Here is a 51,315-nt window from a genome sequence, read left to right on the forward strand (position 1 = left end):
CATTGTAATTAACCATTTTTGTGCGAGGAACGGGCTGGATTAAATTTTATCTATAAATATTAAAATTTATTTTTTCATGTATAATCAATTAGTTATGCTGAAAAACAGATAAAGACCTGCTTTTTCAGTGCCTATTAGCTTGGCGAGATATGATCCACATCAATTTTTACTCTATAATGCTTTGTTAGTATCTCCTCGCCGAATTAAATAAGAGAGAGTTAGTGTGAAAGCTGACAACCCTTTTGATCTAGTACTCCCGCCAGCGATGGCAAAAATTGCCGAAGATGCTGGCGTCTATAAAGCAACAAAACAGCCGCTAACGACCTTTTACTTAGCGATTACCGCAGGCGTCTTCATTTCGATTGCCTTCGTGTTCTACATCACCGCCACAACGGGCACATCCACTATCCCCTTCGGGATTGCCAAACTGATTGGCGGCACATGCTTCTCACTGGGTTTAATTCTTTGCGTTATCTGCGGTGCAGACCTCTTTACCTCCACCGTGCTGATCGTCGTAGCCAAAGCCAGCGGCCGCATCACCTGGTGCCAGCTGCTGCGTAACTGGGCTAATGTTTATATTGGTAACCTGGTCGGAGCCCTGCTCTTTGTGCTTCTTATCTGGCTGTCCGGCATGTATATGACAGCCAACGGCGCCTGGGGCCTTAACGTCCTGCAGACCGCTGACCATAAAATGCATCACACGTTTGTTGAGGCCGTCTGCCTCGGCATTCTGGCGAACCTGATGGTGTGTCTCGCCGTCTGGATGAGCTACTCCGGCCGCAGCCTGATGGACAAGATGTTTGCTATGATCCTTCCGGTTGCCATGTTTGTTGCCTGCGGCTTTGAGCACAGCATCGCAAACATGTTCATGATCCCGATGGCTATCGTGGTTCGTGACTTTGCCAGCCCGGAATTCTGGACCGCCGTAGGGTCCTCTCCGGAAAGTTTCTCGCATCTGACCGTGCTGAACTTCATTACCGATAACCTGATTCCAGTCACCATCGGAAACATTATCGGAGGAGGTTTACTGGTTGGGTTGACATACTGGGTAATTTATCTGCGCGGTGGCGATAAACACTAAGTTTAGCCAACACGTAGGTTTAAGAACTCCACATTAGAAGGTAGGTGTTACATGTCCGAGCTTAATGAAAAGTTAGCCACAGCCTGGGAAGGTTTTGCTAAAGGCGAATGGCAGAATGAAGTCAACGTGCGTGACTTTATTCAGAAAAACTACACCCCGTATGAGGGTGATGAGTCCTTCCTGGCAGGTGCTACCGACGCAACTACCACTCTGTGGGACAAAGTGATGGAAGGCGTCAAACTGGAAAACCGCACTCACGCGCCAGTTGACTTCGATACCGACCTCGCTTCCACCATCACTTCTCATGATGCGGGCTACATCAACAAGTCCCTCGAAACCATCGTGGGTCTGCAGACCGATGCTCCTCTGAAACGTGCCATCATTCCGTTCGGCGGCATCAAAATGGTCGAAGGTTCTTGCAAAGTATACGGTCGTGAACTCGACCCAATGCTGAAAAAGATCTTCACTGAATACCGCAAAACTCACAACCAGGGCGTGTTTGACGTTTACACCAAAGACATCCTGAACTGCCGTAAGTCCGGTGTTATTACCGGTCTGCCAGATGCGTATGGCCGTGGCCGTATCATCGGTGACTACCGTCGCGTTGCGCTGTACGGTATCGACTACCTGATGAAAGACAAGTTCGCTCAGTTCAACTCACTGCAGACCAAACTGGAAAACGGTGAAGACCTGGAAGCGACTATTCGTCTGCGTGAAGAAATCTCCGAACAGCACCGTGCGCTGGGTCAGATCAAAGAGATGGCCGCTAAATATGGCTGCGATATCTCCGGTCCTGCTACCAACGCACAGGAAGCAATTCAGTGGACTTACTTCGGCTACCTGGCTGCGGTTAAATCTCAGAACGGCGCTGCAATGTCCTTCGGTCGCGTATCCACCTTCCTGGATGCCTATATCGAACGCGACATCAAAGCAGGCAAAATCAACGAGCAAGACGCTCAGGAAATGATTGACCACTTGGTCATGAAACTGCGTATGGTTCGCTTCCTGCGTACCCCAGAATACGATGAGCTGTTCTCCGGTGACCCAATCTGGGCAACAGAATCTATCGGCGGTATGGGCGTTGATGGCCGTACTCTGGTGACCAAAAACAGCTTCCGCTTCCTGAACACCCTGTACACCATGGGGCCGTCTCCGGAGCCAAACATCACCATTCTGTGGTCTGAAAAACTGCCACTGAACTTCAAAAAATACGCGGCTAAAGTTTCCATCGATACCTCTTCTCTGCAGTACGAGAATGACGATCTGATGCGCCCTGACTTCAACAACGATGACTACGCTATCGCTTGCTGCGTAAGCCCAATGATCGTTGGTAAGCAAATGCAGTTCTTCGGTGCTCGTGCAAACCTGGCGAAAACCATGCTGTATGCAATCAACGGCGGCGTTGATGAAAAACTGAAAATGCAGGTTGGTCCTAAAGAAGCGCCAATCACCGCAGACGTTCTGGACTACGACAACGTGTTGGATCGTCTGGATCACTTCATGGACTGGCTGGCTAAACAGTACGTTACCGCGCTGAACATCATTCACTACATGCATGATAAATACAGCTACGAAGCGTCCCTGATGGCTCTGCACGACCGTGACGTTGTTCGCACCATGGCTTGTGGTATCGCGGGTCTGTCCGTTGCAGCTGACTCCCTGTCTGCAATCAAATACGCGAAAGTTAAACCAATTCGTGACGAAGACGGTCTGGCTATCGACTTCGAAATCGAAGGTGAATATCCACAGTTCGGTAACAACGATCCTCGCGTAGATGACATCGCCGTTGACCTGGTAGAACGTTTCATGAAGAAAATTCAGAAACTGACCACCTACCGTGGCGCTATCGCGACTCAGTCTGTTCTGACCATCACCTCTAACGTGGTTTATGGTAAGAAAACCGGTAACACCCCAGACGGTCGTCGCGCAGGTACTCCGTTCGGTCCAGGCGCTAACCCAATGCACGGCCGTGACCAGAAAGGTGCTGTTGCCTCTCTGACCTCCGTGGCTAAACTGCCGTTTGCCTACGCGAAAGATGGTATCTCCTATACCTTCTCCATCGTGCCAAACGCGCTGGGTAAAGACGATGACGTGCGTAAAACCAACCTTGCAGGCCTGATGGACGGTTACTTCCACCACGAAGCGAACATCGAAGGTGGTCAGCACCTGAACGTGAACGTCATGAACCGTGAAATGCTGCTGGACGCGATGGAAAACCCTGAGAAATATCCTCAGCTGACCATTCGTGTATCCGGTTACGCAGTCCGCTTCAACTCGCTGACCAAAGAACAGCAGCAGGACGTTATTACCCGTACCTTCACTCAGTCCATCTAATTCCTTGTTAGACTGAAGAAGCGTAATATATAAAGGCTCCACTCTTGTGGGGCCTTTTTACTCACCTCTCTGCCCCCAGCCTGCTTTGCCAGCTATCTATACTTGGGTATCTGCCAAAACAGACTTAACACAGCCGGCTTGAGCTGTGCACGACACAGGTCCTGGATGGGCCACACCTGGAGAGATCACCGCAATGTCAGCAATCGGACGAATTCACTCTTTTGAATCCTGTGGTACCGTAGACGGTCCCGGTATCCGCTTTATCACCTTCTTCCAGGGCTGCCTGATGCGCTGCCTTTACTGCCACAACCGCGACACCTGGGATACCCACGGCGGCAAAGAAGTGACGGTAGAAGAGCTGATGAAAGAAGTTGTCACCTATCGCCACTTTATGAACGCTTCCGGCGGCGGCGTCACCGCGTCCGGCGGTGAGGCTATCCTGCAGGCCGAGTTCGTGCGTGACTGGTTCCGCGCCTGCCATAAAGAAGGTATTCATACCTGCCTGGACACCAACGGCTTTGTTCGTCGCTACGATCCGGTGATTGATGAGCTGCTGGAGGTTACCGACCTGGTGATGCTCGATCTCAAACAAATGAACGACGAAATCCACCAAAACCTGGTGGGCGTTTCAAATCACCGCACGCTCGAGTTTGCCCGGTATCTGTCGAAAAAAGACATTAAAGTGTGGATCCGCTACGTGGTCGTGCCGGGCTGGTCTGATGACGACGACTCCGCGCATCGCCTTGGGGAATTTACCCGCGATATGGGCAACGTTGAGAAAATCGAGCTGCTGCCGTACCACGAGCTTGGCAAACATAAATGGGTTGCCATGGGCGAAGAGTACAAGCTGGACGGCGTCCATCCGCCGAAGAAAGAAACCATGGATCGGGTCAAAGGCATTCTGGAGCAGTACGGTCATAAAGTAATGTACTAGCCCCACTACGTGCTCCCGTTGAAGGGGGCACGGTCATTACGCTTCCTGCCAGGCGGCATCTATCGCCGCCATGACCTTCTCAAGCTGAGATTGCGCAATATGCCCGGGTTTCCAAAGCGCCACCACCGGGTGCAGCAACCCTCTATCTCCAACTTCCGTATCCAGTCGCTCAATGCCCGGCCAGTTTTCTACCCTAAAGTGCCGCGGTAAAAACGCCCAGCCTTCTCCGGCACACAGTCGCTTTTCCAGCAGAGAAAGTTCGTTGACGCGTATTACCCGATCGGCAATTTGAATGCGCTGTGCCAGTGAATCAGGAAGCTCGCGATAAGGCATCAGCTGCGTGCTGGCGGCAAGACGTAGGAGTGAGACCGGTTTGGTTTTAAAGAAGCCTGTTTTCGCCCATGCCGCCAATGCCAGGCTGCCCACCGCTCGCCACTGGAGCCTGTCGTTCACCGAGCGATTTAGCGCCTGGTAAATGCCGATATGCGCCCTGCCCTGATCCAGCCAGCTTTCGGCCTCCGGGCGTTCACTCATCAGCAGATCGAGCGTTATCTGTTCGGCCGCAAGCTTCTCCACCAGCCGCAGTAAGAAATCTCTTGGCGTGAAAGGGTCATAGCATAGCGTCAGGCGGGTCTCTATCTGGCCCGGCATCTGCCGCGCGGCCTCTGAGAAAGCCTGAGCCTCATGAAGAAATAACCGGGCCTGTCGGTACAATAGCTTGCCGGGTTCGGTTAAGGTCAAAGGACGGGTAGAACGATCGAACAGCGTATAGCCGAGGTCAATTTCGAGATAATCCAGCAGCTGGCTGACCGTGGTCCGGTCTTTATTGAGCTTTTTAGCCGCTTTGGTGAGGGTGCCGCATTCGCAAACGCAGGCAAAGGCTTCAATTTGGGCCAGCGTAAAGTTAACCGTATTCATCGTTCCCCCTTATATTAACGGGGCATTTTCCCATACAAAAACGCGTATTCCGAGTCAGGAATACGCGTCAGGGAAACAATAAAAAATCAGGATCAGGCGTGAGCCACCGGCGTAGGATGCTGACCGGCTTTGCGCAGCAGCATCATCAGGTACACAAACGACACCGCGGCCATCATGATAAACAGCACGTTGTCCGAGTAATTCTGCATCAGCAGCGCGGTGATAGTTGGCCCAATCAGGCTGCCGATGGTGTAGCTCAGCAGCAGAGCCTGGTTCATCGCCACCAGCTGATGGCGTTCAATTCTTTCGCAGGCCCAGGCCATCGCAACCGGGTAAAGCGTGAAGCCAAACGCGCCCAGGACGAACAGCGCCGGCCCCATTGCGGCATTGCTGAGCATCGCCAGGCAGCCGAGGATCACCACAAAGACCTGAACGCGCAGCACCAGCAGGCGACCGTATTTATCCGCCAGACGCCCCATCGGCCACTGGCCAACGATGCCCGCGCTTATCATCAGCGCCATCCAGAAGCCGATGCCTGCATCGCTTACGCCCTGATGGTTAAGGTAAAGCGGCATCAGGCCGTACAGCGAGCCGAGGACAATGCCGGACATGATGCAGCCGTTCACGCCCAGACGAGCCTGACGCAGGCGCAGCATCGGCCAGACCGGCGAGTTATCACGATGTTCATCGCCGTCGCTCACGATATGAGTAAACAGCAGCGGCAGGATAGCAGCCAGCACCAGCGCGGTAGCCCACGGCAGCACGTTCATCAGCTCGGTGGAGAGTTTGCTGACCATCAGCTGACCGACGACCATCCCGATGTAATAGACGGTCATATAAGCGGCCAACAGGCGGCCGCGGTTGCGTGAGGTGCCGCTGCACATCAGCGCGCTTTCAACCACCACCCAAATCATGGCGCAGCCGACGCCGGCAACAAACCGCCAGACCATCCAGCTCCAGAAGCCCACCATCAGCCCGAGGCCAATACAGCCCACCGCAAAGATAACGGAGGCCAGATAGTAGCTGCGGTTAAACCCGTAACGCTTAATCACCCACCCGGTAATCAACGTGCCCACCAGGTTACCGGTGAAGTACGCAGAGCCCACCATCCCGACCTGCCAGGTAGGAAGGTTATCGTGAGCCAGCCAAAGCGGGACGAGCGTGTTTAAAACCGCCATCGCCAGAGTCAGCAGCAGTAGCCCGCAAAGCAGCAGCAATACGGGGCGGGTATAGATGGTCATGGGTGTCGAGCCGTGAGGAAGTGAACAAATTTGTGCGCATCATGCCACCGGCAAATGGATTGTCAATCCAGCAATAATGGGGGGTGAGAGGGGTTATGGCGGGAACGATTTGAAAAACTTATCCTGCGAATAAGTGACCGGGGTCACGTAAATTGTATCTCCCTGTTTTTGATGCGATATAGCGAAAAGCAGGCCAAAATGAGCAATGAAAAATTTCATGGATATTCAGGTGAGATTTTCTTATCTGAAAGCATGAAAAAGCGCGCCCGTAGACGCGCTTATAACTCAATGAAATGTTAACTCGCGATCGCCATACCAACCGTCATATGCAGCCCGTAGAAGACGCCCCGACCAATGAGTTCACCGGCAAGCACAAACACCATTGCCAGCGTCAGCAGACCAACGCCCGGACGATATCCTTTCAGCTGCGGCGCAATCCAGCAGACCAGCGCGAGGACCAGCAGAACCATCCGCCACGCCATCAGCGAGCCGTACTCCGGCACCAGCGCAGAAGCCTGCTGAATGGAGCTGTGCAGCGTTGCCAGCTCCATGCCCTGCATCAGCACAACAATCATGCTGACTACCAGCGCCAGCAGCGTGATGACCGGCAGAATACGCATCCCCCAGCCGCTAACGCCTGCCGCACGCAGCAGCAGGTAGCCAAGCAGCGGGCCGCCGATAAACATCGTCAGGAAGAAGTTCATCGGCGTCCAGACGCTAAACCAGGTCGGTACCGTATCGATTAAATACACCCGGCTCATCATCCAGACAAATACCACGCCCAGAATCATAGTCACCACGACCCAGGCTTTGCCGAGCGCCTGGGGCATTTTGCCGAGTACGGTCAACAGCCACCAGAAACCGCCCACGGCAAAGAATACCGAGCCGCTGGCAATTTCATTACTCAATGCCGAACTGCCGAGGCGATTCAGGGAGTTGAAGGCGCGCAGCGGTGAACCGAGGTGCAGTATAGAGGCGATGAAACCGACGCCCATCAGGATCCAGAGCACAACCATCATCAGCTCGGCGCGCCTGCGGGTCGCCCTGTCGTTCACGCCGTAAAGCAATGCCAGCGCCATAACGATAAACCCGCCCGCAACGCACTGGCCCAGTACCGTAAAGACCATCAGCGGCCATTCATGCCATCCGTTTCCCATCTCACACCTCCTTCGGGTTGGCCAGATAACCGCTGGTATCCCCACTTGGGCGGCTGTTGGCGTTAGGTTTAATCACGATGTTAGGTTTTGTGAAGTGCGATGCTGGCAGCGGGGCAATAGCGGCCTGAGTACCGTACTTTTTGCGTAACTCGTCGATAGGTGCTAAATCCAGCGCACGCAGCGGGCAGGACTCTACGCAGATCGGCTTTTTCCCCTCGGCAACACGCTCGTAGCAGCCGTCGCACTTGGTCATGTGGCCTTTCTCTTCGTTGTACTGAGGCGCGCCGTACGGACACGCCATATGGCAGTAGCGGCAGCCGATACACACGTCTTCGTTCACCACCACAAAGCCATCGTCGCGCTTATGCATCGCGCCGCTCGGGCAGACCTTAGTACAGGCCGGATCTTCACAGTGGTTACAAGAGATAGAAAGATAGTAGGCGAAGACATCCTGGTGGAATACGCCGTTATCCTCCTGCCAGTTGCCGCCCGCATATTCATAAATGCGGCGATAGCTCACGTCCGGAGTCAGGTTCTTAAAATCCTTGCACGCCAGTTCACAGGTTTTGCAGCCGGTGCAGCGGCTGGAGTCGATATAAAAGCCATATTGGGTTGTCATTTACTGCTCCTTACGCCTTTTCAACCTGGACCAGGTTACTGTGGGATGGATTGCCTTTTGCCAGCGGTGACGGGCGCTGAGTGGTCAGCACGTTGATGCTGCCCGCGCGGTCTACCTTGTTGGCATCCGGGCTATACCAGGCTCCTTCCCCTAAGGCGACAACGCCAGGAATGATGCGTGGCGTAACTTTGGCGTTAATGCGTACTTCCCCACGGTCGTTGAAAATACGGACTTCATCACCATTGGCGATGCCGCGCTGTTTTGCATCAAGCGGGTTGATCCACATCTCCTGACGACAGGCGGCCTTCAACACGTCAACGTTGCCGTAGGTTGAGTGAGTACGGGCCTTATAGTGGAAGCCCGTCATCTGCAGCGGCCATTTCTCCGCCAGCGGATCGCCAACGTTCTCGAAGCCGGCGCTATAGACCGGCAGCGGATCGATAACGTCGCCTTCAGGTAGTTCCCATGTGGCGGCAATCTCAGCCAGCTGCGCGGAGTAGATTTCAATCTTGCCGGACGGCGTGGTTAACGGATTCGCCTGCGGATTTTCACGGAAGGCTTTGTAGGCCACGTGGTGCCCTTCCGGGTCACGTTTTTTGAACATTCCCTGCTGGCGGAACTCGTCAAAACTCGGCAACTCAGGGATCGCTTTCTGGGACTGAGCGTAAAGGTGACGCATCCAGCCTTCCTGAGTTCGCCCTTCGGTAAACGCAGGCTCCACGCCCATGCGCTTCGCAAGTTCGGTGGTCATCTCATAGATGGTTTTGCATTCAAACCGAGGCTTGATGGCCTGCTCAGCGAAGATAACGTAAGACATGTTGCCGCAGGAGGCATCAAGGCAGAAATCCATCTGCTCGGAAGCCGTGCAGTCCGGGAGCAGAATATCGGCGTATTTCGCAGAGGAAGTCATGTGGTTGTCGATAACCACAATCATCTCGCACTTCTTGTCATCCTGCAGAATGTCGTGGGTGCGGTTGATCTGGGAATGCTGGTTAATCAGGCAGTTACCGGCATAGTTCCAGACCATTTTGATAGGCACATCTAACTTATCTTTGCCGCGTACGCCGTCACGTGTGGCCGTCATTTCGGCCCCGCGATCGATAGCGTCAGTCCACATAAACATTGAGATGCTGGTCTGAACAGGGTTTTCCAGCGTTGGCATACGAACGAACGGCAAACTATAGGAACCTTCGCGCGCCCCGCTGTTACCGCCGTGAATACCGACGTTACCGGTCAGGATAGAAAGCATGGCGATTGCGCGGGAAACCAGCTCGCCGTTGGAGTGACGCTGCGGCCCCCAGCCCTGGCTGATAAAGGCCGGTTTCGCGCTGCCGATTTCACGGGCGAGTTTGATAATGCGATCGACCGGTATTCCGGTTATCTGCGAGGCCCATTCAGGTGTTTTAGCTACGCCATCAACGCCCTGACCGAGTATGTAAGCCTTATAGTGCCCATTGTGCGGTGCACCCGCTGGCAGCGTTTTGTCATCGTAGCCTACGCAGTATTTATCCAGGAAAGCCTGGTCGACGAGGTCTTCATTTATCATCACCCACGCCAGCGCGGAGATCAGCGCCGCATCGGTACCTGGGCGAATAGGGATCCACTCATCTTCGCGCCCCGCGCCGGTATCGGTATAGCGCGGGTCGATAATAATCATTCGTGCGTTGGATTTCTGGCGAGCCTGCTCGAGATAATAGGTTACCCCGCCGCCGCTCATACGAGTTTCGCCGGGGTTGTTACCAAACAACACCACCAGCTTGCTGTTTTCGATATCAGACGGACTGTTGCCGTCCGCCCAGCCGCCGTAGGTGTAGTTCAGGCCCGCGGCGATCTGCGCCGTGGAATAGTCACCATAGTGGTTAAGATAACCGCCGCAGCAGTTCATCAGGCGCGCAATCAGCGTGGAGCCCGGTGGCCAGGAGCGCGTCATGGTCCCGCCCAGCGTGCCCGTGCCGTAGTTCAGGTAGATAGCTTCGTTGCCATACTCTTTGATGATGCCTTTCATGCTATTGGCAATGGTGTCGAATGCTTCATCCCAGCTGATGCGTTCAAACTTACCTTCTCCGCGAGCACCTACGCGCTTCATCGGATATTTGAGGCGGTCAGCATTGTAGACACGGCGGCGCATTGAACGGCCACGCAGGCAGGCACGAACCTGATGTAAACCTTCGTAGTCATCATCACCGGTGTTATCGGTTTCAACGTATTTAATTTCGCCGTCCACCACATGCATACGCAGCGGGCAGCGGCTGCCGCAGTTCACCGTACAGGCGCTCCAGACCACTTTCTCATCGCCACCGGGGTTTACGGCGGGCTCGGCAAAGGCGAATCTGGAAAAGGGAAGCGAGAAGGCGCTAGTTGCAGCAGCTAAACCACCGATTGCCGTGGTTTGGACCAGCTTACGACGGCTGACCTCTGCCGCGAGGATCGCGTTAGGGGTTTTATCAGTCATAGTGACCTACTTGTTTTGCTCACAGTTAAAATAAGCTGACAGCGGCAACGCGGGCTGAGAGCCCACATGCCGCTGCGCAGTTAAAGTTGAAAGGGGTGTCCGGTTAATATTTGTTGGAGGATTGACCTGGCCGCGTCACGCCTTGTGAAGCACGGTCGTCAAATGATGATTAGCAGAAAGTTTTAATTGAACTATCATCACCCGCTTTCCGGGGAGCAATAATACTTATTTGGGAGTAGGGGTTATTGTCTGGTATCAAGAAAGGCGGTGTTGGCGGAAAGGGCCTGGCTTTCGGCATAAAAAAAGCGCCCTAAGGCGCTTTTCTGGTTGGTTACAAACGGTTGATTAACCGATGTATTCCAGATCATTCATGTACGGACGCAGCGCTTCCGGCACCTGAATACGGCCATCGGCCTGCTGGTAGTTTTCCAGCACCGCGACCAGGGTACGGCCAACCGCCAGACCGGAACCGTTCAGGGTGTGTACCAGGCGAGTTTTCTTGTCTGCCTTATTACGGCAGCGTGCCTGTAAACGACGCGCCTGGAAATCCCACATGTTTGAGCAGGAAGAGATTTCACGGTAGGTATTCTGCGCGGGCAACCAGACTTCCAGATCGTAGGTTTTAGCCGAACCGAAACCGATATCACCGCTGCACAGCAGCACCTTACGGTATGGCAGACCCAGCAGCTGAAGCACTTTCTCCGCGTGGCCGGTCAACTCTTCCAGCGCGTCCATTGAGTCTTCCGGGCGAACGATCTGCACCATCTCAACTTTATCGAACTGGTGCTGACGGATCAGACCCCGGGTATCGCGACCATAAGAACCCGCTTCAGAACGGAAGCACGGCGTATGCGCGGTAAGCTTCAGTGGAAGCGATTCATCGTCGAGAATTTCGTCGCGGACCAGGTTAGTCAGCGGCACTTCTGCGGTTGGGATCAGCGCATAGTTGCTGCTGTCAGCTTCTTCTTCCAGCGGACGGGTATGGAACAGGTCTCCGCCAAACTTCGGCAGCTGGCCAGTACCGTACAGGGTGTCCTGATTAACCAGATACGGTACATAGTTTTCCATGTAGCCGTGCTGCTCGGTGTGCAGATCCAGCATGAACTGGGTCAGGGCACGGTGCATACGAGCAATCTGCCCCTGCATCACCACAAAACGAGAACCGGTCAGTTTAACCGCAGCGGCGAAGTCGAGGCCTTTTGCCATTTCGCCCAGGGTTACGTGGTCGCGAACTTCAAAATCAAACTTGCGCGGTTCGCCCCAGCGGCTAATTTCAACGTTTTCGCTGTCGTCTTTGCCCATCGGCACGCAGTCGTCAGGAATGTTTGGCAGGGTCAGCGAGATATCGCGAATTTCCGCCAGCAGAGAATCAAGCTCGTTTTTCGCTGCATCCAGCTCTTCGCCCAGCTGGTTAACCTGCAGGCGCAGCGGCTCAATGTCTTCTCCGCGCGCTTTCGCCTGGCCGATGGATTTCGATCGCGAGTTACGTTCAGCCTGCAGATTTTCCGTTTTGACCTGCAGTACTTTACGACGCTCTTCCAGAGAGCGCAGCGTTTCTACATCCAGCTTAAAGCCTCGGCGTGCCAGTTTTTCAGCGACTGCGTCTGGCTCTGTACGCAGCAGATTGGGATCGAGCATGCTTATCCTGTGCTTATCGAATTGAATTTAAAGGGAGTGCGGCCACAGCCTGCGGCCGCTTTGGTAGTCTTGCTAACCTTACCGCAACGTCTGCATTAGCGGTAGCGTTTTGTGGGGCTTTTCTGATCCTGATCGGTAAGCCAGGCTAGCTTTTCGCCAATCTTACCTTCCAGGCCTCTGCTGGTCGGCCGATAGTAGCGCGTTTGTGCCATTTCAGGCGGGAAGTACTCTTCCCCGGCAGCATAGGCGTTCGGCTCATCGTGAGCGTAACGGTATTCCTGGCCATACCCCATTTCTTTCATCAGCTTCGTAGGGGCATTGCGCAGATGAACGGGAACGTCATAATCAGGGCGCTCACGCGCATCCGCCATTGCGGCCTTGAATGCGGTGTAAACTGCGTTACTTTTCGGCGCGCAGGCCAGATAAACAATTGCCTGGGCAATCGCTCTCTCCCCTTCCGCAGGCCCTACGCGAGTGAAACAATCCCAGGCGCTAATCGCCACCTGCATACCTCTTGGGTCGGCATTACCCACGTCTTCCGAAGCGATGGCCAGCAAACGCCGGGCAACGTAAAGCGGGTCGCCGCCTGCGCTAATAATGCGGGCGTACCAGTAAAGGGCGGCGTCAGGCGAGGAGCCACGAATAGATTTATGCACCGCCGAAATAAGGTCATAAAAACGGTCGCCTTTATTATCAAAGCGAGCGCTGCGTTCGCCGGCAATCTCGGTCAGCAACTGAGTCTGTAAAACACGATTGCCGCTGGGGTCTGTCTCGGCCATGTCCGCCATCATTTCCAGCGTATTCAGCGCCCGACGCGCATCGCCGTTCACCAGTTCAGCAATGGCTTTTCGCGTCTCGTCCGGCAGCACAATATTTTGCCCGCCGTAGCCCCGCTCTTTATCGCTCATCGCCTGCTCGAGCACCTGCTCGATGTCCGCTACGGTGAGCGATTTCAGCAGATAAACACGGGCACGGGAAAGAAGCGCCGAGTTCAGCTCAAACGAAGGGTTTTCGGTCGTCGCGCCAATAAAGGTGATGGTGCCGTCTTCAATGTGCGGCAGAAAAGCATCCTGCTGGCTTTTATTGAAGCGGTGAACTTCGTCCACAAACAGGATGGTACGCCGCCCGGCATTGCGGTTTTGCCGCGCTCGCTCGATGGCTTCGCGGATCTCTTTCACGCCAGAGGTTACCGCTGAAATACGCTCGACGTCCGCGTTTGCATAGCGGGCAATCACTTCGGCTAAGGTGGTTTTACCGGTTCCCGGCGGCCCCCAGAGGATCATGGAATGCAGATGGCCTGCTTCAATGGCCCTGGGCAGCGGTTTTCCGGCAGCCAGCAGATGCTGCTGCCCGATATACTGGGCCAGGTTTTCTGGCCGCATACGCGCGGCCAGCGGCTGGAAGGTATTATCTGAAAAATCGAGCGACAGGTTGCCCACTCAAGCCTCTATTTACGTTGGTCGTCCACCGTAACGCCTTTTGGCGGGGTGAACGTAAACTTACCGGCATCCACAGCACCGTTTTGCTGAGCCTTCAAAGTATAGCTGCTGCGCTGGTCGTCCTGCTCCACCGCGCTGAACTGATGAATTGTGCCGTCGCGGCCCACGTTAATGGTGAACTGTTTCAGGTTGCCCGAGCTGCTTTTTGGCGTTAGCACAAAATCATCGCCGTTCTGTTTGATGTTGTACTGCTTCCAGTCGCTGGACTGGTTGCGGGCAATCAGCATAAACGGCGTATTGCCGGTGGCATCTTTCAGCCAGGTTGCCGTGACCTGCTCGACAAACGGGTTGTAGAACCACAGGGTTTTGCCGTCGGACACCAGGATGCTTTCATCAGGCTGGGTCATGTGCCAGTTAAACAGGTTTGGACGTTTAACCCACAGGTCGCCCTGGCCTTCCTGCACCGCAGCCCCGCTGCCATCGGTGACTTTCTGGGTGAAGCTGGCATGGAAGCTACCGACTTTATCGAGACGACCCTGCAGATCGCCCGCAGCGTCAGCCCAGGCTCCGGTTGCGGTCATCGCGGATAATAGCGCACAGGCAATTACGATTTTTTTCATTATGTTCCCTCTGGATGCATTGACCACCTGACGATGGCGCTTCTGCTGCTCACTGTAGTGAAGTCTTTGCCTACCGCAACAGAAGAATAAGCTGATTTTCCGGTAATTTACCCATCTTTGCAAAAAGAGCCGCGTGTGCGGCTCTTATTCACTCAGTGGGTTCGCACTCAGCCGAATTACTCAAACTGAGGCGGAGCAAGAACTTCGCGGTTACCGTTGTGCCCCTGTGGACTCACGATCCCCTGCGCTTCCATTTGCTCAACGATCCTCGCCGCACGGTTGTAGCCAATGCGGAACTGGCGCTGTACGCCGGAGATGGATGCTTTACGTTTCTCAACCACGAAAGCGACTGCCTGATCGAACAGCGGATCCAGCTCTTCATCGCCGTCCATACCACCGCCGCTGCCGTCGCCGCTGCCTTCATCCTCGGTAATACCGGTAATGTATTGCGGGCGACCACGCGCTTTCCAGTCCTGAACCACCGCATGAACTTCTTCATCGCGGACAAAGGCACCGTGTACACGAATCGGCGTCGTAGAGTTTGGCGCAGAGTAAAGCATATCCCCCATGCCCAGCAGGGATTCCGCGCCGCCCTGGTCAAGGATGGTGCGTGAGTCAATTTTGCTCGACACCGTAAACGCGATACGGGTTGGAATGTTGGCTTTGATAAGGCCGGTAATGACGTCAACCGATGGGCGCTGGGTTGCCAGAACGAGGTGAATACCGGCCGCACGTGCTTTTTGTGCCAGACGGGCAATCAGCTCTTCAACCTTTTTACCAACCGTCATCATCAGGTCGGCAAACTCGTCCACCAGCACCACGATATAGGGCAGTTTTTCCAGCATTGGATGGGTTGCATCCATGCTGTCGCCAGGTTTCCAGAACGGATCGGGAATAGGACGCCCCATACGCCCGGCTTCCAGCACACGCTCGTTGTAGCCAGCCAGGTTACGCACGCCAAGCGCGGACATCAGCTTATAGCGGCGCTCCATCTCGTTCACGCTCCAGCGCAGGGCATTCGCGGCATCCTTCATGTCTGTAACCACTTCGGTCAGCAGATGCGGGATCCCTTCGTACACCGACAGCTCAAGCATTTTCGGATCGATCATGATGAAGCGAACTTCTTCCGGCGTCGCTTTGTACAGCATGCTGATGATCATGGCGTTCACGCCAACCGACTTACCGGAACCGGTCGTACCCGCCACCAGCAGGTGAGGCATCTTCGCCAGATCTGCGACCACCGGCTCACCGCCGATGTCTTTCCCCAGAACCACGGTCAACGGAGAGCCGTTGTCGCGGAATTTAGCGCAGTCGAGCACTTCACGCAGGTAAACGGTCTGACGTTTTTTGTTCGGCAGTTCAAGGCCAACGTACGGTTTGCCCGGAATAACCTCAACCACACGCACGGCAACGGTCGACAGCGAGCGCGCCAGGTCACGGGAAAGGTTCGAAATACGCGCAGCCTTCACGCCCGGAGCCAAATCCAGCTCGAAACGTGTGATGACCGGACCCGGAGAATAATCCACCACGTCGGCTTTAATGCGGTAATCCGCCAGACGGGCTTCCACCAGACGAGCCATCTGCTCCATCGCAAAGGTATCTACCGGCTCAACTTCAGTTGGAGGTGAAGTCAGCAGATCCAGTGACGGCAGCGGCGTAGTGGGTTTCTGAAGCGGGCGATCGTCGCCGTTACGCATCAGGAACGGGTGGATCAGGCTCTCTTTTGGCTCAGGTGCGGCAGGCTGATGCTGCGTCGCCTGAGCATACTGGGCTGGCTGAGCAACCGGCTGGCTGTGTTGAACCGGCTGAGATACAGGCTCAAAGCTCGGTGTGAACAGCGGCTCGCTCGGCGTATCGTCCACCAGCTCTTTCAGCGATGACTGGAAATCAAAATCATCCAGTGAGAACGGAGCGTTATTTTGCTGTGGCTGCTCGCTGTAGCGCTGCTGTTGCTGCGCAGCGAACTGACGCGCAAGTTCAGCTTCTTCCGCTTCCGCCCGATCTTCTTCAGACCAGGTTTCGTCTTCGAACTCTTCGCCATAGCGCTGCTGCTGCTGGGCCGCAAACTGGCGGGCCAGCTCGTGCTGCTGCAGCGCATCGTTTTCATCGCCATAATCGTCGTCGGACTGCTGGCTCTCCGCCAGTCGGGCCTGCTCTTCGGCCATGCGCTGGGAAGGCAGTTTTATCCCATAAGACGCCAGCTCACGGCGAGTCGGGACACGTACCCGGTTCGGACGCGGCAGTTGAGGACCAATGCCTTCTTTTACCTGAGGACGCGGAGCATCGCTGGCAATGCTGAATACCGGTGAAAATGCCGCCGCTCCAGCCGCAATTTTTGCCGCCTGCTGCACGCCCGATGCAGTTTGGGTCACGTCCGGCACCGGCATTTCAGGCGCCGTTAACGGGGCTGAAACTGGCGCTGGGGTCGGGATCGTTGGCTGAACAGGCTCAGGCACCGCAGGTGTTGCTGGCGCATAGTTATAAGGATCGGGCTTCGGCTCATTAACGGGCTGATACCAGGCCGCAAGCTGCTCACGTTCACGGGCGCGCTTCTCTTCCACTTCTTCAAAGTGGTACATCGGCGGGCGAACGTATTTCACCTCTTCTACCGGCTCTGGCGCCGGCTGTGGCTCTGCGAATGGCTGAGCCGCAGGCGCAACAGGTTCAGCCCAGCTTTGATGGATCTCATGCGGAACTTGCTGCTGTACGCTTGCTGGATGCGGAGAAGTGTAATGATCCGGAGCAGGAGCAATAACCGGCTCTGGCGTGACCGTTGTCGGCGCTGGTTCCCATGCAATCGCGGGAGCAGCGGGCTCGGCCTCAACGACAGGAGCCGGTGTGGATACCGGAGGCATTGGCGCAACCGGCGGCACAGGTGCTGCCCACGACTGGTTAGCGGTCGTTGCCGCAGCGGCCGCAGCAATCGGCTCAACGGCAGAATGCCCGCTGAACAGCGGATCGTATTCTTGCTCTTCCGGCAGCGTCGCTTTGTGCCCGGAGAACAGCACATCGTTCGGGTCGGCCTCTACGCCACGCGCGCTGAACAGGACGTCGTCTTCTGCATCGTCCATCCGCTTGCCGGAGAACAACGCTGCATCCGTTTTGCGGCCGTTAGGGTTAGCAAACTTCTGCGACAGACGCTGCTTACGTGCAAGCGCCCCGCGTAAAATACGCGCCCGACGGGATTCACGCTTCTCGGTAGAAACGTGCTGCTGTTCGTCTGCATGGTGCTCTTCTTCGTACTCGTCCTCATCCTGCCAGGTGTTATCCCGACGGGTGCGATTGCTGGCAAACGTAAGAACGGTTAACACCGCGCTGCCGAGCTTCTCGGCAATGCTGACCCAGGACCAGCCGGTGAACAGCGTCAGACCAGCCGCCCATACGCAAAGCAGCGCAATTGTGCCGCCGCTGCTGTTAAGTAACGGCATCATAGCGGTACTGAGCAAACTGCCCAGCACGCCGCCCGAGGCGAAGTACCAGATATCGTCCGCATTGATGGCCGCCAGCCCGCACGAGGTCAGCACCATAGCAAGCACGCCGATAAGGCGCAGCGAAACGGCAAAATAATCGATGAACTCTTCACTGTCGCGCTGCCGCCAGGTGAACCAGCAGCCACCGATGATGATCACCGGAATGGTGTACGCCATCACGCCGAAAATGAAGAACAACGTATCGGCAAACCACGCTCCCGGCGCGCCACCCAGATTATGGATAGGCTCATGCCACGCGGTTTGAGACCAGCTAGGGTCTGAGGGGTTAAAGCTTAACAAGGCAACCATCAAATAGATGGCAAATAAGGCGACAAGGATCAGCAAAGCCTCGAGTAAACGGCGCCCGCTGCTCAGTTTCCGCAATGTTACTTCTTTATCTTCGGTATATTCCTGGCTCAAGAAAGGCTCTCCAGGTCCTTAAACTCAATGGAGACAACAGCACCGGCGGCATGCCGGAGCTGTTGCTGTATGGATTCCCAGGAGTGTAACCAAAATACGCCAATTTTGCACCTGGCCCGTATTAACGGGTCTTAATGACCAAACGGTTACTCTGTTTGACCTCTTCCATGACAACATAAGTACGGGTGTCGTTAACGCCCGGCAGACGCAGCAGGGTCTCACCTAAGAGTTTACGATACGCCGACATATCCGGCACGCGTGTTTTCAACAGGTAGTCGAAATCACCGGATACGAGATGACACTCTTGAATTTCTTCAAGTTTTTGCACTGCGGCGTTAAATTGCTCAAACACATCCGGGGCGCCACGATTCAGAGTAATCTCAACAAAGACCAACAGTGAGGCATCCAGATAATGCGGGTTTAACAGCGCCGTATAGCCCTGAATAAAACCCTGACGTTCCAGACGACGAACGCGCTCAAGGCACGGCGTCGGCGAAAGCCCAACACGCTTGGAAAGCTCAACGTTAGAAATGCGCCCATCCTTTTGCAATTCGTTGAGAATATTGCGATCGATACGGTCGAGATCTTTGCCCGGGCGCTTCTTGCTATCTACCATTATTATTGTCTCTCTCTATTCCTTCCTTCACCTGCCATAACCCTGGTGACGTCAATGTTCAGGGTGTACGTGAGAAGACCGATGCCTTTCGGCTGCTATCGACATCACGCATAACGTCTGTCCACGTCATGCGTAAATTTCAATAACTCGGTAAATTTGCATCAGGTTTGCGCGAGAGCACGCGGCTTCCACATCACCAAATGTTTTTCTTCCTCGAATGTTTTCGCAAATGCTTAGGGGATTGTCAAAGCAAAACATCTATTTTTAGTGGAACGTGCCAGATATTCCTTTTGGCTGATGATTATTCATCATTTTCGCCCCGTGATTACCGTGCTATTACAATGATTATTTATGCACATGACGGTGATATTCATTGGGCTTATAGGCAGCATCGATGACACACATCGTTAACAACATTGCTGCACTCTTTTTTTAATGCAACGAATTCCCTACAATCACCCCCATTGTCTGTAAACGTTCAATGAGGATCTCATGGGCACAGCTAAACACAGTAAGCTGCTTATTCTTGGCTCCGGCCCTGCGGGCTATACCGCAGCGGTCTACGCTGCACGCGCCAACTTAAAACCGGTACTGATTACCGGCATGGAAAAAGGCGGTCAGCTGACCACCACGACCGAAGTCGAAAACTGGCCTGGCGATCCTAACGACCTGACCGGTCCGTTACTGATGGAACGCATGCACGAGCATGCGGCCAAGTTCGAAACCGAAATTCTCTTCGACCACATCACCAGCGTCGATCTGCAGAACCGTCCGTTCCGCCTGGTGGGCGACAGCGGCGAATACACCTGCGACGCGCTGATTATTGCGACCGGCGCCTCTGCACGTTATCTGGGCCTGCCTTCCGAAGAAGCATTCAAAGGCCGCGGCGTTTCAGCCTGTGCCACCTGCGATGGCTTCTTTTACCGCAACCAGAAAGTCGCGGTCATCGGCGGCGGGAATACCGCAGTCGAAGAAGCGCTGTATCTGGCGAACATCGCCTCTGAAGTGCATCTGATCCACCGCCGCGACAGCTTCCGCGCGGAGAAGATCCTGATTAATCGTCTGATGGATAAAGTACAGAACGGCAACATCGTGCTGCACACCCACCGCACGCTGGAAGAAGTGACCGGCGATCAGATGGGCGTCAGCGGCCTTCGCCTCCGTGATACGCAAAATACCGACATTATCGAAGAGCTGGAAGTTGCAGGCTTATTTGTGGCTATCGGCCACAGTCCGAATACCGCGATTTTCAACGGCCAGCTGGAGCTGGAAAACGGCTACATCAAGGTGCAGTCTGGTATTCACGGCAACGCAACCCAAACCAGCATCCCTGGCGTCTTTGCCGCTGGCGACGTGATGGATCATATCTATCGTCAGGCCATTACCTCCGCGGGTACCGGCTGTATGGCCGCGCTGGACGCCGAGCGCTATCTCGACGGCCTGGCCGAACAGTGTAAATAAATTAAAGATGTTAAAAAAGGCGGCCTTGCTGGTCGCCTTTCTTGTTTCTGCCATGTAACATTGCCTGTCAAAATTGCCTGAGATTTCCTTCTTCTACCAGCATCTGGCACGCGATGAATAAAACCCGTCAGCAAGAACTTAGCCTCTGGCTAAAGCAGCAAAGTCTCATCTCTCGCCGTTGGCTCGGCCTGTCACGCCTGCTCGGTTTGGTCAGTGGTTTACTGATTGTTGCCCAGGCCTGGCTGCTGGCCAGCATTCTCCAGCACATGATTATGGAAAATATTCCGCGTGAAGCGCTGCTCATGCCGTTTATTTTGCTGGTCCTGGTGTTTGTTTTACGCGCCTGGATCGTCTGGCTGAGAGAAAAGGTCGGTTTTTATGCCGGACTTCATATCCGCCAGGAAATTCGCCGCAAGGTACTCGACAGGCTACACCAGGCCGGCCCAGCCTGGATTCAGGGTAAGCCAGTTGGCAGTTGGGCGACGCTGGTCCTCGAACAAATTGAAGACATGCATGACTATTACGCGCGCTACCTGCCCCAGATGTCGCTGGCGGTTATGGTCCCCCTGCTGATTATCGTCGCCATCTTCCCCATCAACTGGGCAGCGGCGCTCATTTTGCTGGGCACCGCGCCGCTTATCCCGATCTTTATGGCGCTGGTAGGCATGGGCGCAGCCGATGCTAACCGCCGTAATTTCCAGGCGCTGGCGCGCCTCAGCGGGCACTTCCTCGATCGCCTTCGCGGAATGGAAACGCTCCGCGTATTTAACCGCGGCGCTGCGGAAACCGAAAACATTCGTGCCGCTAGTCAGGACTTCCGCCAGCGCACCATGGAAGTGCTGCGCATGGCATTTCTTTCTTCCGGCGTGCTGGAGTTCTTCGCTTCTTTATCTATCGCCGTGGTTGCCGTCTATTTCGGTTTCTCTTACCTTGGCGAGCTGAATTTTGGCCACTACGGCACCGGCGTAACGCTGTTTGCCGGCTTCCTGGCGCTTATTCTTGCTCCCGAATTCTTCCAGCCGCTGCGTGATATGGGCACCTTCTATCACGCCAAAGCCCAGGCCGTGGGCGCGGCAGATACCCTGATGACCTTCCTCGACTCGCCGCTGCAGCACCCCGAACAGGGAACGGTGCAGCTATCCGGCAACGGGCCTTTTGCTATCGAAGCTCGCGAAATGACAATTCTGTCTGCCGAGGGGAAAGTGCTGGCCGGGCCGCTTAACTTTACGCTTCCTGCCGGGCTGCGCGTGGCGCTGGTCGGCCAAAGCGGCGCGGGCAAAAGCTCCCTGCTGAATGTCCTTTCCGGGTTCCTCCCCTACCAGGGCCAGCTGCTTATCAACGGCGTCGAGCTGGCGCAGCTCTCACCAGACTGGTGGCGTGCGCAGCTTAGCTGGGTGGGACAGAACCCTCAGCTACCGGCCGCTACACTTCGGGATAACGTGCTACTGGGCTTGCCTGAGGCGGACGATACCAGCCTGCAGGCGGCGCTGGATAAAGCGTCGGTGACGGAGTTTCTGCCGCTGCTGCCTGAAGGCATCGATACCTCACCTGGCGACCAGTCCACGCGTTTGTCCATGGGCCAGGCACAGCGAGTGGCCGTTGCCAGAGCACTGCTCGCGCCTTGCGGAGTTTTGCTGCTGGATGAACCCGCGGCAAGCCTGGATGCTCATAGCGAACAGCGCGTTATGGAAGCGCTTACCGAGGCATCCCGCCAGCAAACTACCCTGATGGTCACTCACCAGCTGGATTACATCAGCGACTGGGACCAAATATGGGTGATGCGTAACGGGCAGATTGTTCAGCAAGGAAGTTTTGCTCAGCTTTCCGCGGAAGATGGCCCCTTTGCGGTATTACTGGCCAGCCGTCAGGAGGAGATTTAATGCGCGCCCTGTTGCCTTATCTGGCACTCTATCGTCGCCATAAGTGGTTACTGTCTTTAGGCGTTGTGCTAGCCATCATCACGCTGCTCGCCAGCATTGGCCTGTTGACGCTCTCAGGCTGGTTCCTTTCGGCGTCTGCCGTAGTTGGCGTTGCCGGGCTCTACAGCTTTAACTACATGCTGCCTGCCGCAGGCGTTCGCGGCGCGGCGATTACCCGCACCGCAGGCCGTTATTTCGAGCGTCTGGTTAGCCATGATGCCACCTTCCGCGTGCTGCAGCATTTACGTGTTTCTACCTTCAGCAAGCTGCTGCCGCTCTCCCCTGCCGGGCTGGCCCGCTTCCGTCAAGGTGAACTGTTAAACCGGGTCGTTGCGGACGTCGATACGCTAGATCACCTCTACTTGCGGGTTATTTCACCGCTCGTCGGCGCTTTTGTCGTTATCGTGGTGGTGACTTTTGGCCTGAGTTTTCTCGATACCACCCTGGCGTTAACCCTGGGCGGAATTTTACTCGCGACGCTGCTCCTGCTGCCGCCACTGTTTTATCGCGCCGGGCAGCCAACCGGTGAAGCTCTGACCGTCCAGCGCGGGCACTATCGTCAGCAATTGACCGCCTGGCTGCAAAGCCACGCAGAGTTAACCATTTTCGGCGCAGCAACCCGCGCGCGTGAACAGTTAGACGCTACAGAAAATAGCTGGCAGGAGGCTCAGCGCCGCCAGGCCGGGCTAACGGCGCTGTCACAGGCCGTCATGCTGCTTATCAGCGGCATTGCCGTCCTGACTATGCTGTGGATGGCGTCGGCGGGCGTCGGTGAAAGCCAGTCTCCCGGCGCGCTGATTGCCCTGTTTGTGTTTTGTGCGCTGGCAGCCTTCGAGGCAATGGCTCCGGTTACCGGCGCATTCCAACATCTCGGTCAGGTTATTGCCTCTGCGCTACGGGTAACGCAAATCACCAGCCAGGTTCCGGAAGTTACCTTCCCTGAAGCTTCGCACCCCGAGCAACAGCAGGCTGCTCTGGAAGTTCGTGGCGTAAGCTTTACCTATCCAGGGCAAAGTCAGCCGGCGCTGAAAGATATCGCTTTGTCCGTCAACGCCGGGCAACGCATTGCTATTCTCGGCAAAACCGGCTGCGGAAAATCTACGCTGCTGCAATTACTTACTCGCGCATGGGATGCCCGGCAGGGTGAGATTCAGCTTAACGGCATCGCGTTAAGCTCGTTTGATGAAGCTACGCTGCGCAGGGCAACCAGCGTCGTACCGCAGCGTGTGCACCTGTTCAGCGCCACCCTGCGCGATAATCTGCTGCTGGCAGCCCCTGAGGCAAGCGATGAGCAGCTTAGCACCGCCCTCGGCCAGGTTGGTCTGGAGAAACTGCTGGACGACGGCGGACTCAACGGCTGGCTGGGTGAAGGCGGCCGTCAGCTGTCCGGCGGTGAGCTCCGCCGCCTTGCGATTGCGAGAGCGATGTTGCACAACGCCCCTCTCATGCTGCTGGACGAACCTACCGAAGGTTTGGATGCAGAAACCGAGCGTCAAATTCTTGATTTATTAGCCGAAGTCACCAGGAATAAAACCGTGCTAATGGTCACCCACCGGCTGCGGGGGTTGAACGCTTTTGACAGCATAATTGTGATGGACAATGGGCAGATAATTGAGCAAGGTAATCACGCCGAATTGATGGCGTCCGGTGGACGTTATTATCAATTTCGCCAGCGCCTTTAGGCGTTCTGAATAGACTATTATCAATACAATATTGCTCTGGAGTTTTTGTCGTCATGCGCCTGGTGCAGCTTTCTCGTGACTCGATTGCCTTTCCTTCGCCGGAAGGGGCGTTGCGTGAACCCAATGGGTTACTGGCTCTTGGCGGCGACCTTGGCCCCGCTCGTCTGCTGATGGCCTATCAGCGCGGTATTTTTCCGTGGTTTTCTCCCGGGGACCCTATCCTGTGGTGGTCCCCTGATCCTCGCGCCGTGCTGTATCCGGAGCAGTTCCACCTCAGCCGCAGCATGAAGCGCTTTCACCGCGCTGCGCCTTATAAAGTTACGCTAAACCATGCCTTTGAACACGTGCTATACGGCTGCGCGAGCGATCGAAATGAAGGGACATGGATAACCGCAGAAATTGTAGAAGCCTATTTACGCCTGCATGAATTAGGCCATGCACATTCCATTGAGGTATGGGACGGCGAAGAGCTGGTTGGCGGCATGTACGGCGTCGCGCAAGGCGCGCTATTTTGCGGCGAATCTATGTTCAGCCGACGAGTTAATGCCTCAAAAACTGCGCTGCTGGTTTTCTGCCAACATTTTATTCGCCACGGCGGCAAATTGATCGACTGCCAGGTGCTTAATGAGCACACGGCTTCGCTGGGCGTGATAGAAATTCCCCGCCGGGATTATCTCCAGGCATTAGCGGAGCTTCGCCCGCAGCATTTAGGCCCTCACTGCTGGGTTCCGCAGACGCTGGAACAATAATGTTTAACAACACATTTTATGTGAGGGTGTTATAATTAGCGCCGCTAAGTGGCTTTTGCCTGCTACCCCGCCATCGTTTGGGATTTATTGTTTAAGGGAATACCCTCTCATTTATCTCTTTGCGTTCTTCATCGCAGACGTTGCTATGCGCAAGCTGTGACCCGGCGGGTAATAAGCAAAATGCACTTTCATTGGTGATTTCACCAACAATTCTTTACATGATAAGCGAACTTCGGCATTATCTTGCCGGTTCAAACTACGGTAGTGATACCCCAGAGGATTAGATGGCCAAAGAAGACAATATTGAAATGCAGGGTACCGTACTTGATACGTTACCTAACACCATGTTCCGCGTTGAGCTGGAAAACGGGCACGTGGTTACCGCTCATATCTCCGGTAAAATGCGCAAAAACTACATCCGCATTCTGACGGGCGACAAAGTCACCGTTGAGCTGACCCCGTACGACCTGAGCAAAGGCCGCATTGTCTTCCGTAGCCGTTGATAGTTTCGATTCCGCGGCCTGAGATGGGCGGCGTTGAGAGTTAGTCGTAATAGAAAGGCCGGGCAATGCCCGGCCTTTTTTATGCTCGTCGTACGGCGCTAGTGCGCGGCTTCCGGCTTGTGCTTTTGCGCACTCACAAAGTTGAAGGTCAGCTGCTGCTGGTCTTTATCCAGCGCCACCGTCACCTGCCCGCCGTCCACCAGGCTGCCGAACAGCAGCTCGTTAGCCAGCGGTTTTTTCAGGCTGTCCTGAATGACACGCGCCATTGGGCGAGCGCCCATCGCACGGTCATACCCCTTCTCTGCCAGCCAGTCACGCGCTTCCTGGCTAACTTCCAGCGAAACGCCTTTCTGATCCAGCTGCACCTGAAGCTCGACGATAAATTTATCCACCACCTGATGAATCACCTCGGTAGAGAGATGGTTGAACCAGATAATGTTGTCGAGACGGTTACGGAACTCTGGCGTAAAGATCTTTTTGATCTCTTCCATCGCGTCGGTGCTGTTGTCCTGACGGATAAGCCCGATGGACTTACGTTCAGTTTCCCGGACCCCGGCGTTAGTCGTCATTACCAGAATCACGTTGCGGAAGTCCGCCTTACGCCCGTTGTTGTCGGTCAGCGTCCCGTTATCCATCACCTGCAGCAGCAGGTTAAAGACATCCGGATGCGCTTTTTCGATTTCATCGAGCAGCAGAACGGCATGCGGGTGCTTAATGACCGCGTCCGTCAGCAGGCCACCCTGATCGAAGCCGACATAGCCTGGAGGCGCACCAATCAAGCGGCTCACGGTATGACGCTCCATGTACTCGGACATATCAAAGCGCAGCAGCTCAATACCCAGCGACTTCGCCAGTTGGACGGTGACTTCAGTCTTACCGACACCGGTTGGCCCGGCAAACAGGAATGAGCCCACAGGCTTATGATCCTGCCCCAAACCAGCGCGGCTCATCTTGATAGCTTCAGTCAGCGCTTCAATCGCCTTATCCTGGCCAAACACCAGCATTTTCAGGCGGTCGCCCAGGCTTTTCAGCGTATCGCGATCGCTCGCGGAAACGCTTTTTTCCGGGATACGCGCGATGCGAGCTACCACGGTTTCGATGTCCGCCACGTTAACGGTTTTCTTACGTTTGCTGACCGGCATCAGGCGGCTACGTGCGCCCGCCTCATCAATGACGTCAATAGCCTTATCCGGCAGGTGCCTGTCATTGATGTATTTCACCGCCAGCTCAACCGCAGCGCGAACGGCCTTCGCGGTGTAGCGTACGTCGTGGTGCGCTTCATATTTCGGCTTCAGGCCGTTGATTATCTGCACCGTCTCTTCAACGGTTGGCTCGGTAATATCAATCTTCTGGAAGCGACGTGCCAGAGCACGGTCTTTTTCAAAGATGTTGCTGAATTCCTGATAGGTGGTCGAGCCAATCACGCGGATTTTACCGCCGGACAGCAGCGGTTTAATCAGGTTAGCGGCATCAACCTGGCCACCGGAAGCCGCACCCGCACCGATGATGGTGTGAATCTCATCGATAAACAGGATGCTATTTTTATCCTGCTCGAGCTGTTTCAGCAGCGCTTTAAAACGTTTTTCAAAATCACCGCGGTATTTGGTACCGGCCAGCAGAGAACCAATGTCCAGCGAATAGATAGTGCAGTCGGCCATCACTTCCGGCACGTCACCCTGCACGATTCTCCACGCCAGCCCTTCGGCAATCGCGGTTTTCCCCACGCCGGATTCACCGACCAGCAGCGGGTTATTTTTACGGCGACGGCACAGAACCTGAATAGCACGCTCCAGCTCTTTATCGCGGCCAATCAGCGGATCGATCCCGCCAACGCGCGCAAGCTGATTAAGATTGGTGGTGAAGTTTTCCATACGTTCCTCCCCGCCTGCTTGCTCTTCGTTGACCGGGTTTTCAGAGCCCGATGACTGATTCGGTTCGTCTTTGCGCGTGCCGTGAGAGATGAAGTTCACCACGTCAAGGCGGCTCACTTCATGTTTGCGCAGCAGATAGGCCGCCTGGGATTCCTGCTCGCTGAAAATGGCCACCAGCACGTTGGCGCCGGTGACTTCGCTGCGCCCGGAGGACTGGACGTGGAACACCGCTCGCTGCAGCACACGCTGGAAGCTGAGCGTCGGCTGAGTGTCGCGCTCTTCAACGTTAGGTGGCAGGACCGGCGTGGTTTGTTCGATGAAGGCCTCGAGTTCCTGTCGCAGCGCCACCATGTCCACAGAACACGCTTCCAGCGCTTCGCGGGCAGATGGGTTACTGAGCAACGCCAGTAACAGATGCTCGACGGTCATAAATTCATGTCGGTGCTCGCGCGCTCTGGCGAAAGCCATGTTTAAACTGAGTTCCAGTTCTTGATTGAGCATAGGCACCTCCCCAAATTATCGGCCTTGTCAGGCCTTTTCTAGCGTACACAGCAGCGGGTACTCGTTCTCCCTTGCATACTGGTTCACTAACGCCACTTTGGTTTCCGCTACTTCTGCAGTAAAGATGCCACAGATAGCTTTACCCTGATAGTGAACCGTGAGCATCAACTGCGTTGCACGTTCAACATCATAAGAAAAGAACTTTTGCAGTACGTCAATAACAAATTCCATTGGCGTGTAGTCGTCGTTCATCAGTATAACTTTATACATGGAGGGCGGTTTTAGCGTTTCGCGCAGTTTATCCGCCGCCATTTGGTCAAAGTCCAACCAGTCGTTCGTCTTACCCATTTCGATTTATCATCGTTTGTTGAAGCCCAACACACTGTCAGGCAAGGCCTTATATTGAGTGTAATACGCTTTTAGCAAACGTATTGCATCGTATTCGATCCCGCTACTTTTTCCCGTAAGCGAGCTGCATCACATTAATGGCAATAGCGTTAACTGCTTCAAATTTTTGACTCATTGTTGCCCAACCAGCCCCGCCAGATGCTTGACGCAGTGTATAAAATATCTACATTGTAGCGGGGTGAGTTGGCGAGGTTTTGAACAGCCCGCCCTTACCCACCGGTTGATTCCATCTCACTATTAAGATTTACGAAGGATGTCGAAGCATGGAGACGGGTACTGTTAAATGGTTCAATAACGCCAAAGGGTTCGGTTTTATCTGCCCGGAAGGCGGCGGCGAAGACATCTTCGCCCACTACTCCACCATTCAGATGGACGGATACAGAACGCTAAAAGCCGGGCAACTTGTCAGGTTTGATGTACACGAAGGACCTAAAGGCAACCATGCCAGCCTGATCGTTCCCCACGAGGCGGAAGCCGTCGCCTAGCGCCCGGGAACCCTGGTTAATTGTGTACATCCCGCAGATAAAATGCCAGTCCGCAAGGCTGGCATTTTTTTATCGTCAGCCACTGGAGCTACTCGCGCGCTAACGCATCGATAGGATTCAGCCGAGCCGCGTTTCTGGCCGGCAGCCAGCCAAACAGCACGCCCGTCGCGGTCGAACAGCCAAACGCGGTGAGCAGCGCAACCGGGGAGAAACCTATCTGCCAGCCCGGCAGCACCAGCTGCAGCGTGAAGGCAATCAGCAGCGACAGGGAAATCCCCAACGCCCCGCCGACCAGGCACACCAGCACCGCCTCAATTAAAAACTGCTGCAGCACGTCACTGGCTCGCGCCCCAACCGCCATGCGGATCCCAATCTCTTTGGTCCGCTCGGTAACCGACACCAGCATAATATTCATAACGCCGATCCCCCCCACCAGCAGCGAAATCACCGCCACCAGCGTCAGGAACATCTGAAGAGTACGTGTGGTCTTTTCCGCCGTTTTCAACAGCCCGTCCATGTTATAGCTGAAAAAGTCTTTCTTGCCGTGACGCAGCAACAGCAGGCGATTAAGCTGCTGCTCGGCTTCATGACTGTCATAGCCTTCTTTCACCCGCACGGTAATCGAGTTAAGCCAGCTCTGACCCATCACGCGCCCGGCCATCGTGTTATAAGGCAGCCAGACGCGTAGCACCTTGCTGCTGCCAAACATCGACTGTTTTTCTTCCGCCACGCCAATCACCGTCGCCGGCATGTTGCCGACCAGCACGACTTCGCCGACCACCTCACTTTTGTTCGGGAATAGCTGTCTTTTGCTATTGGCATCGAGCACCACGACCTGCGCGCGGCCGTTCATCTGTTCGTCATTAAAGCTTGCGCCCTGGCTCATCGTCATGCCGTAAACATCGAAATAGTCGCCGCTAACCCCATTGACGCTGGCCGCCGCATCCACGTTGCCGTAGCGCAGGCGCAAATTGCTGGAAATAGAGGGCGTGGCCGAACTCACCCAGGGCTGCTGGCGGATAGCCAGCAAATCATCATATTTCAGCGCCTGCTGGAACTGCGGATCGTCATCGCCGAAGTCTTTACCGGGATAAACGTCAATAGTGTTGGTCCCGATGGAGCGAATATCTTCCAGCACCATCTGTTTGGCGGCATCACCCACCACCACGATAGAAACCACCGAGGCAATACCAATAATAATGCCGAGCATGGTCAGCAACGTGCGCATCTTGTTTGCAGCCATCGCCAGCCACGCCATACCGAGTGCCTCGCGGAAGCTGCTGATAACCTGCTGTACGGATGAGCCGCTTCTCAGCGCCTGATTTTCAACCGCCCGTGCCGCAGGCTGATGAACCGGCGGCGGGTTACTGATAATTTCACCGTCGCGAATTTCGATAATACGCTGAGCCTGCGCCGCAACCGCCGGGTCGTGGGTCACGATAATCACCGTATGCCCGCGCTCACGAAGCTGCTTCAGGGTTGCCATCACCTCTTCGCCGGAATGGCTGTCGAGTGCACCGGTGGGTTCATCGGCCAGAATCACCTGCCCGCCGTTCATCAGCGCACGTGCGATACTGACCCGCTGCTGCTGCCCGCCCGAAAGCTGCGAAGGAAGATATTCCACCCGCTCCTTCAGCCCAAGACGCCCCAGCAACTCGTGCGCACGCTGCTGCCGCTGGGCTCTCGTTGTCCCGGCATAGACCGCAGGAACCTCAACGTTTTGCGAAGCATTCAGGTGAGAGAGCAGATGGTAACGCTGGAAGATAAAGCCGAAATGCTCGCGGCGTAGCGTCGCCAGCGCATCGTTATCCAGCCCCGCGACATCCGCGCCAGCCACCTTGTAGCTCCCGTGGCTTGGCTTATCCAGACAGCCAAGAATGTTCATTAGCGTAGACTTGCCGGAGCCGGATGCACCGACAATCGCCACCATTTCCCCGGCCTCAATCGTCAGGCTGATGCCCTTCAGCACCTCCACCTGCTCTTCACCGGAGGGATAGCTACGACGAATATCCTTTAGCTCAAGCAGCGCCGTCATTTGCTGCTCCCGGCGTTGGCGCGACCAGTCACCACCTCTTCGCCTTCTTCCAGCCCGTTCACGACCTGAACCTGGGTGTCGTTACGCATGCCGATGGTTATCTCACGCACTTTCGTTTCGCCGTTGCGCAGCACGGTGATGTTATAGCGATTATCACCAATCGGTTCGCCCAGCGCGGCCAGCGGAATGGTCAGCACATCTTTTACGCCACCCAGCTGAATATGCACCTGCGCGGTCATATCGAGACGCAGAATGCCTTTCGGATTCGGCACCTCAAAACGCGCATTGTAGAAGATAGCCTCGTTGACCTTATCCGGCGTCGGCAGAATATCCTTAAGCACGCCTTCATAGCGGGTCATCGGGTCACCCAGCACGGTGAACCAGGCTTTCTGGCCCGGCTTAAGGTGAATCACATCGGCTTCTGACACCTGCGCCTTCACCAACATGGTGCTTAAATCCGCCAGCGTCAGGATATTCGGCGCCTGCTGAGCGGCAATCACGGTTTGCCCCTGCAGCGTCGTTATTTGCGTCACTTCGCCCGCCATTGGGGCAACGATACGGGTAAATTCAAGATTCGTTTTCGCGGTGCTGAGTGAGGCCTGATTACGCTTGATTTGTGCATCAATGGTACCAATCTGCGCCTGTTTGACCGCCAGATCGGTTGCTGCCTTATCCAGATCCTGACGTGATACAGCCTGGGTCTTCGCCAGCGCCTGCTGACGAGAAAGCGTTACTGCGGCAAGCTTGCTTTCGGCTTCGGACTGCATGCGTTGCGCCCGCAGTTCCATCAGCGTGGCCTCCACCTCTTTAACCTGGTTTTCCGCCTGTTCCGGATCGATAACCCCCAGAAGCTGATCTTTTTTCACTTTATCGCCAATGCTCACCGACAGCGTTTTTAACTGCCCGCTCACCTGCGCACCCACGTCAACCTTGCGCACGGCATCAAGCTTTCCGGTAGCCAGAACGCTTTGCTGGAGAGAAGCCTTACGCACAATCATCGTCTGGTATTGCGGGGTTGGCGCATGCAAAAACTGCCATAGCCAGAGGAAAAATATCACCACTAATAGCGCGTAGAGCCAGTAACGTTTTTTGAATTTTCCCTTAAGTTTCATATAAGTCCTGAAATAGACAAAGCATGATTAAACAAATCTTAAACAAACTGCACAATGTGAAGAAGTGTAACAGTGATTGAATGTCGGTTGATATCCGGCGTGCTGAAATAGCGCCATCTTAGTCGAATTCAGGTTTTAATTATGTCCCAGATCGCTGCCACCCAAATCACCGAAACCCTGCCTCAAACGGGCTGGAAACTCTTCCTTTCTTTAGCAACAGGTGAGTGGCAGCCGGGAGCATCCTGGAGTAAGAAGGCTTATCGCCGCAAGTTTATTTTGCGCTCACTGGCGATGCCTGTGCATACCGCCAGCCTGATGAATAATCTTGCCAGCCAGCCGCACCTCGCCAGCATGCTAAACGCTCAGCCGGGGCTGCCTTGCCGCCTGCATCGCCCTTACCTCGCGCTGCCGCTTAACCGCAAGCATACGCGTGACACCATCGGTTACCACTACCAAAAAATTGCCGAGAAGATGCCGAAGAAGCTGCTCAACGGGCATTTCGCTACCGAAGGCTACCGCCTGGCAACGCTGGTGGGCAAGAACAACGAACTGATGTTTATCGACCTTACCTCCCATGATATCGAAGGCAAGGAAGGGGAAGCATTCCTGAACTTCTGTAATGAAGACGGCGTTCCGCTGGCGCGCATTACCTTCACCCTCAACCAGTTTGAAGGTAAAAACACCCTCTTCATAGGCTGCCTGCAAGGGGCAAAACCCTGGGTTCCTCATGAAGCGATTCAGGCTGCGACCAAAGCCTGCCACGGCCTGTTCCCGAAACGCATTTTGCTTGAAGTGGCCTGTGAACTGGCGAAGCTTCTCGACGCGGAACGCATTCTGGCGGTGAGCAACAGCACGCATATCTACCGCTCCTGGCGCTATGAGAAGAAGAAAAAAGACAGCCTACACGCTGACTATGACAGTTTCTGGAAATCCATGAGCGGCGAGCTGCGCGCCGACGGCCTGTTTGCCCTGCCGTCCAGCGTTGAGCGCAAGCCGCTGGAAGATATTGCGAGCAAAAAACGTGCGGAATACCGCCGCCGCTATGAGCTTCTGGACGGCATGATGAGCAATATCAACAGCCACTTCTAAACCCGAATGGCGAGCCGGGCGTTAATCCGCCCGGCCACGAGCCAGCCAAAGCACCCGGGAAAACATTTTACGAAACAGCGGTGGAACCGCATCCACGCCGCGACGCCCCGCCTCCAGCGCCACCTCTATGGCTAAATCCGGCTTCGACGAACGATGAATAGCCTTGGTAATAATCCGGCGCAAATTCATCGGCACGTTATCGGGCAGCTGTGCCACGCGATGAAACACGTCTGCAAACCCCTGCCGATACATAAAGTGCTCCATATCCAGAGCCGGAAGCGCCGTAAGATGATCGCGTTCCTGGTCGCGGTCGTTATCCAGCAGGCCGCGAACGGTGGCGGCGTATTTTTTACCGGCGTCATCACCGTCGACCAGCACGTGCCACTCAATGCCCATGCGCCGGGCAAACTTAATGAGAGGGCGCAGGCCGGACTGGGCGAATTCAATCACCTTCACGCCTTCGGCATCAAAATGGTGCCCACACTGTCGCGCCAGTTCGTTCATCACCCACACTTCGGTTTCACCTTCCACCAGCAGCCAGCAGCGGGAAAAGAGGGAAGAGGCACGGTTAAAACGAATATGGAAAGCAATTCGCCGGCTGTCTTCCGCGTTCATGCCGCCCGGCCCTAATCGCCATGCCGCCACGCGCGAAGATTCACGCACCAGGCGACACACATGCTCAACCGGCGTCAGCGAGAGTAATTCGCCGGAATTTGTGGTGGTGATCTTTTGCAGCGGCAGCAGATTGAGCAGATGCCAGGCGACAGACAGCATGATCGGGTGCAGGCGTGTTTCCGGGTCTTCCACCAGCAGAAGCGGACGGGCATCGCGATCGAGCGCAATGCTGCCCTTCGCCTGCAGCAAGGTAGAAAACATGCCCAGCAGGATCATGCGGTGCGAACGGCTGCCCGGCTTGTCGATCATTCGGTTGATCACATCCAGATAGCGCCAGCTGCGCTGCTCATCGTGGGAACGTCGCCGCATCAGGCGCTGATGAGCCACCGCGCCCTGTTCAGAAAAATAGTGCTCCAGCAGCTGCACCATGGCCGAAAGCCCCTGCCGTAGCTGCGCGTCGGTGAGGTTTTGCGGTCTCGACACCAGCTCCCGCGCCAGAAAATCCAGCTGGCGCGCCGTCAGCTCCGTATCCGGCATTTCGGGCATCCCGCCGTTGCGTAGCCGCCGCATAAAGCGGGCGTCCCTGAGCCGCAGGACAGGATTCAGGCGCGTAATGTGCATCGCCATTTCGTCGATATTATCCAGCGTCAGCGGCTGGCCGTGAGCGTTGAGAAAACTGCGGAGCGTGAGTACCGTCCCTTCATCCCCAAGCTCCCCTTCCAGGCGATAATAGATACGATGAAAGCCGTCGCTACCGGCAATCCAGACCGGAGCGAGATTCCTGTATCGCCGCCCTAAATGGTGGCCAGGTGCCGCCTCACGAAACGTCAGAATAATGTGCAGATGGCTTTCACGCCCGTGCATCTCACCCGGTGGAAAATAGAAATCCTCGCGTACAAAATGGTACAGCTCCCGGTGCGGAGAAAGCAGCAGCGTCAGCGCATCCAGCAGGCTCGATTTACCCCAGGCGTTTTCGCCAATCAGCACATTGTTTTGCTCAAGCATTAACGACAAACGGTTAATACCACGAAAGCCAACAACCTCAACCCGCTCGAGAAACATACCGCCTCCTGTGCATCCGCCTTAAATTCCATCGTTCTTTTCGAGTATAGCGGCAAGCGGGAGAGCAATGTAACTGCACAATGTCAAAGCGTTAAGTGATAAAACACGCCGCAATTAACATAATCAATTCGTGCTGGGGAGCTATTTTTTGCTATCCAGAATATTCTTACTTCATTCAAAGATAATCTATACTTCCGACACCTCTCCTCATAAAAGGAATAACACCTCATTGCCCTAAATCAAAAAACAGGAATTTATTGTGCTGGTGGCGAATTGGCGAAATACCTAATATTAACGCGTATTTAATATTACTTTCGTCATTCACTTAATGACGGTGAATTAGCGACAATCGGGTTCGTGTGATTTAGCGCGTGAGCCGTAAGTTGTTTCTTGCTTTTAGAAGAGGTGGTTATGTTTAGAAAATTAGCAGCCGAGTTCTTCGGGACATTCTGGCTGGTATTTGGTGGCTGCGGTAGCGCGGTATTAGCGGCAGCATTCCCTGAATTAGGCATTGGTTTCGTGGGTGTGGCACTGGCATTTGGTTTAACCGTGCTGACCATGGCATTTGCCGTCGGTCATATCTCTGGCGGGCACTTTAACCCCGCGGTTACCCTTGGCCTGTGGGCCGGTGGTCGCTTCCCGGCAAAAGAAGTGATTGGCTACATCATTGCCCAGGTCATTGGCGGTATTGTTGCTGCGGGTATTCTGTATTTAATCGCCAGCGGTAAAACCGGCTTTGATGCTGCGGCCAGCGGTTTTGCCTCCAACGGCTACGGTGAACATTCACCGGGTGGATATTCCATGCTGTCCGCCATTGTTATTGAAATCGTATTAACCTGTGGTTTCTTAATTGTTATTCATGGCGCTACGGACAAATTCGCAGCCCCAGGTTTTGCCCCGATTGCCATTGGTCTGGCATTAACCTTAATTCACCTGATTAGCATTCCAGTCACCAACACTTCTGTAAACCCGGCGCGCAGTACCGCAGTCGCTATTTTCCAGGGCGGTTGGGCATTGGATCAGCTGTGGTTATTCTGGGTCATGCCAATTATTGGTGGGATCCTGGGCGGCGTTATTTATCGTACGCTGCTGGAAAAACGTAGCTAAGTCATTATGCAGGCTTACCCCGGTGAGCCTGCCATTTCCCCCATCCTCTCCCGCGCAAACCTTTTTCTTCGTCTCTACTCGACTCGTTTCCTTTCTTTCGGTAGTGTGACATCCGTCGTAACATTTTAACTACAAGGACTGTCCCACCCATGCTCTCAGGATTGCTTATTATCCTGGTGCCGCTGATCGCCGGCTACCTGATCCCACTGAAACAAACTCACCTGCTTAAGCTTATTAACCGCCTGCTGAGCTGGATTGTTTACGTGATCCTGTTCCTGATGGGCATTAGCCTGGCGTTTCTCGATAACCTCGCCAGCAATCTGCTGACCATCCTGCATTACTCTGTCATCAGCGTGGCCGTGATTATGCTGTGTAACGTAGCCGGCCTTTTACTGCTGGAACGTTCTCTGCCCTGGCGGCACCAGCATAAACAGGAAAAACTGCCATCACGCCTGGCGATGGCGCTGGAATCTTTGCAGCTTTGCGGCGTGGTCGCCCTCGGTTTCCTGCTGGGGCTGAGCGGGTTCGAAGTACTGCAACATGCCACCGAGGCAAGCGAATACACGCTTATCTTCCTGCTGCTGCTGGTCGGTATTCAGCTGCGTAACAGCGGCATGACCATCAAGCAAATCGTCCTCAACCGTCGCGGTATGATAGTCGCCGTCGTGGTCGTCCTGAGCTCGATGGTCGCCGGGGTGATAAACGCCATGATTCTCGGCTTGCCGATCAAGACCGGCCTGGCCATGGCTTCCGGGTTTGGCTGGTACTCGCTGTCCGGGATCCTGATGACCGAGTCTTACGGGCCGGTTATCGGCAGCGCCACCTTCTTTAATGACCTGGTGCGCGAACTGCTGGCGATTATGCTGATCCCGGCCCTGGTTCGCCGCAGCCGCTCTACGGCGCTTGGCCTTTGCGGTGCGACCTCGATGGACTTTACCCTGCCGGTTCTGCAGCGCAGCGGCGGCGTGGAAATTGTGCCTGCCGCCATCGTGCACGGCTTTATTCTTAGCCTGCTGACGCCGCTGCTGATGGCCTTCTTCGCCTCCTGATACCTCTCTGGCGGTAGCCTGCTGCCGCCAAAGTTGAGCTATATCAATCTCCCATTAAGTTGCACCAAAAATTCCTTTAAACCTGTTCTGCTGAGGCCTAACCTTAAACATGTATTTAAAATATAACTTTAAGGTGAGATCATGTTTTGTGTGCAATGTGAACAGACCATCCGTACCCCGGCCGGCGATGGCTGTGCCTATGCCCAGGGCGTTTGCGGTAAAACGGCCCAGACTTCCGACCTGCAGGACCTGCTGATTGCGACATTGCAGGGGCTTTCCGCCTGGGCGGTCGCCGCTCGTGAACGCGGTATTATCGACCACGAAATTGATAACTTTGCCCCACGCGCCTTCTTCTCTACGTTGACCAACGTCAACTTCGACTCCGCCCGCATCGTAGGCTATGCCCGCGAAGCAATTACGATGCGTGAAGATCTGAAAGCCCGCACTCTGGCTATCAGTCCTTCGGCAGCCGTAACTAACCCAATGGCAGAGCTGCAGCTGGTCAGCAGCGACCTCGGGGAGCTTCAGCGTCAGGCCGCCGAATTTACGCCCAACCGCGATAAAGCCGACATTGGCGAAGACATTCTCGGCCTGCGCCTGCTGTGCCTGTACGGCATGAAAGGCGCTGCCGCGTATATGGAACACGCGCACGTGCTGGGCCAGTACGACAATGACATCTATGCCCAGTACCATAAAATCATGGCGTGGCTCGGCACCTGGCCTGCGGACATGGGCGCCCTGCTGGACTGCTCCATGGAAATCGGCCAGATGAACTTCAAAGTGATGAGCATTCTGGATCTCGGGGAAACCGGTAAATACGGCCACCCAACGCCAACCCAGGTTAACGTGCGTCCCGTGGCCGGGAAATGCATCCTGATTTCCGGCCATGACCTGAAGGATCTTTATAACCTGCTCGAGCAAACCGAAGGCACCGGCGTGAACGTCTATACCCACGGGGAAATGCTGCCGGCGCACGGCTACCCAGAGCTGCGTAAATTCAAGCATCTGGTTGGCAACTACGGCAGCGGCTGGCAGAACCAGCAAACCGAATTCGCCCGTTTCCCTGGCCCGATTGTGATGACCTCCAACTGCATCATCGACCCAACCGTGGGCGCGTACGATGACCGAATCTGGACCCGCAGCATCGTCGGCTGGCCGGGCGTCAGCCACCTGGAAGGCGACAACTTTGGCCCGGTGATTACCCAGGCTCAGCAAATGGCGGGCTTCCCGTACAGCGAAATCGAGCACCTGATCACCGTCGGTTTTGGCCGTCAGACCCTGCTGGGGGCGGCAGACACGCTTATCGATCTGGTCAGCCGTGAAAAACTGCGCCACATCTTCCTGGTCGGCGGCTGCGACGGGGCGCGTGGCGAACGTAACTACTTCACCGACTTCGCCACCAGCGTGCCTCAGGACTGCCTGATCCTGACCCTGGCCTGCGGGAAATATCGCTTTAACAAACTGGACTTCGGCGACATCGAAGGGCTGCCGCGTCTGGTAGATGCGGGCCAGTGTAACGACGCCTATTCGGCGATTATTCTGGCCGTGACGCTCGCAGAGAAACTGGGCTGCGGGGTGAACGATCTGCCGCTGAGCCTGGTGCTCTCCTGGTTCGAGCAAAAAGCGATTGTCATTCTGCTTACCCTGCTCTCACTTGGCGTCACGAATATCGTCACCGGCCCAACCGCGCCGGGCTTCCTCACGCCAAACCTGCTGGCGGTGCTGAACGAGAAATTTGGCCTGCGCGCCATCACCACCGTTGAGCAAGATATTCAACAGTTAATGAGCGCGTAAGGAGTCCCCATGACCATGCCAACGCCGCTGTGCCCGTATCGTATGCAGGTGCACCATATTCACCAGGAAACGCCGGATGTCTGGACGCTGTCGCTGATCAATCACGACTTCTACCCTTACAAAGCCGGGCAATATGCGCTGGTGAGCATTCGTAACGGCAGCGAGACTCTGCGGGCCTACACCCTCTCTTCCACACCGGGCATCAGCGAATTCATCACGCTGACGGTGCGGCGCATCGACGGCGGCGCTGGCTCCGGCTGGCTTACCGGCGAGGTGAAAGTGGGTGATTACCTGTGGCTGTCTGAAGCACAAGGGGAGTTTAGCTGCGAGAACCTGTCGTCAGAGCACTATCTGCTGCTGGCGGCGGGCTGCGGCGTCACGCCGATTATGGCCATGCGCCGCTGGCTGGCAAAGCATCGCCCGCAGGCGGACGTGCAGGTTATCTACAACGTGCGCTCTCCGCAGGACGTGATTTTTGCTGACGAATGGCGGCATTACCCGGTGACCCTGGTGGCGGAAAACAATGCTACTCAAGGCTTTATTGCCGGACGGCTGAGCCGCGAGATCCTGGCCTCGGTGCCGGATATCGCCGGCCGGACGGTAATGACCTGCGGGCCCGCGCCTTATATGGCCCAGGTTGAAAAAGAAGTGAAAGCGCTGGGGGTAACGGCGTTTTATCAGGAAGTGTTCTTTACGCCATCCGCTGCACCGTCAACGGGCGGCCTGAAGTTCACCACGCTGCAGCCGATGCGTGAGTTCTACTCACCGGTGGGCAGTACGCTGCTTGCCGCGCTCGAAAGCAACAGCGTGCCGGTGAATGCCGCCTGCCGCGCAGGCGTGTGCGGCTGCTGTAAAACGAAAGTGGTGTCAGGCGACTACACCGTCTCCAGCACCATGACGCTGACGGATGAGGAAATCGCCAGTGGCTATGTGCTGGCCTGCTCCTGTCATCCTCAGAGCGACCTGGTGCTCGCTTAAATCTGAAAAGGCACCTCGCGGTGCCTCTTCTTTTTCTACCGCCAGGCAGCCTTGCCAAACGCGTAACGCCCCCCACCACAAAAGACTATCGCCAGCGCGCCGAGGAAAAAGTACATCAGGCTCTCAATGCCCCAGGCCCCGGTTTTATCCAGCATAAAGGTTTCCCCCACGCCCACCAGCAGCCACGCCACGATCATGGTGAATACCAGCCCAATCGCGGACAGCCGCGTCAGGATCCCTAAAATAATCAGCAGCGGGGCAAGCACCTCACCCAGCAGCACGCCGTAGGCCACAAATTCCGGTATGCCGTGCGCAGCCAGCATCCCTTTAATGCCGCCCACGCCCCCAAACAGCTTATGCAGGCCGTGAAACAGCATCAGGCCACCTACCGCCAGGCGCAGGAATAATTTGCCCAGATCGTCTTTGCTTAGTGCGCCATTCACTGCATTTAACATTTTAGTAACCATATGAATTGCCACCCTTTTAAAATGATAACGAGAATAATTTACACTTAATATTCAGCAACAAATAGCCCTAATTTTAGGGAGGCTTTTACCTGCCCTTACGTGGAATTGAACTAAGCTTGTAAGCGCTATCACACTGGACAAGGAAAACCGATGAAACAATCCGTAGCGGCCTGGCTGGCCAAAACGCTTGAAAGCGCGGGCGTGAAACGTATCTGGGGCGTCACCGGCGATTCACTGAACGGCCTCAGCGACAGCCTCAATCGTATGGGGACCATCAAGTGGATGCCGACCCGCCATGAGGAGGTTGCCGCTTTCGCCGCCGGGGCAGAAGCGCACCTTACCGGAGAGCTTGCGGTTTGTGCTGGCTCGTGTGGGCCAGGCAACCTGCACCTCATTAACGGCCTGTATGACTGCCACCGAAACCACGTGCCCGTGCTCGCTATTGCCGCCCATATTCCTTCAAGCGAAATCGGCAGCGGTTACTTCCAGGAAACCCACCCCGAAGAGCTGTTCCGCGAGTGCAGCCACTACTGCGAGCTGGTCTCTAACCCGGAACAAATCCCGCAGATACTGGCGATAGCCATGCGTAAAGCCATCCTGAACCGCGGCGTTTCGGTCGTCGTCCTGCCGGGCGACGTGGCGCTTAAGCCTGCGCCGGAAAACGCGACCACTCACTGGTACCCGGCCCCTCAGCCCGTCGTGGTGCCGCATCATGACGAGCTGAAAAAACTCGCCCAGCTGCTGCGCTATAACGACAACATCGCCCTGATGTGCGGCAGCGGCTGTGCCGGCGCCCACGATGAACTGGTACAGCTGGCGGCCACGCTGAAAGCGCCTGTCGTTCACGCCCTGCGCGGTAAAGAGCATGTCGAGTACAACAACCCCTATGACGTGGGCATGACCGGATTAATCGGCTTCTCGTCCGGCTTCCACACCATGATGAACGCCGACACGCTGATCCTACTCGGCACCCAGTTCCCGTACCGTGCGTTCTACCCGACGGATGCAAAAATTATCCAGATTGATATCAATCCCGGCAGCATCGGCGCGCACAGCAAGGTCGACATGGCGCTGATTGGCGATATCAAAGCCACGCTGGCCGCCCTGCTGCCGATGCTGGAAGAGAAAACCGATCGCAGCTTCCTCGATAAAGCGCTCGAGAATTACCGCAAAGCACGTGAGGATCTGGACGATCTGGCAAAAGCCACCGAAGGCAAGCCAATCCACCCTCAATATCTGGCGCAGCAAATCAGCCATTACGCCGCCGATGATGCCATTTTTACCTGCGACGTAGGCACGCCGACCGTCTGGGCCGCACGCTATCTAAAAATGAACGGCAGGCGCCGTCTGCTGGGCTCGTTTAACCACGGCTCGATGGCTAACGCCATGCCGCAGGCGCTGGGCGCAAAAGCCACCGCCCCCGATCGTCAGGTCGTCGCCATGTGCGGCGACGGCGGATTCAGCATGCTGATGGGTGATTTCCTGTCCGTCGCGCAAATGCAGCTGCCGATTAAAATAGTGGTCTTCAACAACAGCGTGCTGGGGTTTGTGGCCATGGAGATGAAGGCCGGGGGCTACCTCACCGACGGCACCGAACTCCACGACACCAACTTCGCCCGCATCGCCGAAGCCTGCGGCATCACCGGCATTCGCGTTGAAAAACCCGAAGAGCTGAACGCCGCGCTGGAACAGGCTTTCAGTACGGATGGCCCGGTGCTGGTGGACGTGGTTGTCGCCAAAGACGAGCTGGCTATTCCCCCGCAAATCAAGCTGGAACAGGCTAAAGGATTCAGCCTGTATATGCTGCGCGCCATCATCAGCGGGCGCGGAGATGAAGTTATCGAGCTGGCGAAAACCAACTGGTTCCGGTAAAAAAGAAGGTTGCCTCAGGTGCCCGGATACTCGTCCGGGCGCAGCCTCTCGATAAAGGACCCGTCATGATCGATTTACGCAGCGATACCGTTACCCGCCCTTCCCGCGCCATGCTTGAGCAGATGATGGCCGCGCCGACCGGAGATGACGTTTACGGCGACGACCCGACCGTTAACGAGCTTCAGGAGTACGCGGCAAAAATCAGCGGGAAAGAAGCTGCCCTGTTTTTACCTACCGGCACTCAGGCTAACCTGGTGGCGTTGCTCAGCCACTGCGAGCGCGGCGAAGAGTACATCGTTGGCCAGGCCGCACATAACTACCTCTATGAAGCCGGTGGTGCAGCGGTACTGGGCAGCATTCAGCCTCAGCCTATCGAAGCGGATCGCGACGGCTCCCTGCCGCTGGACAAAGTGGCGGCCAAAATTAAGCCGGACGACATTCACTTCGCCCGCACTAAATTATTGAGCCTTGAGAATACCCATAACGGCAAAGTGCTGCCGCGCGAATATCTCCAGCAGGCCTGGGAGTTCACCCGCAAGCACAACCTGGCGCTGCACGTTGACGGCGCGCGTATCTTCAACGCCGTGGTTTCCTATGGCTGCCAGCTGGAAGACATTACCCGCTACTGCGACAGCTTCACCATCTGCCTGTCGAAAGGCCTGGGCACGCCGGTTGGCTCCCTGCTGGTGGGCAGTAAAGAGTACATCAAACGTGCCATACGCTGGCGCAAGATGACCGGTGGCGGCATGCGCCAGGCCGGGATTCTGGCGGCGGCTGGCCTGTATGCGCTGAAAAATAACGTTGAGCGCCTGAAAGAAGATCACGATAACGCTCACTGGCTGGCTGGCGAGCTGCGTGAAATTGGCGTTGACGTAATGCGCCAGGATACCAACATGGTGTTCGTGCGCATGACGGCGGAAGAAGCGGAAGATTTAGGCCCCTACATGCGTGAGCGCGGCATCATCATCAGCGCGGGCCCGGCAACGCGCCTGGTCACCCATCTGGACGTCACCCGCAGTCAGCTGGCTGAAGTCGTCGCCCACTGGCGCAGCTTCCTGCAAAACTAACGGGAGTCAGGGACGATGGCAGAACCCCAAAGGATACTGGTCCTCGGCGCCAGCGGCTACATTGGCCAGCACCTGGTGCCTTTACTCTCGGCGGCGGGGCATCACGTCACCGCCGCCGCACGCCGCATTGACTGGCTGAAAAAGCAGCCGTGGCCTGGCGTCGAATGTCGGCACGTTGACTTACACTGGCCGCACCGCCTGGGTGCCTTACTGGAAAGCGTGGATACGGTTTATTACCTGATCCACAGCATGGGCGATGGCGATGACTTTATGGAGTTCGAACGCCAGGCGGCGCTGAACATGCGCGACGCGCTGACCGAGCATCCGGTCAAGCAGGTTATTTTCCTCAGCTCATTGCAGGCAAAAAGTGGGCAAACAAATTCGAAACACCTGAAGGCGCGGCAAATCACAGCAGATATCCTGCGCGATTCCGGCGTTCCGGTCACCGAACTGCGGGCAGGAATTATTGTTGGCGCAGGCTCGGCGGCCTTCGAGGTCATGCGTGATATGGTTTACAACCTGCCGGTGCTCACGCCACCGCGCTGGGTGCGCTCCCGCACCTCACCTATTGCCCTGGATAACCTGCTGCATTACCTGGTCGCGCTGTTAGATAATCCTGCGACAGGCCACCGCCTGTTTGAAGCCGCAGGCCCGGAAGTGCTCAGCTACCAGCAGCAGTTTGAGCGCTTTATGGCTATCAGCGGCCGCCGTCGTCCGTTGATTCCCGTCCCTCTGCCCACCAGCTGGATTTCCGTGTGGTTTCTGAACGTCATCACCTCCGTGCCGCCCGGCATCGCCAAAGCGCTGATTCAGGGGCTTGAACACGATCTGCTGGCCGATGACCGCAGCCTGCGAGAACTCATCCCGCAGCAGCTCATCAGCTTTGACGACGCCGTACGCCTGACGCTGGCGAACGAGCACAAGCTCGCCAACTCGCAGGACTGGGGCTATGACGCTCAGGCGTTTGCCCGCTGGCGGCCAGATTACGGTTTTTTTGCCAAACAGGCGGGCTGCACGCTCACCACCCACGCCGATCTCCGTTCACTGTGGCAGGTCATTAACCAGCTCGGCGGCAAAGAAGGCTACTTTTTTGGCAATACCCTGTGGAAGACCCGCGCGCTGATGGATTTGCTGGTCGGCCATCGGCTTGCTAAAGGGCGGCCTGAAAAAGCCATGCTGGAAGTGGGCGACACCGTGGATAGCTGGAAAGTGATTATTGCCGAGCCGGAAAAAGAGCTGACGCTGCTGTTCGGCATGAAAGCGCCGGGGCTCGGGCGGCTTTCCTTCACATTGCAGGATGACGGCAACCAGCGCACGCTCGACGTCAGGGCCTGGTGGCATCCTCACGGCTGCGCCGGTTTGCTCTACTGGCTGGTGATGATCCCCGCCCATTTATTTATCTTTAAGGGAATGGCGCGGCGAATTGTTCATTTAGCGGAACAAAACTCGATCAAAAAGAGATGTTAGCTCTTAATCTTTCAGTATTCCCATTGCATGCGCTGCCGTTTCACGGAAAAATGCGCAGCGTTAATCTCAAATATAACGAGTTGGTCACATGAAGGTACTGGTCACCGGCGCAACCAGCGGTTTAGGCCGAAACGCGGTCGAATATTTACGCGCCAGGGGCGTCAGCGTCCGGGCAACCGGGCGCAACGAAGCGATGGGCAAGCTGCTGCAAAAGATGGGCGCAGAATTTGTCCATGCCGACCTGACGGAGCTGGTCTCTTCCCAGGCGAAAGTGATGCTCGCGGATGTCGACACGCTGTGGCACTGCTCCAGCTTTACCTCGCCGTGGGGAACCCAGCAGGCCTTTGACCTCGCCAACGTCCGCGCCACCCGCCGCCTGGGCGAATGGGCCGTGGCCTGGGGCGTGCGCGACTTTATTCACATCTCGTCGCCGTCGCTCTACTTCGACTACCACCACCACCGCAACATCAGCGAAGATTTCCGCCCGGTGCGCTTTGCCAACGAATTTGCCCGCAGCAAAGCCGCCAGTGAAGAAGTTATTCAGCTGCTGGCGCAGGCCAACCCGAACACCCGCTTCACCATCCTGCGTCCGCAAAGCCTGTTCGGGCCGCACGACAAAGTGTTTTTCCCGCGCCTGGTGCAGATGATGCGCCACTACGGGAGCGTGCTGCTGCCGCGCGGCGGCGATGCGCTGGTGGATATGACCTATCTGGAAAACGCGGTGCATGCGATGTGGCTGGCGACGCAGCAACAGAACTTACCGTCCGGCCGGGCTTACAACATCACCAACATGGAAGCTCGCCCGCTGCGGACCATCGTGCAGAAGCTTATCGACGAGCTGGGCATCAAATGCCGCATCCGCTCGGTGCCGTACCCGATGCTGGACATCATCGCCCGCAGCCTGGAGCACTTTGGCAATAAATCGGCCAAAGAACCGGTGCTCACGCACTACGGCGTCTCCAAGCTGAACTTCGATCTGACGCTGGATACAACACGAGCGGAAACGGAGCTGGGCTACCAGCCTATCATCACCCTTGATGAAGGCATTCGGCGCACCGCGCTGTGGCTTAAAGATCACGGCACGCTGCACCGCGGCTAGCCCTGGCCGTATTTCTCCAGGAGTGCTTCGGCTATCGCCTGACTTTCTGCATCCGCTTCGCCGCTGTAATTCGCCGGGCGGAAATGCATCTGGAAGGCGGTAATCACCCTTTTCTGCTGCGCATCGGTCATGCCCGGCAACACTTCGTAGCCATAGCGGGAAAGTAAATCCAACAGCTCCGCCTTATCCACCGGTTGATAAGGGCCACGGCCATTGAGATAAAATGCCACCCGCGCCGCATCTGGCCATGCGCCAATCCCTTTTTCCGCAAAGTGCTTCCAGGGGAACAGCGGACCCGGGTCAACCTTGCGCTGCGGGGCAATGTCTCCGTGAGCCACCACATTCTGCGGCGCGATGTTATAGCGCGCAACAATCTGCTTCGCTAAATCTTCAAGTACCGCAATCTGCGGCTGGCTGAACGGATAGAAGCGCTGAACGCCCCCGATTCGCGTGTAGCCCTGGTTTTCCAGCTCAATCCCCACGGAAGTATCATTGATGCGCGTAGCGCCTCGCCAGAAGCTTATCCCCGCGTGCCAGGCCAGCTGTTCTTCTGGCACCAGCTGCCAGACAACGGGTTTCCCACCGGACAGCGGTGGCTTAGCCGGAATCAGATAGTGAGCGCTGACGTTACGATCTGTGAGCGTGGAGAGCGACCCTGAAAAATCATCCGCGGTGTAGTGGATAACCAGGATTTTCACCCGTGGATAAGCGGCCTGAGCCTGGTGTCTGGTGTCTACTTTAAAGCTGCCCCGATCGACAATCCCTTTTTGGCCGGCGCAGCCCGCCAGCAGCAGCGCCAGGGCAAGCGCTAAGATCCTGGCTTTCATTTCCGTGTTTTCACCGCCGTGCCGCTGACGCAAACCATCAGCATACTGCCGTCCTTACCCACGGTTTCGTAATCGATATCTATCCCGACTACCGCATTAGCCCCCAGGCTTTCGGCCTGCTCCTGAATTTCGCGGAACGCGATATCCCGCGCTTTACGTAATTCTTTTTCATAAGCACCGGAACGCCCGCCGACGATGTCGCGAACCCCGGCAAAAAAATCGCGGAAAATATTAGCCCCCAGGATAGCTTCCCCGGTCACTACACCGCAGTATTCAGTAATGATGTGGCCTTCCAGGCCCGGCGTCGTTGTAAACTGCATCTCGTTCTCCTCTCTTTGCCATCAACATGTTAGCCCGGCAATCGCCACGCGATTTTGAGCCAATACGCTATGCTAAGGTAGTCCTCCTGAGAAAATAAGGAAATAAAAATGCGCAGCTCAGCTTTGGCTCTTCTCCCCTGTGCGCTGGTTCTGTCGGCCTGTACTACCGTAACGCCAGCCTTTAAAGACATCGGCACCCGCAGCGGCCCCTGCGTCAGCGGCGGCCCGGATGACGTCGCTCAGCAGTTCTATGACTACCGCATCGCCCACAAAGGTGAAGGCCTGAGTTCCGTCGCCGCGCTGCGGCCTTACCTGAGTGATTCCCTGTTCCAGCTGCTGCAAAAATCCAGCACCTCACCGGCCGCACAAAACGCGTTTACCCGCAGCGATATCTTCTCCAGCCAGTCCGAAGGGCCGGATAAAGCAAGCGTTGCCTCTGCGTCAACTATCCCTAATACCGACGCGCGCAATCTTCCGCTGCGGGTCGAGCTCACTCGCGGCAGCCAGACCTGGAAAGATGAAGTGCTGATGGTGCGCGAAGGCCAGTGCTGGGCGGTGGACGATGTGCGTTATCTCGGTGCGGCAAGCCACGCGCCAACCGGCACGCTGCGGCAGGCGGTTGAAGGGAAATAGCGGCAATTTTGGCTTACGCTATGCGGGTGGAAAAAACGTAACCCCTGTAAATAGTCTGGCATTTTCAGGGAATGCGGTTTTTTATACTTAGCCACCACCCGCCTCGCTATTTTGTGCTAACTTTACGCCATGAAAGCAGTTATTTTTAAGTTTTAACGCACAAAGATTGCATAACTATTCTGTTAAAGGTACCCTTTGCGGCCTCAATTGCTATTCAACTTCATCGCATGAGTATTCAACTAGACAGCATTAATTGCTTTTACGGTGCCCATCAGGCGCTGTTCGACATCACACTACATTGCCCGCAGGGTGAGACGCTGGTATTGCTGGGCCCAAGCGGCGCCGGCAAGAGTTCACTTTTGCGCGTGCTTAACCTGCTCGAGATGCCGCGTTCCGGCAAACTCAGCATCGCAGGCAATAATTTCGACTTCTCCAAAGCCCCCGGCGACAAAGCGATTCGCGAACTGCGCCAGAACGTCGGCATGGTCTTCCAGCAATACAATCTGTGGCCGCACCTCACCGTGCTGCAAAACCTGATTGAAGCGCCGTGCCGCGTGCTGGGTTTAAGCAAAGATAAAGCGCGCGAACGCGCCGATAAGCTGCTTGAACGCCTGCGCCTGAAGCCGTATATGGATCGCTATCCGCTGCATCTTTCCGGCGGTCAGCAGCAGCGCGTGGCGATTGCTCGCGCACTGATGATGGAGCCGTAGATTCTGCTGTTTGATGAGCCTACTGCCGCCCTCGACCCGGAAATCACCGCGCAGATCGTCAGCATTATTCGCGAGCTGGCGGAAACCAACATTACTCAGGTCATCGTGACCCATGAAGTAGAAGTGGCGCGTAAAACCGCCAGCCGCGTGGTGTATATGGAAAACGGCCACATCATCGAACAAGGTGATGCCAGCTGCTTTGCTAACCCGCAAACCGATGCGTTTAAATTCTATCTCTCTCACTGATGTTGAACGGGAAAACGACAATGAAAAAAGTTTTGCTGGCCACTCTTTTAGCCACTCTGAGCCTTTCTGCTACCGCCGCACAGACTATCCGTTTTGCTACCGAAGCCTCTTACCCTCCGTTTGAGTCTATCGACGCCAACAACAAGATCGTCGGCTTTGACGTTGACCTGGCTAACGCCCTGTGCAAACAGATCGATGCCACCTGTACCTTTACCAATCAGGCGTTCGACAGCCTGATCCCAAGCCTGAAATTCCGCCGTATTGACGCGGTAATGGCGGGGATGGACATCACGCCTGAGCGTGAAAAACAGGTGCTGTTCACCAAGCCTTACTATGACAACTCCGCGCTGTTTGTTGGCGTGAAGGGCAAGAACGCTGATATCAGCGCGCTGAAAGGCAAGAAAGTGGGTATCCAGAACGGGACCACGCACCAGAAATACATCACCGATAAGCACCCGGAAATCACCACCGTGCCTTATGACAGCTATCAGAACGCTAAGCTGGATCTGCAGAACGGCCGTATTGATGCCATCTTCGGCGATACCGCCGTGGTGACCGAATGGCTGAAAGCCAACCCGGAACTGGTTGCCGTGGGTGATAAAGTGACCGACAAAGATTACTTCGGCACCGGCCTCGGCATCGCCCTGCGCCAGGGCAACACTGACCTGCAGAGCAAATTCAACGCCGCGCTGGATAAAGTGAAACAAGATGGCACCTACAAAGCCATCTACGACAAATGGTTCCAGAAGTAATCGACTCGATGAACGAATTGTTTCCATTAGCAAGCGCCGCCGGGATGACCGTCGGCCTTGCCGTTTGTGCCCTGATAGTCGGCCTCGTGCTGGCGATGATCTTTGCCGTCTGGGAGTCCGCCAAATGGCGCCCGTTGGCATGGATTGGCTCAGGGCTGGTCACGCTTTTCCGTGGCCTGCCTGAAATTCTGGTGGTGCTGTTTATCTACTTCGGCTCCTCCCAGCTGCTGCTGATGCTCTCTGACGGCTTTACCATTAACCTCGGTTTTGCCGCGATTCCGGTCAAAATGGAGATTGAGAACTTTGACGTCAGCCCGTTCCTCTGCGGCGTGATTGCCCTCTCTCTGCTCTATTCCGCCTATGCGTCGCAGACGCTGCGCGGCGCGCTGAAAGCGGTACCGGTTGGGCAATGGGAATCAGGCCAGGCGTTGGGGTTATCCCAAACCGCGATTTTCTTCCGGCTGGTGATGCCGCAGATGTGGCGCCACGCGCTGCCGGGTCTGGGTAACCAGTGGCTGGTATTGCTGAAAGACACCGCCCTGGTGTCGCTTATCAGCGTGAACGACCTGATGCTGCAAACTAAAAGCATTGCCACCCGCACCCAGGAGCCGTTTACCTGGTACGTGATTGCCGCTGCGATTTACCTGGTTATCACCCTGCTGAGCCAGTACATCCTGAAGCGTATCGACCTGCGCGCCACGCGCTTTGAACGGAGACCTGACTGATGCTCGAGTACTTACCGGAGCTGATGAAAGGTCTGCACACCAGCCTGACGCTCACCGCCGCTTCTATTGCCGTAGCGCTCGTGCTGTCGCTGCTGTTCACCATCGTTCTGACGCTGAAAACGCCGGGGCTGGTGCACATTGTGCGCGTCTACATCACGCTGTTTACCGGCACGCCGCTGCTGGTGCAAATCTTCCTCATTTACTACGGGCCGGGGCAGTTCCCGTCGCTTCAGCACTATCCGGTGCTGTGGCATCTGCTTTCCGAACCCTGGCTGTGCGCCTTGATTGCGCTGTCGCTCAACAGCGCCGCGTACACCACGCAGCTATTTTACGGCGCTATCAGAGCCATTCCTGAAGGCCAATGGCAGTCCTGTAGCGCCTTGGGGATGAGCAAGAAAGACACGCTGGCTATCCTGCTGCCGTATGCTTTCAAGCGTGCGCTCTCTTCCTATTCAAACGAAGTAGTGCTGGTCTTTAAAAGTACCTCGCTGGCCTACACCATCACGCTGATGGAAGTGATGGGCTACGGGCAGCTGCTGTACGGACGCACCTATGATGTGGCCGTTTTTGGCGCAGCCGGGCTGGTCTACCTTATTGTTAACGGACTTCTCACGCTGCTGATGCGCTTTATCGAACGCCGGGCGCTGGCCTTCGAGCACCGAAGCTAGAAAGGTTAATAGGAAAGCGGGGCAAACCCCGCTTTTTTTACGCCCCGATAAATATAATTATACATTTTTATTGCATATAAATTCACATTTTGGCATGGTTGTTTGACGTCGGGAAACGACGATTTAAAACAATATTGACAGACGGGAGCAACACGCATGAAAAAGTTACTGTTAGCCGCAATCCTGGCTACAACCGCATTTGGCGCGGCTGCAGCGGAAAAAATCAGCTTCGGCTCTTCGGCAACATATCCTCCTTTTGAATCTCTGGACGCCAGCAATCAGATCGTCGGTTTCGATATCGATCTGGCGAAAGCGCTATGCAAACAAATGCAGGCTGAATGTACCTTCACCAACCACGCCTTCGACAGCCTTATCCCATCGCTGAAGTTCCGCAAATACGATGCGGTCATTTCCGGTATGGACATCACGCCGGAGCGTGCAAAGCAGGTCGCCTTTACCAACCCGTACTATGCCAACTCGGCGGTGGTGATTGCGAAAAAAGGCCAGTTTACGTCGCTGGACGACCTTAAGGGCAAACGCATCGGGATGGAAAACGGAACCACGCACCAGAAATATCTGCAGGATAAACATCCTGAGATCAAAACCGTCTCTTATGACAGCTACCAGAACGCGATCATTGACCTGAAAAATGGCCGTATCGATGGCGTGTTCGGCGATACCGCCGTAGTGAACGAATGGCTGAAAACCAACCCGCAGCTGGCTACCGTGGGCGAGCATGTGACCGACGCGCAGTACTTTGGCACCGGTTTAGGGATTGCGGTTCGCCCGGATAATCAGGCGCTGCTGAAGAAACTCAACGATGCGCTGGCGGCAATTAAAGCAGACGGGACTTACCAGAAGATTAGCAATCAGTGGTTCCCGCAGTAAGTTTGTTCTCACTCCGGGCCGCTCCTTAGTCACAAATATGTTTTATGTAAGGCCCGCTAAGATTCCGTTCACCTCAAGTACAAGCTCATATGCTATCACCGAGCGTAGTGAACGTGTCCGGGGAATAACGCCATCCCCCGGACAGCCCCGGCGCCCGGCAAGCTCATCGCCGCTAAAGCGGTAAACCCACCGACCATCACCCAAACAGTCGGGGT

41 protein-coding genes and 1 pseudogene are annotated in these 51,315 nt (G+C 55.7%); 24 read left to right on the forward strand and 18 right to left on the reverse strand.

The genetic code is table 11. The annotated features are described in order from the left end of the window. Positions 1–223: 223 nt before the first annotated feature. From focA to pflA, 3 genes are all read left to right on the forward strand, one after another. Positions 224–1,081: a formate transporter FocA gene (focA, locus tag HX778_RS18670; protein WP_038474043.1), complete on the forward strand. Its 858-nt coding sequence runs from the start codon at positions 224–226 to the stop codon at positions 1,079–1,081. Positions 1,082–1,132: 51 nt separating this feature from the next. Further along, the gene (pflB, locus tag HX778_RS18675; protein WP_038474046.1) at positions 1,133–3,415 is read left to right on the forward strand and encodes a formate C-acetyltransferase; all 2,283 of its coding nucleotides are present in this window, start codon (positions 1,133–1,135) and stop codon (positions 3,413–3,415) included. A gap of 193 nt (positions 3,416–3,608) precedes the next feature. Next, positions 3,609–4,349, forward strand: coding sequence for a pyruvate formate lyase 1-activating protein (pflA, locus tag HX778_RS18680; RefSeq protein ID WP_038474049.1), 741 nt, complete (start codon positions 3,609–3,611; stop codon positions 4,347–4,349). Between the two features lie 36 nt (positions 4,350–4,385). Here the strand turns inward: pflA and HX778_RS18685 are convergent, their stop codons facing one another. The 10 genes from HX778_RS18685 to lrp all read right to left on the reverse strand — a co-directional run bounded on the left by HX778_RS18685 (position 4,386) and on the right by lrp (position 18,939). After that, positions 4,386–5,267 carry a LysR family transcriptional regulator gene (locus HX778_RS18685; RefSeq protein ID WP_176982752.1) on the reverse strand — a complete coding sequence of 294 codons (882 nt, stop codon included), beginning with the start codon at positions 5,265–5,267 and terminating at the stop codon, positions 4,386–4,388. 92 nt (positions 5,268–5,359) lie between these two features. After that, positions 5,360–6,508, reverse strand: coding sequence for an MFS transporter (locus HX778_RS18690; RefSeq protein WP_038474055.1), 1,149 nt, complete (start codon positions 6,506–6,508; stop codon positions 5,360–5,362). A gap of 296 nt (positions 6,509–6,804) precedes the next feature. Next, positions 6,805–7,665 (reverse strand): dimethyl sulfoxide reductase anchor subunit family protein, encoded by an 861-nt coding sequence (locus HX778_RS18695; protein WP_176982753.1) that lies wholly within the window; start codon positions 7,663–7,665, stop codon positions 6,805–6,807. Position 7,666: 1 nt separating this feature from the next. Beyond that, a complete protein-coding gene (locus HX778_RS18700; RefSeq protein ID WP_176982754.1) occupies positions 7,667–8,284 on the reverse strand; it encodes a DMSO/selenate family reductase complex B subunit in 618 nt (205 codons plus the stop codon). A 10-nt stretch (positions 8,285–8,294) separates the two neighbouring features. Further along, the gene (gene dmsA, locus HX778_RS18705; protein ID WP_176982755.1) at positions 8,295–10,736 is read right to left on the reverse strand and encodes a dimethylsulfoxide reductase subunit A; all 2,442 of its coding nucleotides are present in this window, start codon (positions 10,734–10,736) and stop codon (positions 8,295–8,297) included. Between the two features lie 345 nt (positions 10,737–11,081). Then, entirely contained in the window at positions 11,082–12,374 is a 1,293-nt protein-coding gene (gene serS, locus HX778_RS18710) for a serine--tRNA ligase (protein WP_038474067.1), read from the reverse strand. Between the two features lie 95 nt (positions 12,375–12,469). Next, positions 12,470–13,813, reverse strand: a complete 1,344-nt coding sequence (locus HX778_RS18715; RefSeq protein WP_176982756.1) for a replication-associated recombination protein A — start codon at positions 13,811–13,813, stop codon at positions 12,470–12,472. 8 nt (positions 13,814–13,821) lie between these two features. Next, positions 13,822–14,433 carry an outer membrane lipoprotein chaperone LolA gene (lolA, locus tag HX778_RS18720; protein ID WP_038474073.1) on the reverse strand — a complete coding sequence of 204 codons (612 nt, stop codon included), beginning with the start codon at positions 14,431–14,433 and terminating at the stop codon, positions 13,822–13,824. Positions 14,434–14,609: 176 nt separating this feature from the next. Further along, positions 14,610–18,323: a DNA translocase FtsK 4TM domain-containing protein gene (locus HX778_RS18725; protein WP_176982757.1), complete on the reverse strand. Its 3,714-nt coding sequence runs from the start codon at positions 18,321–18,323 to the stop codon at positions 14,610–14,612. Positions 18,324–18,444: 121 nt separating this feature from the next. After that, positions 18,445–18,939 (reverse strand): leucine-responsive transcriptional regulator Lrp, encoded by a 495-nt coding sequence (gene lrp, locus HX778_RS18730; protein WP_000228469.1) that lies wholly within the window; start codon positions 18,937–18,939, stop codon positions 18,445–18,447. A 492-nt stretch (positions 18,940–19,431) separates the two neighbouring features. Here lrp and trxB point away from each other — a divergent pair, with 492 nt between their 5' ends. The 5 genes from trxB (at position 19,432) to infA (ending at position 25,253) form a co-directional block, all read left to right on the forward strand. After that, positions 19,432–20,400: a thioredoxin-disulfide reductase gene (gene trxB, locus HX778_RS18735; protein WP_038474084.1), complete on the forward strand. Its 969-nt coding sequence runs from the start codon at positions 19,432–19,434 to the stop codon at positions 20,398–20,400. 113 nt (positions 20,401–20,513) lie between these two features. Continuing rightward, on the forward strand, positions 20,514–22,280 hold the full coding sequence (gene cydD, locus HX778_RS18740) for a cysteine/glutathione ABC transporter permease/ATP-binding protein CydD (protein WP_176982758.1): 1,767 nt from the start codon (positions 20,514–20,516) through the stop codon (positions 22,278–22,280). Then, entirely contained in the window at positions 22,280–24,001 is a 1,722-nt protein-coding gene (gene cydC, locus HX778_RS18745) for a cysteine/glutathione ABC transporter ATP-binding protein/permease CydC (RefSeq protein WP_176982759.1), read from the forward strand. Before cydD ends, cydC begins: the two co-directional genes overlap by 1 nt. Before the next feature lie 53 nt (positions 24,002–24,054). After that, entirely contained in the window at positions 24,055–24,750 is a 696-nt protein-coding gene (gene aat / locus HX778_RS18750) for a leucyl/phenylalanyl-tRNA--protein transferase (protein WP_176982760.1), read from the forward strand. Positions 24,751–25,034: 284 nt separating this feature from the next. After that, positions 25,035–25,253, forward strand: coding sequence for a translation initiation factor IF-1 (gene infA / locus HX778_RS18755; protein WP_002211347.1), 219 nt, complete (start codon positions 25,035–25,037; stop codon positions 25,251–25,253). Between the two features lie 98 nt (positions 25,254–25,351). On the opposite strand, the gene clpA is transcribed toward infA, so the two are convergent. Then, complete coding sequence (gene clpA, locus HX778_RS18760) at positions 25,352–27,625, reverse strand: ATP-dependent Clp protease ATP-binding subunit ClpA (protein WP_038474097.1); 2,274 nt, start codon at positions 27,623–27,625, stop codon at positions 25,352–25,354. A 27-nt stretch (positions 27,626–27,652) separates the two neighbouring features. Next, a complete protein-coding gene (gene clpS, locus HX778_RS18765; protein ID WP_008461103.1) occupies positions 27,653–27,973 on the reverse strand; it encodes an ATP-dependent Clp protease adapter ClpS in 321 nt (106 codons plus the stop codon). 323 nt (positions 27,974–28,296) lie between these two features. Here clpS and cspD point away from each other — a divergent pair, with 323 nt between their 5' ends. Then, the gene (cspD, locus tag HX778_RS18770) at positions 28,297–28,518 is read left to right on the forward strand and encodes a cold shock-like protein CspD (protein ID WP_038474100.1); all 222 of its coding nucleotides are present in this window, start codon (positions 28,297–28,299) and stop codon (positions 28,516–28,518) included. Positions 28,519–28,606: 88 nt separating this feature from the next. On the opposite strand, the gene macB is transcribed toward cspD, so the two are convergent. Together macB and macA are read right to left on the reverse strand one after the other, a co-directional pair. Continuing rightward, on the reverse strand, positions 28,607–30,553 hold the full coding sequence (macB, locus tag HX778_RS18775; protein WP_176982761.1) for a macrolide ABC transporter ATP-binding protein/permease MacB: 1,947 nt from the start codon (positions 30,551–30,553) through the stop codon (positions 28,607–28,609). Further along, entirely contained in the window at positions 30,550–31,665 is a 1,116-nt protein-coding gene (gene macA, locus HX778_RS18780; protein ID WP_038474106.1) for a macrolide transporter subunit MacA, read from the reverse strand. Before macA ends, macB begins: the two co-directional genes overlap by 4 nt. Positions 31,666–31,806: 141 nt before the next feature. Here macA and HX778_RS18785 point away from each other — a divergent pair, with 141 nt between their 5' ends. Further along, positions 31,807–32,754, forward strand: coding sequence for a VirK/YbjX family protein (locus HX778_RS18785; RefSeq protein WP_038474109.1), 948 nt, complete (start codon positions 31,807–31,809; stop codon positions 32,752–32,754). 21 nt (positions 32,755–32,775) lie between these two features. On the opposite strand, the gene HX778_RS18790 is transcribed toward HX778_RS18785, so the two are convergent. Continuing rightward, positions 32,776–34,431, reverse strand: a complete 1,656-nt coding sequence (locus tag HX778_RS18790; RefSeq protein ID WP_038474112.1) for an ATP-dependent endonuclease — start codon at positions 34,429–34,431, stop codon at positions 32,776–32,778. A 411-nt stretch (positions 34,432–34,842) separates the two neighbouring features. On the opposite strand from HX778_RS18790, the gene aqpZ reads away from it, so the two are divergent. From aqpZ to hcr, 4 genes are all read left to right on the forward strand, one after another. Further along, positions 34,843–35,538 carry an aquaporin Z gene (gene aqpZ, locus HX778_RS18795; RefSeq protein ID WP_038474115.1) on the forward strand — a complete coding sequence of 232 codons (696 nt, stop codon included), beginning with the start codon at positions 34,843–34,845 and terminating at the stop codon, positions 35,536–35,538. 149 nt (positions 35,539–35,687) lie between these two features. Next, complete coding sequence (locus HX778_RS18800; protein WP_038474118.1) at positions 35,688–36,587, forward strand: lysine exporter LysO family protein; 900 nt, start codon at positions 35,688–35,690, stop codon at positions 36,585–36,587. 141 nt (positions 36,588–36,728) lie between these two features. After that, a complete protein-coding gene (hcp, locus tag HX778_RS18805) occupies positions 36,729–38,381 on the forward strand; it encodes a hydroxylamine reductase (RefSeq protein WP_038474121.1) in 1,653 nt (550 codons plus the stop codon). Positions 38,382–38,390: 9 nt separating this feature from the next. Further along, complete coding sequence (gene hcr, locus HX778_RS18810) at positions 38,391–39,359, forward strand: NADH oxidoreductase (RefSeq protein ID WP_176982762.1); 969 nt, start codon at positions 38,391–38,393, stop codon at positions 39,357–39,359. Between the two features lie 35 nt (positions 39,360–39,394). Here hcr and HX778_RS18815 read toward each other — a convergent pair whose 3' ends face one another. Further along, complete coding sequence (locus tag HX778_RS18815; RefSeq protein ID WP_176982763.1) at positions 39,395–39,826, reverse strand: DoxX family protein; 432 nt, start codon at positions 39,824–39,826, stop codon at positions 39,395–39,397. A gap of 150 nt (positions 39,827–39,976) precedes the next feature. Between HX778_RS18815 and poxB the strand changes: the two genes are divergently transcribed. The 4 genes from poxB (at position 39,977) to HX778_RS18835 (ending at position 45,331) form a co-directional block, all read left to right on the forward strand. Continuing rightward, positions 39,977–41,698: a ubiquinone-dependent pyruvate dehydrogenase gene (gene poxB, locus HX778_RS18820; protein WP_176982764.1), complete on the forward strand. Its 1,722-nt coding sequence runs from the start codon at positions 39,977–39,979 to the stop codon at positions 41,696–41,698. A 65-nt stretch (positions 41,699–41,763) separates the two neighbouring features. Then, the gene (gene ltaE, locus HX778_RS18825) at positions 41,764–42,765 is read left to right on the forward strand and encodes a low-specificity L-threonine aldolase (RefSeq protein WP_038474133.1); all 1,002 of its coding nucleotides are present in this window, start codon (positions 41,764–41,766) and stop codon (positions 42,763–42,765) included. 15 nt (positions 42,766–42,780) lie between these two features. Beyond that, complete coding sequence (locus HX778_RS18830) at positions 42,781–44,232, forward strand: SDR family oxidoreductase (RefSeq protein ID WP_176982765.1); 1,452 nt, start codon at positions 42,781–42,783, stop codon at positions 44,230–44,232. Between the two features lie 88 nt (positions 44,233–44,320). Beyond that, positions 44,321–45,331, forward strand: coding sequence for an NAD(P)-dependent oxidoreductase (locus HX778_RS18835; RefSeq protein ID WP_038474139.1), 1,011 nt, complete (start codon positions 44,321–44,323; stop codon positions 45,329–45,331). On the opposite strand, the gene HX778_RS18840 is transcribed toward HX778_RS18835, so the two are convergent. Together HX778_RS18840 and HX778_RS18845 are read right to left on the reverse strand one after the other, a co-directional pair. After that, on the reverse strand, positions 45,328–46,158 hold the full coding sequence (locus HX778_RS18840) for an N-acetylmuramoyl-L-alanine amidase (RefSeq protein WP_038474142.1): 831 nt from the start codon (positions 46,156–46,158) through the stop codon (positions 45,328–45,330). The genes HX778_RS18835 and HX778_RS18840 overlap by 4 nt on opposite strands. Continuing rightward, positions 46,155–46,478, reverse strand: a complete 324-nt coding sequence (locus HX778_RS18845; protein WP_038474145.1) for a heavy metal-binding domain-containing protein — start codon at positions 46,476–46,478, stop codon at positions 46,155–46,157. Before HX778_RS18845 ends, HX778_RS18840 begins: the two co-directional genes overlap by 4 nt. 108 nt (positions 46,479–46,586) lie before the next feature. Between HX778_RS18845 and HX778_RS18850 the strand changes: the two genes are divergently transcribed. The 6 genes and pseudogenes from HX778_RS18850 to artJ (HX778_RS18875) all read left to right on the forward strand — a co-directional run bounded on the left by HX778_RS18850 (position 46,587) and on the right by artJ (HX778_RS18875) (position 51,100). Continuing rightward, entirely contained in the window at positions 46,587–47,111 is a 525-nt protein-coding gene (locus HX778_RS18850; protein ID WP_176982766.1) for a lipoprotein, read from the forward strand. Positions 47,112–47,338: 227 nt separating this feature from the next. Further along, positions 47,339–48,067 (forward strand): annotated as a pseudogene (gene artP, locus HX778_RS18855) (arginine ABC transporter ATP-binding protein ArtP). A gap of 20 nt (positions 48,068–48,087) precedes the next feature. Continuing rightward, the gene (gene artJ, locus HX778_RS18860) at positions 48,088–48,819 is read left to right on the forward strand and encodes an arginine ABC transporter substrate-binding protein (protein WP_176982767.1); all 732 of its coding nucleotides are present in this window, start codon (positions 48,088–48,090) and stop codon (positions 48,817–48,819) included. 8 nt (positions 48,820–48,827) lie between these two features. Then, entirely contained in the window at positions 48,828–49,544 is a 717-nt protein-coding gene (gene artQ / locus HX778_RS18865; protein WP_038474157.1) for an arginine ABC transporter permease ArtQ, read from the forward strand. Further along, on the forward strand, positions 49,544–50,212 hold the full coding sequence (gene artM / locus HX778_RS18870) for an arginine ABC transporter permease ArtM (protein ID WP_038474160.1): 669 nt from the start codon (positions 49,544–49,546) through the stop codon (positions 50,210–50,212). Before artQ ends, artM begins: the two co-directional genes overlap by 1 nt. Positions 50,213–50,368: 156 nt before the next feature. After that, on the forward strand, positions 50,369–51,100 hold the full coding sequence (gene artJ, locus HX778_RS18875; RefSeq protein WP_176982768.1) for an arginine ABC transporter substrate-binding protein ArtJ: 732 nt from the start codon (positions 50,369–50,371) through the stop codon (positions 51,098–51,100). The last annotated feature ends 215 nt before the right edge of the window (positions 51,101–51,315 follow it).

The organism is Cedecea sp. P7760 (genome assembly GCF_013386425.1).
GTDB lineage: Bacteria > Pseudomonadota > Gammaproteobacteria > Enterobacterales > Enterobacteriaceae > Cedecea > Cedecea selenatireducens.

Excerpts from the sequence above, each read along its gene's own strand:
- HX778_RS18815 (WP_176982763.1), bottom strand. The coding sequence starts at position 39,826 with ATGGTTACTAAAATGTTAAATGCAGTGAATGGCGCACTAAGCAAAGAC.
- cydC (WP_176982759.1), top strand. The coding sequence starts at position 22,280 with ATGCGCGCCCTGTTGCCTTATCTGGCACTCTATCGTCGCCATAAGTGG.
- HX778_RS18785 (WP_038474109.1), top strand. The coding sequence starts at position 31,807 with ATGTCCCAGATCGCTGCCACCCAAATCACCGAAACCCTGCCTCAAACG.
- pflB (WP_038474046.1), top strand. The coding sequence starts at position 1,133 with ATGTCCGAGCTTAATGAAAAGTTAGCCACAGCCTGGGAAGGTTTTGCT.
- lolA (WP_038474073.1), bottom strand. The coding sequence starts at position 14,433 with ATGAAAAAAATCGTAATTGCCTGTGCGCTATTATCCGCGATGACCGCA.
- infA (WP_002211347.1), top strand. The coding sequence starts at position 25,035 with ATGGCCAAAGAAGACAATATTGAAATGCAGGGTACCGTACTTGATACG.
- aqpZ (WP_038474115.1), top strand. The coding sequence starts at position 34,843 with ATGTTTAGAAAATTAGCAGCCGAGTTCTTCGGGACATTCTGGCTGGTA.
- artJ (WP_176982767.1), top strand. The coding sequence starts at position 48,088 with ATGAAAAAAGTTTTGCTGGCCACTCTTTTAGCCACTCTGAGCCTTTCT.
- HX778_RS18850 (WP_176982766.1), top strand. The coding sequence starts at position 46,587 with ATGCGCAGCTCAGCTTTGGCTCTTCTCCCCTGTGCGCTGGTTCTGTCG.
- artJ (WP_176982768.1), top strand. The coding sequence starts at position 50,369 with ATGAAAAAGTTACTGTTAGCCGCAATCCTGGCTACAACCGCATTTGGC.
- HX778_RS18690 (WP_038474055.1), bottom strand. The coding sequence starts at position 6,508 with ATGACCATCTATACCCGCCCCGTATTGCTGCTGCTTTGCGGGCTACTG.
- artQ (WP_038474157.1), top strand. The coding sequence starts at position 48,828 with ATGAACGAATTGTTTCCATTAGCAAGCGCCGCCGGGATGACCGTCGGC.
- HX778_RS18685 (WP_176982752.1), bottom strand. The coding sequence starts at position 5,267 with ATGAATACGGTTAACTTTACGCTGGCCCAAATTGAAGCCTTTGCCTGC.
- pflA (WP_038474049.1), top strand. The coding sequence starts at position 3,609 with ATGTCAGCAATCGGACGAATTCACTCTTTTGAATCCTGTGGTACCGTA.
- artM (WP_038474160.1), top strand. The coding sequence starts at position 49,544 with ATGCTCGAGTACTTACCGGAGCTGATGAAAGGTCTGCACACCAGCCTG.
- HX778_RS18800 (WP_038474118.1), top strand. The coding sequence starts at position 35,688 with ATGCTCTCAGGATTGCTTATTATCCTGGTGCCGCTGATCGCCGGCTAC.
- serS (WP_038474067.1), bottom strand. The coding sequence starts at position 12,374 with ATGCTCGATCCCAATCTGCTGCGTACAGAGCCAGACGCAGTCGCTGAA.
- HX778_RS18700 (WP_176982754.1), bottom strand. The coding sequence starts at position 8,284 with ATGACAACCCAATATGGCTTTTATATCGACTCCAGCCGCTGCACCGGC.
- poxB (WP_176982764.1), top strand. The coding sequence starts at position 39,977 with ATGAAACAATCCGTAGCGGCCTGGCTGGCCAAAACGCTTGAAAGCGCG.
- ltaE (WP_038474133.1), top strand. The coding sequence starts at position 41,764 with ATGATCGATTTACGCAGCGATACCGTTACCCGCCCTTCCCGCGCCATG.
- HX778_RS18830 (WP_176982765.1), top strand. The coding sequence starts at position 42,781 with ATGGCAGAACCCCAAAGGATACTGGTCCTCGGCGCCAGCGGCTACATT.
- cspD (WP_038474100.1), top strand. The coding sequence starts at position 28,297 with ATGGAGACGGGTACTGTTAAATGGTTCAATAACGCCAAAGGGTTCGGT.
- clpA (WP_038474097.1), bottom strand. The coding sequence starts at position 27,625 with ATGCTCAATCAAGAACTGGAACTCAGTTTAAACATGGCTTTCGCCAGA.
- hcp (WP_038474121.1), top strand. The coding sequence starts at position 36,729 with ATGTTTTGTGTGCAATGTGAACAGACCATCCGTACCCCGGCCGGCGAT.
- dmsA (WP_176982755.1), bottom strand. The coding sequence starts at position 10,736 with ATGACTGATAAAACCCCTAACGCGATCCTCGCGGCAGAGGTCAGCCGT.
- trxB (WP_038474084.1), top strand. The coding sequence starts at position 19,432 with ATGGGCACAGCTAAACACAGTAAGCTGCTTATTCTTGGCTCCGGCCCT.
- lrp (WP_000228469.1), bottom strand. The coding sequence starts at position 18,939 with ATGGTAGATAGCAAGAAGCGCCCGGGCAAAGATCTCGACCGTATCGAT.
- HX778_RS18835 (WP_038474139.1), top strand. The coding sequence starts at position 44,321 with ATGAAGGTACTGGTCACCGGCGCAACCAGCGGTTTAGGCCGAAACGCG.
- HX778_RS18695 (WP_176982753.1), bottom strand. The coding sequence starts at position 7,665 with ATGGGAAACGGATGGCATGAATGGCCGCTGATGGTCTTTACGGTACTG.
- hcr (WP_176982762.1), top strand. The coding sequence starts at position 38,391 with ATGACCATGCCAACGCCGCTGTGCCCGTATCGTATGCAGGTGCACCAT.
- HX778_RS18840 (WP_038474142.1), bottom strand. The coding sequence starts at position 46,158 with ATGAAAGCCAGGATCTTAGCGCTTGCCCTGGCGCTGCTGCTGGCGGGC.
- macA (WP_038474106.1), bottom strand. The coding sequence starts at position 31,665 with ATGAAACTTAAGGGAAAATTCAAAAAACGTTACTGGCTCTACGCGCTA.
- cydD (WP_176982758.1), top strand. The coding sequence starts at position 20,514 with ATGAATAAAACCCGTCAGCAAGAACTTAGCCTCTGGCTAAAGCAGCAA.
- clpS (WP_008461103.1), bottom strand. The coding sequence starts at position 27,973 with ATGGGTAAGACGAACGACTGGTTGGACTTTGACCAAATGGCGGCGGAT.
- macB (WP_176982761.1), bottom strand. The coding sequence starts at position 30,553 with ATGACGGCGCTGCTTGAGCTAAAGGATATTCGTCGTAGCTATCCCTCC.
- HX778_RS18845 (WP_038474145.1), bottom strand. The coding sequence starts at position 46,478 with ATGCAGTTTACAACGACGCCGGGCCTGGAAGGCCACATCATTACTGAA.
- HX778_RS18790 (WP_038474112.1), bottom strand. The coding sequence starts at position 34,431 with ATGTTTCTCGAGCGGGTTGAGGTTGTTGGCTTTCGTGGTATTAACCGT.
- aat (WP_176982760.1), top strand. The coding sequence starts at position 24,055 with ATGCGCCTGGTGCAGCTTTCTCGTGACTCGATTGCCTTTCCTTCGCCG.